The sequence below is a fragment of the Alicyclobacillus kakegawensis NBRC 103104 genome, from assembly GCF_001552655.1.
Taxonomy (GTDB): domain Bacteria; phylum Bacillota; class Bacilli; order Alicyclobacillales; family Alicyclobacillaceae; genus Alicyclobacillus_G; species Alicyclobacillus_G kakegawensis.
In genome coordinates this window covers 172617-219288 of the sequence record NZ_BCRP01000005.1, presented here as the reverse complement: position 1 = coordinate 219288, position 46672 = coordinate 172617, and the positions used below count along the sequence as shown (strand labels likewise).

Below are 46672 nucleotides of genomic sequence, written 5' to 3'. Positions count from 1 at the left end.
TTTTGTCGTTTTATTGGACGTGCTCAATCTCAAACCCCAAATCCTCAATCATCTGCCAATCCGCTTCCGCTGCGAGGATAATCCATATGGAAAACAAGATGCGTTGGGCCTGACATTCCGTGACATGATTGTCCTGCGCCACATTATGTGTTATACTGGTCTATGCCTGTAGTCAGGCGTCGCGTCCGTTGTGTAGTGCGGTGCATCGATGGGCGGAAGTGGCTCAGGGGTAGAGCATCGCCTTGCCAAGGCGAGGGTCGCGGGTTCGAATCCCGTCTTCCGCTCCAAACTGGGCCCATAGCTCAGTTGGTTAGAGCGGCCGGCTCATAACCGGTTGGTCCTAGGTTCGAGTCCTAGTGGGCCCACCACAACGAACATCCGAAGCCCAGAAACCCTTGCATGGCAAGGGTTTTTCTCTTTTGACAATCGGGCAAGCAACAAGAAATCTACAAGGCGCTATTCATTCCCTTCCCACTCGCCCAGCATGGCGTTCGACCTCGGTGTGGAGGCCGAGCTCCATGTCCAACAGCCTGAACACAACGTTCCAGCCTGAACACAACGCTGCATCTGTGAGGCGAGCTGCATCCGCGAGTGAAGAAACCGTGCCCGCTGCCAGGTGTCTCCCACCTTCCCGTGTGTGATCGATTTGCGTTCCGTCATGCGCCACGCTCGAAGCCGACGAATATCGTATAGCGTTCAGAACGACTCCTGCCCAACCCTGGATCAGGGGGACCTGGACCTGGACCTGAAACATGTCAAATCAGGGGCGTGGCCGATATGACGAGCGGATCGTGGAAAACGGTGAAAACGTGGCTGAGTGGGTCTGTCTATGTAGCGGCAAACCGTCTCGGGCTGCACCATTGGGGGTTCTTGCCGCGGCTATCGCCTGGTGAGGGATTTCCGCAATCGGTGGCTGCTGGAGATCCGACGCCGACCGGGGCCGTCCTCTGGACGCGGGTCCATCCGTCCGTCTCCCGTGGACTGCGTGTCGCCAGCCTTCCCCCAGGGCACGTACAGTGGCTGGAAGAGGTGGGCCGGCCATCGTCGCGGCGGGCTTGGCGCCACATGCTGGCGCAGGCCATTCGCAGCGGCCGGTTTGTGCTGTTTGAGGTTGCCCGAGATCCCCAGTTCCAACAACCCGCGCTGAAAGGGTTTGCCCCCATTTGCGGCGATTTCGACAATGTGGTCAAGGTCGACCTGGATGGACGCCTGCGCCCGAAGACGACGTATTATTACCGATTTGTGACCAAAGACGGGCATGTCAGCCGCCCGGGGCGGTTCAAGACCTTGCCGCCGGAGGGCGATCCGCTTTCGTCCCTCCGTCTGGGGTATGTTACCTGCGCCGATTATACCAACGGGTACTACCACGCGTACCGGTTCCTGGCCGAGGAGGACGTCGATTTGGTCATCCATCTCGGCGATTACATCTATGAATCCGTCGCCGACGCGAAGTTTCAAGCCCCGCTGCCGGACCGCGCGCTGCGCCTCCCCGACGGCAGGCTGAAAGCTACGACGCTGGCGGATTATCGCAGCTTGTACCAGACGTACCGGGCGGACGCAGACCTGCAGGCGTTGCACGAACGGCACGCGATGGTCGCGGTGTGGGATGATCACGAATTTGCCAACGACGGATACGTGGACGTGGCGCCCGACGACGGCCTGGAAGCCGACGGAGACCGGCGGCGTGCTGCCACGCAAGCGTGGCTGGAATACATGCCCGTGCGCATTCCTCTGGCAACGCAGCAAGATGCCGGTTCATTCCGGCTCTACAGGTCGTTGCGGGTGGGCAACCTAGCGGAGCTCATCCTGACCGACGAACGACTCTACCGGAGCCCGCATCCGTGCGGATCGAAAGTGATGGGACAGCGCTATCTGACGCCCGGGTGCCCGCAGATGTTCAGCCCCAGCCAGTCGATGCTCGGGGCTGGGGTCTGCAACCAGCGGGAGTGGCTCGTGGATTGCCTGGCCAACTCGCCCGCCGTGTGGAAGCTGTGGCTGAATGAGGTGCACTTTACCCAGCTGAAGCTGCTTGGCCTCTATTGGAACCTGGACGCCTGGGACGGGTATTCCGCAGAGCGTGCCTGGCTGTTGAGGAAAATTCAGGCGGCGAGAGTCAAAAACTTCGTCGTCCTCACGGGGGATATGCATGCTTTTGAAGCCAGCCTGATACCGTCCCACTTTTCCTCCGTGCGTCCCGGGAAGAACCTTGGGGTCGAGTTGATGACCGGATCGGTCACGTCGGCCAATCTCAAAGAAACCGTGGAGCAGGTGTTGTTCGCCCGTCCGGCCCGTGGCTTGCCCTTTCCTCCCTCTGTCGCAAAGAAGCTGGTCCAGCACGTGTGGAAGCCGCTGCAGGACGGGGCGCAGGAATACATCGAACGGTTCTTGCAGGAGGTCTCCCGTGTCATCTGCCGCGAAAACCCGTGGATAAAATGGTTAAATACCACGGAGCATGGTTACTGTATCCTGGAGCTGACGCCGGAGAGGCTCACCTGGACGGTGTACTCGGTGGGAGACATCCGCCTGCCTTCGGGTGCCAATAAGCAAATTTTGTACCAGTGTGAGGTGCCTTCCGGCCAGCCGTCCCTGCGCGTCCTTCAGCGTGCAGGGGATTCCCCTGCGAAGCATTCGAGCGCCTAAACAAAGGTGGCTGTCGATCCGCTCCGTCACATGCGACCCGGTGAGGCGGTCTGGCGCGAGGGAAGGTGGACACGCGTGAAGAAGCGAAACGACACATGTGGGAAGATGCCGAAATCGGGTACAATCGTCACGAAGCGGTTGGCATCGGGAATTATGCAGGACGGGTTGTGCGCTGCCGCCGCGTCCGGAGCACCAGCAACACGAGGAACAGCGCCCACGGTACGCTGTACAGTACGAGTGCCCAGTGGCTGCCGGCATCGGTGCCGCTCAGCAGGCCGTGCAGCGTGACCAGGATGAACACCGGGATGGACAGGTAGTGGATAGTCCGCCACACCTTGGGTCCAATCATCGGGCGCAGATACGAGGTGAGAATCAGGACGAGGACGCCGTACATTCCTAGGACCCCGAGCGCCACCGGCAGCGGCCGGTACGACGAAACGAACGGAAGCAACAGGCGTTGCAGCGAGAAAGGGATAGTCGTATCCTCGTGCAGTCCCCACAGGTGCAGAGCGAGAAATGCCAGCAGAAAAAGGGCGATGAACTGGTGCAGGTCCGTCGCTAATTTGCGCGCCCGCCACCTATCCCACAGCCCGCCGGCGCTGGCCATGCCGAGCAGCACGCTCGCGGCCAGCAGCTCGTACACCGTGAAACCAGCCGCCCGCTCCATGTACCAAAAGAACTGATTGGTACCCGCCTGTGTGTGGTACAATACGTGCACCAATCCGTACGATCCGGTGATCATCAAGAACAGAAACAGGCCCGCGCTCAACAGGGCAGGTGTCTGCCGTTCATTCACCAGTTCCAAGCGTGAATCACCCTTCCGTGTTTGGTCATAATCACCCAACCGTCAGGCGCGTGACGGCGCAGCCAAGGCACCCCATCGGTGCTGCCGAGGAGGAGGGCGGCCTTGGTCAGCACCTCGGCCGCCGCTAACCGCGGGTGAAGGACGCTGCAGGAGACCACGTCGGTTTCCGCCGGCCGGCCTGTGCGCGGATCGATGAGGTGGTGCAGAGTGGCGCCTGCGCGTTGCCAGCGGCGGCGGTAGGTACCGCTGGTCGCCAGCGAGAGATTGTCCACATCGAGCGTCAACAGCATCCGTGCAGGCTCCTGTGGATCTGCGATGCCGACTTGCCACGGCCGCTCGCCGTGTCGCCCGGAGCAGACCATGTCACCGCCCGCGCTGACGATAAAGTCGTGAACGCCGTGGCTGCGCAGATACAGGGCGGCCTGCTCCACAATCCACCCTTTGGCGAGCCCTCCCAGGTCCAGCCTGTAGCCGGGCGCCACCCGAACGCGTCGTTCCGATTCACGAACCTCGAGCGGGCAAGCCGCGCCTGATGCGGGCGGCAGCGTGGGTACCGGATCCTCCGAGGGGGAGGGCAGCATGTCGAACGACACCGCATAGCCCAGGCTCTCCAACCATGTGCCGAGGCAGGGGTTGAAGAGGCCAGCCGTCGCCTTGAATCCTTCGACGGCCAAGGCAGCCACGCGCGCCGTCGCGGGGTGGACGGGTACCCATGTCCCGGGCCGCAAGTTGACCCGGGCGACGTCACTGTCCGGTCGGAACCGCGATAGCCGCCCTTCGTGCTCACGGATGATGGATTCCGCTGTGTCCAGTAGAGTTTCGATATCTACCTCGATGGACGGTGGCGCGATGGCGATTTCCGCCGTCGTCCCCATGGCGGAGAACGTCCTCGTGTGCATGGTCGGCCTCACGACGCGTGTGACTGAACATCCGAATGGTTTCCAGGGCTGATGCCGGCACTGCCTTGTCCGCCGCCGTCAAACAGCCCGGACTCGCCGGAACTGCCATAGTTGTCACCATAAGACCCGTGGTGGTGACCATACCCGTCGCCGTAGCCATAGTTCCCGGACTCTTCTGACCCAGACGACCCAAATTGCGACCCTGGTTCAGTCCCGCCGCCAGATTGGGCTCCTGAACTCGCGCCATCACCGCCGGAACCCGTGCTTGAGTTCCTATGCGAGTGGGCGCCCGCGCCGCCGCTGGACGTGGCAGAGGATATGGGGCTGGCCTTTGCGGATTGGTGGATGTTGTACCAAATGGTGAAAAAACCGGCGACACTGGTGATAACCGTGCCCCAGGTGAAGACAGATAGCAGTCGCGCGCGCACCGCGCTTCGCTGTTTTCGATCCGATTTCAAGTCGGTGGATTTCGCCATCCATTTCGCCTCCTCGAGGCACCATGGGCTTGTTATTCTGGAGTATAGGCGGTGATGATTGAAAAAGTCTCAAATCAGGCAGTTGCATAGGAGGCGAAGTCTGGGTAAAATAGAGGGGTAACTGCGGAGGCATTGAAGGGGACTGGCTCGGGAAGGGCCTGTGCGGCAGTAACCTACACAGGTACGCAGTTTGTCCGGAAAGATATGCGGGTGTAGTTCAATGGTAGAACTCCAGCCTTCCAAGCTGGTAGCGGGGGTTCGATTCCCCTCACCCGCTCCATACAGAAGCAGGAAAATCCACTGTCCGGGGAGACACCAGGCAGTGGATTTTTTATTTTCAAGTGAGTGGAGCCATATGCCAAGGTGGAGACCCAAGACGAGAGTATCCGTTGGCGCTCATGAACCTAAATTTTCCGATAACCTTCTGCGCTGTAGTCATCTTTGTACGGGGCGTCGTCATGGAATTAAGGCCTTGTAAGTGTAATAAGCATCCAAGCAATAATGCACCATCATCTTCTATTACGAGTTGCCTCCAAACCTGCTCTCCACATATGGCTGACTGCTATCACATATGCCTCAATGCTATACTGAATTCCTTTCAATATCCGTGGTTCGCGGTATGGATGGTGGTGCAGGACTTTATGTCGCGCGACATGCAATTTAGGGTGTGGGTGCGGGACATATGAGCGATGGTGGTGACTCAGGTCTTCTGGAAGACCAAATGTTGCGGCGATCCTTCGGACGAATGCTCGGTGCCATTGTGTAATGTAATTCAGCATATATATTTTATCTCCTTTCCTACATAAAGGAATTATGTAGATTAAATTACAATTGTAGACACCGTCATGACCGTGTGCGACTCGGTTCTCTAACATTGTTAGAGTGGTAGTCTGAATATACTCCTGGATGTGTTAGACTGTCAAGAAGATGACCTCAAGGGGCAAGAGACGATGGCACTCAACAAGGATCAAATTGTGGAAGAGGCACTCAGACTGCTGAATGAAGTCGGCCTTGAGGGCGTAACGTTGCGAGCATTGGCCAAGAGACTGGGTGTACAGGCTCCAACTTTATATTGGCACTTTAAGAATAAGGCGGCTCTGATCAACGCCATGGCGGAAGGCATACTGCAGTCGGAATTTAAGGGTCTTCGGCCACGGGGTTCTGATGAGACCTGGCAAGAGTGGTTAATCGACGTACTGAATCGGTTGCGGAAAGCCATGCTGTCTTATACCGATGGGGGGCGGGTTGTTGCGGGGGCCCATCTATGTTCGACTTTGTTAGACGTGTCCGAGGTAGCCATCAGGACGCTCTACACTTCTGGTGTTAGCCTGCGGGAGTCACGGTTGATAGTACTGACCGCCATTCACTTTACCTTTGGACAGGTAATTGAGGAGCAAACCCCACTTGTCACAGACATGACTGAGGATTTTGATATGGAACAGTTTAAGAAGGATCATCCCACCTTGGTGGCAGGTATCGAGGAGTATTTTAGTGCTGGCCACACGGCGGATGATCTCTTTAATGACGGGCTACGACTTATTGTGCATTCGGGCGTGTAAGGTTTGAGTAGGTTCTGCGTGGTAGCAGGAGTGACGGGGATAAGAGAGAAGAGACCTCACGAAGCATGACACGAAAAGGGTCAATGCGCGCATTGAAGATTCTTGCATTCATGCACAGGTCGAGAGATTCAAGATACAGTGAGGACCGGGTCGACACGCCCGGTCCGTTTTGCATAACTGCATAGCCCGTACGTTTTTATATTCCGAGTCCAATATGTTGAGGACGTCGGTGTTGTGCCAACTGTCTCGTGAAGTCCGGTTTCGTTGAGCCCGATCTCCTTTGGGTGGCAAAGAATCAACTTTGACGTGCCACGTACGAAACAGAGTTGCCAGCACGCTGTGCCCCGCAGCTAAACGGTACTGATTTTCCACGTCCTCTTCGTCATCGAAGATGAATTTCACAAGTTCGCGGTACTGTTCGTGAGTGAGGTGAACCCATTCGAAGCGATAACGAAACGGATCTTCCTTCGCTCCGGTCCATGCAATGGCCCGCACTGCAAGCGGTGTGGAGGACAGTCCCTCGATAGCAATTTTCCATTCCCCAGATAACACCAAACTTGCATAGGGGAGTTCCACACGTATGCCGGTTTCGCTGATGTCTACGGAATAGCCTTCATAGCATTCCCTGTCATTGAAGACCTTACAATGCACTTGCTTTGGAAATCGCTCCGTCCGGCGATAACGCGGTTGCTCAATACTCACAAAGATGCTCAGGATTACAGCGACGGTGTTGTACAAATTCCACAGTTCATTGACCACATATGCCCCGCCAATTGCATGAGTGGTCACCAGAGAATGCATTGAGGCCACAAAACCACTGAGGCAGAAACCCAATAATACGCAGTGAGTCCAAAACACCTTCGACGCGATTCGAACGCTGGATTGTGTGACCCCTTTTCGGGTCACATGAAACCGGTTCTTGTGGGCTATGCCCAAAGTCTCGGCAAGCGCCGAGCGGGCCAAGACCGGAGCTTGCGCCGTTTCGTAAATGTGGCTCCAATACAGATTTCTTCGATCACCTGCCAATACTCGGAAAGTGAGCATACTGGCAAGAAACTTCGGCAACCACATGGCCGCAAGAGGAAGCAAAGCCGCACGCAACGGCTGGATACCAAAATCGAGATAAAGAATTGGAGCCGCAATAAAAATAATCTTTTGTACTCCGAAATACCAATATAGTACGCCCGACATATAAATGAATCGCTGCATCATCCGCAGCCCAGGCAGAGTCAGTGGATTCCACTTCTTTGCTACTTGAAGATTGCCGCGACACCACCGGTCTCTCTGATGCAATAATTCTTCAAAGCTCTCAGGAGAAAGCCCCTTGGCCAACACGTCTCGGACAAACTTGCCCTTGTATCCGCGGGCTTGTAATAGCATCGAAGTGGCCACATCTTCCGTCAAAGTCCCCGTCAGGAACCCCCCGATTGTCTCTAAAGCCCTGCGCGAAAACACCGTGTTGCTGCCGACATACATTACAGAATTAAAGGATTCGCGAGCGCTCTGCATTTCAATCATGAAAAAGTCTTGTTCATTAGTCACTTGATCATTCGAACGCAGATTGTGCTGAAACAGATCGGGATTAAAGAAAATCTGAGGGGCCTGAACAAAGGCAACCCGGCGCTTTTTGAAGTACCCTACCGTTCGCTTAAGAAAGAACGATTTGGGTACCATATCTGCGTCCAAGGTGACAATAAGCTCTCCTTTTGTCTTGGAAAGCGCATAGTTCAAATTGCCTGCCTTCGCGTGTTCTCGGGTCGGGCGTGCAATATAGTGAATTCCTAGTTGTTCCGCGAGAGATCTTACCTCGTTCCGGCATCCATCGTCCAACACATAGACGTTCAGTTTGTCCTTCGGATAATCCAAATAAGTGCATGCCGTCAACGTACGACGCAACACTTCGAGTGGTTCATTGTAGGTGGCAATGAAAACATCGACGGATGGGTAGTAATCCAATGTGCTGAGGCGATGGGGCCGTCTAACCCGGGGGGCCGCCATGATACGGTAAAAAATCATCTGTTGTATGCAGCCGAGCGCTTCTGCCGAAAGTAACAAGACAGATACGAACGCATTGAGTATGTTGGTTAAGCATAACGTATAGCATGCTCTCCAAAACAAGTATGCTATTTCTAGCAGTGCAGTATATAACGCCATCCATCCAGCTCGGATACTGTGTCGCTTAACTAGAAAATATAGCAGTATGACGAAAGTTGACTGAGCGAGCATGTAAGTTACTACATATCTGTCCAAATGATAGTCCATCCCGTATACTATCGCGTTCATATTCATGGTTTCTTATGTAATCATCCCCCTAATACTGACATCTCACACCGACAAAATGCGGATCCAGTCGTGTGGAAACGACGTATATCGATCTATGTCGATGTATGTCATCGTAACCTGAGTATAGAATACCAGTCAAAATCAGAACAAGCGTTTGTGGGGGTGGTCAATTTGTCATAGGAAAACAACTATCCCGCATTCGACAGGACAGTGGAGTTGTCTCCCTTTGGGTTCGATTCCCCCCACTCCAAAGCGAAAGAAGGGACCACCCTGAGGAGGTGGTCCTTTCTGCATTTTCGCTACTTGATATGGAAAACATTAGCAGAGTTCATCGAGGCCTGTTTCCCCATAGCCAAAGGAAGGCCGAAGGAAGACAAGGGGGACAGGAGCTCGCACGTATCAAGAAATCTCTCCTCGACCTCCTTCAGATGTCGAGTTCTTCCAGCGGAGGTTCGTGGGACGCTTCTTCCACGAGAGCGAACAACTCCGGAGGCACATGCTCGCGCACTTCTTCTAGAGAGTCGTAGACCTCAAGCGTGGCCTCGCCCGACTGCCACCAGTCATATCGCCAACTTGAGTACTCCTCCGTCCAGTTCTCCGGGTCAGTCCAGACCGCCCAATTCGGAGACTTTCGACAGTGAATGGCAAATCGGCCACCCTGTGTTTTGTACACACTGAAAATGACCACCCTTTTCGGATCTGTCGTCGTATTCGCCCATCGAGTGAGCCGATAACCACGGAATCGTTTGAAGTGGCGGTTGCCGTGACGTCCCACGCGCACCGTGATCTTCTCGAATCCTTCCCTTCTTGCCTTCTCCTCCTTCACATACATCCTCAGGGCTTTGGCAATGGTTGCAGACAAATTATCTCCGAATTCTAGAGCTTGCTCGAACAGCGGCAGATCATCTTCGGCGACGTAAATGGTCTTATTTGGCATTTACAGCACCTCTGTTAGCAGATTTGTATTTATACGTATAAGTATATGCACAAAGAAACAGGCGTCAATTGAACAGGACTAAATATCAGTTCGAGTTTGAGGTTTGTTTAGAGTGATTTTTCGTGAAAATCACCGGATGTGTATGGAGAGACAAGATGCTGCCGGACTCAACAGGGTGGAAGACACATCCGTGCAAGAAAGTGCCTGTACACTTCTGCTCTTATTCGGGCACACTGTCGGGGCAGTGTCTGGGAGAATGGCTATCTCCATGCGCCTGTTGGTATGTATTCGGATAGGCCAGTGTCTTATACGCAATCTTGGCGCGGCCATGTCGGACTGCGCTGGCTGAACAGGCTTCAGTATGGAGAGCAAGTCATCCAGAAGTGTGGCCCGCATGCTTCCCGCGCACATTACACCTCTCCGCTTAGGTAATCCCTTCAGCAACTCCTACTTCGTCATCAGGAGTTCAATGCGGCGAGCCGCCTCCTGCATTTTTTCGATGCAGTCCTGGATAACGGCGCTCGTCATCCGGCTGTCCAATTGATACAAGCCGATGCCGGCCAAGACCTCTTGTTGATCACGAATCGGGACCGACAATGCTGTCACCCCCGGATTCATCTCGCCCCTGCTGATGGCGTATCCCTGCATGCGAATGCTTTCCAGTTGCTTTAAAAAGGTGGCGAAGTCGATTCTGGAGGTACCATACTCGGGGTCAAATCCTTCTCGGAGTTGGTCTTCGCTGAGCCCAGAATAGGCAGCAAGCAGTTTCCCGCCTGCGCCGGCGTTCAAGGGGTATGGCACGCCGATCCGCATGGACCAGCGCAGGGGGTGGCGGCTTTCAAACTGCAGCACCGTGAGTGTCTGCACGCCCACTCTGACGTTGAGGCAAACGGAAGCATCGGTGTCGTCCCGCAGTCCCCGCAGGACGGGGCCCGCTGCAGCCGTCAAGTCATTTCTTCCTAAAAAACCGTGGCAGAGCTTGAGAATGCCATAATCCAGCGCGTACTGGCGGGCGGATTCGTCCAGCCGCACCACGCCCTTGGCCGCCAGCGAGTTGAAAATGCGCTGCACAGTGCTCTTTGGAACGTCGAACAGGCGCGCTGCTTCCCGAACCCCCAACTTCTGGTCCCTAGACGCCAGGTATTCTAAAATATCCAAGGCCAAATCCACGTTTTTTACCCGATTCTGCTGTTCGTCTCCCGCTTGCATCGGTTCCAATTCACTCATGGTTTCACCTTTGCCACGCTGCAGTGGATTATACCCATAAGTGTAACACGCCGAGAGAATGGAAGTCTATCCCTGTATGGTAGAAAATTGTGAGTGAATCGTTTTGGGCGGCACAGCCGAAAAAGCAATTCCGCAACCAATCTGAACATTTGACGTGTTCTGGTCAAATAAACTATACTACTTATTAGGGACAGTGTCCCAAATAATGATGAATGGAGGTTTGTCTGTGTGGAATCATCCCGGATGATGAGTGTTCGGGGGACGAACATTCGACTGTTGGAGGGCGGCGCAGGCGATGCGCTCATCTACTTGCACGGAGCGACGGGGGGTGGACAGTGGCTGCCTTTCTTGGATCGGCTGGCGGCTCGGTTTCATGTGTACGCACCTGAGCACCCAGGGTTTGGTGCCAGCGATGATCTGCCGGAGATGGATTCCATTGAGGACCTAGCCTACTTCTATCTCGACTTCTTGGACACTCTGGGGCTGGATGGCGCCAGGTTCATCGGTTCGTCTCTCGGTGGCTGGTTGGCGGTGGAGATCGCAGCGATTGCTCCACACCGGGTGAGTCAGTTGATTCTGCTGGACGCCGCGGGCCTTCATGTCGAAGGTGTGAATGTTCCCGATCTGTTCATGCTGGACGACGAGCAAGTACTGGAGTTGACGATTCACAACCCAGAGTCTCTGGCCCAACGGAGGCAGGCGCTTATAGCCGCGGACGCGCGGCAGGCGGAGGTGATGGCGAGAAATCGAGCGACGGTTGCCAACCTGGCGTGGAATCCGTATTTCCACCGGCCTAAACTGCGCCATCGGTTGCATCGGATTCAGCTGCCGGTTCTTCTCATCTGGGGGGAGTTTGACCGCATTTTCCCGCCGGCCATCGGTGCGGAGTACGAACGACTGTTGCCGGACGCGAAGCTGCACATCATTCCAGAATGCGGGCATCTGCCGGCTCAGGAGCGGGTGGACGAAGTGGCCGAGAGGGCCATGCGTTTTTTGCTTGAGGGGGTCCGTTGACATGAAGTTTTTCTTTCAGCATCTCATGCCGTGGCCGCATGTTCCGCGGAACAACCCACATCCCCAGGCGTGGGTCACATATCCCCGGAAATATTACGATCCGACGCTGGGCGCGGATATCTATGAGGACTATCTCAGTCAGTACGAGTATGCGGAGCGGCTGGGTTTCGATGGTGTGTGCGTGAATGAACATCACCAGACTGCTTACGGCAACATGCCTTCTCCGAACATCATGGCCGCCGTCTTGGCCGTGCGGACAAAACGCGTGAAGATTGCCATACTGGGTAACGCCATTCCGCTCCGGCACGCGCCGCAGCGTATCGCGGAAGAGTTGGCCATGCTGGACCTGCTGAGCCGAGGCCGCATCATCTGCGGGTTTGTGCGTGGCATCGGGCCGGAATACCACTCGTTCTCGATGAACCCGACACAATCCCGGGAACGGTTCCGCGAGGCCCATGACCTCATCGTGCGGGCGTGGCTGGAACCCGAGCCGTTTGAGTTCTACGGCAAACACTATAAGTTCCGATACGTCAATCCGTGGCCGAGACCGCTGCAGCAACCGCATCCGCCCATTTGGATTCCGTCGCAGGGCAGCGTCGAGACGATCGACTGGGTGGCGGAGAAGCGCTATACCTACCTGCAGACCTACAGTTCCATAGAATCAGTCCGCCGTGTGTTTAACGAGTTCCGTACTGCGGCGCAAAGACACGGTTATGAGGCGAATCCGCATCAACTGGGGTGGGCATTGCCGATTTACTTATCCGACACGGAGGAGCGGGCGTATGAAGAGGCGAGAGGCCCGATGGAATACTTGTTCAACGAGGTCTTTCGGATGCCGCCCAGCGTGTTCTTTCCGCCTGGCTATCTGACGCCCCGTTCGATGAGCCGGGTCTTGGCGAACAAGAAGGGCCTGGGCACGGGGTACCTGTCGTTTGAAGAGCTCATTGACAAGGGCTACGCGATGGTCGGCACGCCCTCGTCGGTCCGGGAACGTCTCGCTGCCTATCAAAAGGAATTTGGATTTGGGAACCTGCTGGCCATGCTGCAGTTCGGCACACTCGCGCATCATTTGGCCCTGCGGAACATCGAATTGTTCGGGAAAGAAGTGATTCCGTACCTAAGGGAACTTGGGGAATCCAATGACGCAGAACGGGACTCCAATCGCAGCGTCGCGCAGCGGAGGTGACGGCAATGGATTCACGTACTTTTCGCAACATCGCTGGGTCATTCGCGACTGGGGTCACGGTGGTGACCACCAGGCGGGCCAATGGCGATCCGGTCGGCATGACGGTCAATTCGTTCACGTCCCTGTCTCTCGATCCCCTGTTGGTTCTGGTCACTATCGCGAAGAGTGCGAGTCTGTTTGACGATTTCGCCGGGGCGAGGGGATTCGTGGTCAACATCCTGTCGGCTACCCAGGAATGGGTTTCACGCCAGTTCGCCGCCAAGGGGGTTGATCGCTTCGCCGGTGTCGACTTTTCCGACGGTACCCTGGGATTGCCGGTGCTGGCTGGTGTGCTCGGATTCTTCGAGTGCCACACCGTGCAGCGCTACGATGGCGGGGACCACCTGATTCTCGTCGGCGAGGTGCGGGACGGGCAATGCACGAACGGAGAACCTCTCCTGTTCTACCAGGGACAGTACAGGCGGCTGACGCACACCCAGTCTGTCTCCTCTTAAGCTGGCGGCACCGAAACACCCACGAACCTTCGACCTTCAGCAAACGGAACAACTGAAGACCTAGTGTTCAATGCAAACAAGCGAAATAAGGATATAGAATAAAAAGAATTAACATTTATGTTTGACAATAATACGCGTGGTGTGCTATTTGTGATATGAGGGACAGTGTCCCGAATATTCTCGAAGCCGTTGCATGTATCGGCAATCGGGTGAAAGGAGGATTGATATGACAACGTCACCCGAGGTGAATGTAACCGCTGTCATTGACGTTGGCCGGCTGCGGGGAATTCAACTGGGCGTGATCCTGGTTTGTGGATTGGTCGCCACCCTGGATGGATTCGACCTGCAGAGCATTTCGTTTGTAGCTCCTGTCCTCACCAAACTTTGGGGAATCACGTCGGCAGAGCTAGGGCCGGTGTTCTCCGCCAGTCTCGCTGGTCTCATGATTGGCGCTCTGGTATCTGGCCCTGTCGCTGACCGCGTGGGGCGCAAAGCGGTGGTGGTGACCTCCGTGTTCGCCTTTGGCGTGTTTTCGCTGCTCACCGCCTTCTCCGGCAACGTCCAGGAATTGCTCATTTACCGTTTCCTGACAGGTCTCGGGCTCGGCGGATCGATGCCGAACGTGATTGCTCTGACCGCGGAGTATTCGCCCGAGCGTATCCGCCGGACGCTCATCACCACGATGTGGTTCGGAGTGCCCGTTGGGGTGGTCGCCGGGGGTCTCTTGGCGTCCTGGATGATTCCAGCCTTTGGTTGGCAATCGGTGTTTTATCTTGGCGGCGGAGTGCCTCTCGTCATCGGCTTCATTGCCCTCTTCGGCTTGCCAGAATCACTGCGCTTCCTCGTCAACCGAGGCGCGCGTGCGCAGCGCATGGTTGGAGTCGTCAAGCGTTTGAATCCGCAGCTGGATGTCACGCCCGATACGGTCTTCACGTTGCCTGAGCGGCGTTTGGAGGGGCTGCCGGTCAATCATCTGTTCCGGCACGGATACGCTGCCAGCACCTGTCTTCTGTGGGTGGCTTTCTTCATGAATTTGTTCATCAACTATTTCGTGACCAACTGGATGCCCACAGTGCTGCAGAAGGCAGGTTTGCCTCTCTCCAGTTCCATCGTTGGCTTGGTGGCCTTGGAGGCCGGCGGTTTGATTGGCGGGGTCGTCATCGGCCGTTGGGGGGACCGCGGAGACAGGAGCCTCAAGAACATCCTGGCCTGGGCCCTCTTATTGAACGCAGTGGCGATGGTTCTCATTCGTTCCACCCATGGCCTGGTCTTGCTCATGACGATGTTGTTTATCGCCGGCTTGCTGTTCATCGGTGCTCAGTTTGGCCTCAATGCCGTCGCCGCGACCATTTATCCCACGAGCATTCGGTCCACCGGGGTGGGTTGGGCGTTGGGAGTCGGGCGCTTGGGTTCGGTGATTGGGCCGTTGGTCGGCGGGGCCATCGTCGGTTATCTGCCCAATCCCACCGCGATGTTCGCGGTTGCGGCTGTACCGTCGGTGTTGGGCGGATTGGCGTTGATTGTGATGAGAACGGAGAAATGGTCGGGCGAGGCGTTGTCCAGCTGACCGTTCGGATCCAAGATTCGGTGAACAGGAGGGGACGCCATGCGGGCGCTCGTTTGGACCGGATCGCGGAAGCTGGCCATGGAGGACGTGGAGCGGCCGGCACCCGGACCCGGAGAGGTGGTGCTGCGGGTCTGCTACGCAGGCATATGCGGTTCCGATGTCTCGGGTTATCTCGGCCACAATCCGCTACGCCGGCCGCCGCTGGTGATGGGCCACGAGTTTACCGGCGTGGTCCACCTTCCAGGGCCTGGAGTGGAAAGCCTGCGCGCCGGGCAGACCGTCGTGGTGAACCCTCTCATCGGCTGCGGTTTGTGCGACCGTTGCCAGCGTGGTCAACCGCAACAGTGCCGGCGTCAGCGCATCATCGGCATTCATGAAGCGGGCGCGTTTGCTGATTTTGTCAAGGTGCCGGCTGCAGCCTGTCACCCTGTGCCGGACGCCTGGGCGGCGGTGGTGACGGAACCGTTGGCCTGCGCGGTGCGTGCGGTCCGGCGAGCGGGCATCGGACTAGGAGACCGGGTCGCCGTGTTCGGAGCCGGCGCGATAGGTCTGTTCTGCCTCCACGTGGCTCGCCTGTGCGGGGCGTCCCTGCGCGTATTGGTGGACGTGGATGACCGTCGGCTTGAGTTCGGCCGCGCTTTCGGGGCGACGCACACGGTCAACGCGCGGTCCCTGGAGCCTGTGGATGCGATTCTGGAGCTGGCGGGCGAAGGGGTCGACCAGGTCATTGAGGCAGTCGGCGTGCAAGAGACGCGGCGACAGGCCTTGGCGGTCACAGCCCGCGGTGGTCGCGCGGTGCTGCTCGGGCTGCACCAGCATGGCGCCAAGCTGCCCGTGAACGATCTGGTTCGGCGTGAACTGGAGGTGGTCGGCTCGGCCAGTTATACGGAGGAAGATTTTCAGGCAGCGCTGGGACTTGTCGACGATGGCCATCTCGTTGCCGGTGCTCCTTGGGCCGTCGTGCGGAACCTGGAGGAAGGGCCGACGGCGTTTGCAGAGTTGGTGGCAGGCCGTGAGGCAGCCGCCAAGGTCGTGTTGGCTGTGCACCCGCAAGAACGGTGAGCAAGGAGGGAAACAAGGGTGACTGTGTGGGACTGGCTTCGCCTGGACGGGAAGGTCGCCTTTGTAACGGGAGCCGGCAGCGGATTGGGCCGGGCAATCGCGGAGGCGATGGCGGAAGCGGGGGCTGACGTGGTGTGCGTCGACATCGACGAGGATGGTGCGGCGCGCACGGCGGAGCGAGTACAGACTCTTGGTCGCAGAGGGACCCCGGTGCAGGCCGACGTGTCGGAAGAGGCCGCGGTCATGCGAGCGTTTGTGACAGCCGTGGAGCAATTTGGACACGTGGACGTGGTGTTCGCCAACGCCGGAATCGGCGGGAAGGCTCCGCGCATCCCCGATCTGCCGTTGGAGTACTGGAATCGGGTGATTACCGTCAACCAGACGAGCGTGTTCCTGACCGTGCGCGAGGCGGCCCGCCACATGCGCCGGACGGGCGGTGGAAAGATTATCCTCACCGCTTCCATAGGTGGTTTAGTGGCTGAGGCCGACCTGAACTCGTTCGCCTACTCTGCTGCCAAGGGCGCTGTGATCAATATGGCTCGCGCTGCCGCCGTGCAATTGGCGCGCGACAACATACAGGTCAATGCCATCGCGCCCGGGATGTTCCTGACCCATCTCGGCGGCGGCCGGCTGCGCGCCGACACCGACGACCCGGAGGTGGCCGCCTTGCGCGACCGGCTGTTGGCCAAGATCCCGCTGCACCGGTTCGCGGAGCCGGACGAATTGAAAGGGTTGGCGGTCTACCTCGCTTCCGACGCTTCTCAATACACCACGGGAGCCATTTTCGTCGTGGATGGTGGGATGACGGCCCAATGATGGACGTCGGTGGAGGAGGGGGTGGGATGGTGCGCGTGAAAAACGTGTACCTTCCAGTCGCGGACATGGCTGCGGCTGTACGGTTTTACGAGAGCCTGTTGGGACTGGCTCCGCAGGTTGTCGACGGGGAGCGCTGGGCTCAGTTCAAGGTACAGGGCGTCACCTTCGCGTTGGGCGGGATGGGGGAAACCCCCGAGGGAGTAGACGCCGGTGGCGTGGTGACGTTTGAGGTGGAAGACCTGTGCGGTGCGGTGGAACGCCTGCGTTCCTGCGGAGTGACTGTCAGCCCGGTGCGGGACATGGGGGACCATGGTCGGACCTGTTGGTTCCGCGATCCGTTTGGCAACCCGGTCCAGTTATACGCTCGCTGAATCCTGCGCTTTTGGGGATTTTCTGCAAAGGAGCGATTTCCATGGATGTGTTCGTGTTTGACCTGTTGCCTTACGCGGAACAACTGGAGCACCTGAAGGTGGACGGTGAACTCCCGTGGCCTTTGCCCAAACACCACTTCAACCCCGAGGTGGCCGTGCAGACGTACGAAGAACACCTGTCAGCGTGGGAGGAGCTGGATCGGCTTGGGTACGACGGCGTCGGTTTCAACGAGCACCACACTTCCCCCTACGGCCTGATGAACTCGCCGAACCTCCTGGCCGCGGCCGCGGCCCAGCGGACGCAGCGGCTGAAGCTGTTGATGTACGGCAATCTCCTGCCGCTGCACAATCCGCTGCGCTTGGCGGAGGAGTTGGCGATGCTCGACTGCCTGTCCGGCGGCCGCATCATTTCCGGGTTTGCGCGCGGGATTCCCCGCGAGTATCGAGTGTTCAACATCCCGCCGCAAGAGTCGCGGGCGCGGTTTGAAGAGGCCTGGGAGATCATCCGGCGGGCGTGGACAGAGGAGGTGTTTTCGTTCGACGGGCAGTTCTGGCAGTACCGGGATGTGGCGCTGTGGCCGCGGCCGGTGCAGTCGCCGCATCCGCCGGTGTGGGTGCCGGTGACCAGCAGCAAGGAGACTATTGAGTGGGCGGCGCGCCACAACATCCCCATCACGCCGGGGCAGGGGGCCCACCGCGGGCTGCGGGAGGACATCATCCGCTATTATGCGCGCCATTTGGAGCAAAACGGGCACCGGATTACGCCCAGGCACCTGGTGCTGTCGTTGGACGTGTACGTTGCGGACAGCAAGGAACAAGCGTTCCGGGAAGCTGGCCCGTACTGGCACTACTTTTACACCACGCTGTTCAGTCACGGGAATGTGACGGACACTTCCGTGCAGTCGCGGTTTCAGTACGTCAGTTCGTCGGCGCACGACTACGTGCGGCCGGAGAACCGGGCCGCGGTGGCGGGGGCGCGGGAGTCATACCGCGGGCTGACGATGGAGGACCTGCGCCGTCAGGTGGAAGAGATGCCGTGGGGCAGCCCGGACGAGGTGCGAGACCGGATTCTCGACGAGGTGAAGCACGCGGGGGCGCACACGGTGCTGCTCAACTTCAACCGCGGGTCGTTGCCAAATGAACTGTTTGTGAATCAGATCCGGCGTTTTGCGGCGGAGGTTCTTCCGGCATTGCAGTCTTACCAGGTAACGAGCGTCCCGGCTGTCGAGGTGACAACAGGCGAATGAACGCGCCCAGGCGGACTTGTCTTCGGCCCCCTCTTCGAGAGTCCCGCCCGGATTGGTAAGCTTATCGGAGATAGCCCAAAGGACGCGATGAAATACAGTATTGCTGCCACGCGCCCCCGGCCAGACAAGGTGGGGGCGATTTGACGCTGAAGAGGCTGTCGAGAGTGTCTTGGCTATCATGGGCATCCTTATCCTGGCCACGGGCTTCGTGCATCCCGTGGCTGCATCTTTCATTGGCATTGCGAAAGGAACGCCTGTGTGGTATCTCATTAGTGAGTGATTACTCACTTTAAAGGGGCGGATGATATGCTCGGCAAAGGGAGCCGCGAAGAAGGATGGGGAATCCAAGTCAGCCACGTGGACCGCAAGTTTGGCAAGAGGCTGGTGCTGCAAGACATCCATTTTGAAGTCAAGCCCGCAGAGATATTCGGGCTGTTGGGCCCCAGCGGATCGGGAAAGACGACGCTGGTCAAGCTCATGGCTGGAATCGATCGGCCTACGAGTGGAACGGTGGTCGTCGGCGGGGTACAGATGCCCCGGCTCGACATGTTGGGGAAAATCGGATATATGGCGCAATCGGACGCGCTGTACGCAGAGCTTACCGCGAAAGAGAATCTGGACTTTTTCGCATCCTTGTTCGGCCTGAGGGGCAGGGGACGCAGGCGTCGAATCGAGGAAGTCATGGAGCTTGTCCACCTCACCGATTCCATGAAAAAGCGGGTGTCGACGTATTCTGGCGGGATGAAACGACGGCTGTCCCTGGCCATCGCGATGCTCCATCGGCCGCGGATTCTCATTTTGGACGAGCCGACGGTTGGCATCGATCCCGCCTTGCGCGTGTCCATCTGGAATGAATTGCGGGACATGAGTCAATCCGGAACGACCATCTTGGTCACAACCCATGTCATGGACGAGGCGGAGAAATGTCATCGTCTGGGTATGCTGCGGGACGGACGGCTGATTGCCGTCGGCACACCAGGTGAGCTGAAGGCAAACGCCAACGTCACGACAATTGAAGAGGCGTTCCTCGCCTTTGGAGGTGTTCGGGGATGAGGGTTTGCGCCCTGGTTGTCCGGATTTGGCGTCAATTCCTGCATGACAAACGGACCCTGATGCTGATGCTGGTGGCGCCCATCCTGATTCTGACCCTTGTTTCTCTCGTTTTCAACGGCAACACCTACAAGCCCAAAATCGGCACCGTCGATGTGCCGGCGATGGTGACGCAGCGCCTGGCCCATGAGGACGTGAGCCTGGTTTCGTATTCGTCAACGAACAGCGCGCTTGAGGCATTGAAGACGCAGACCATCGACGCCTACATCAGCTGGCAAGACGGAAGGCCCGCTGTCGTTTTGGAAGGCAGCGATCCGTCCAAGAACAAGGCGATTCTCCTCGACCTTCAACAAATGGCCGAGGCCTCCTCGCGCGGCCCAACCGGCATCCAGCCCAAAATCACGTATCTGTACGGATCGGCCAATATGTCATCCTTTGACAACTTCGGCCCTGTTCTCATTGGTTTCTTCGCGTTCTTCTTTGTCTTTCTGGTTGCGGGGATCTCCTTCCTGAAGGAGCGCACCACGGGCACACTCCAGCGCCTCGTGGCCACGCCGATTCGGCGTTGGGAAATCGTGGCGGGCTACGTCGCCGGATTTGGGTTGTTCACCACCATCCAGGCCATTCTGATAGCATGGTTTTGTGTCGACATCCTGGGCATGATGATGAATGGAAGGCTCATCAACCTGTTGTTGATCACCCTGCTTTTGTCTATCACCGCGCTGACGCTGGGGACGTTTCTATCGTCGTTCGCCAACTCTGAGTTTCAAATGATGCAGTTCATCCCGCTGGTCATCGTACCGCAGGTGTTCTTTTCTGGGCTGTTCAACATTGATACCATGGCGGTGTGGCTCCGTTGGCTGAGCAAGATCATGCCCCTCTACTACGGCGCAGACGCCATGCGAAACGTGATGATTCGGGGCAAAGGGTTTACTGACATCGTGATGGATTTGGCCGTACTGCTGGCGTTCTCGCTCGTTTTCATGGTGCTGAACGTGTTGACGTTGCGCAAGTATCGGCACGTGTAGCCGGTGATGGGGGTGAAGCCATGGCTGAGGAGATGGAACAGTGGCTGTCTTCCCTGCTTCGTCTCACCGATGAAGAAGAGAAGATGACGGAAAAGCAGATCAAAATCATTCAGGCCGCCGTGGACATTTTTGCGGACAAAGGGTACGCGTCGACGTCGACAAGCGAGATCGCCCAGCGAGCCGGTGTGGCGGAGGGCACGATTTTCCGTCACTACAAAACGAAGAAAGACCTCCTCTTGTCCATAATCGCGCCTGTGATGTCGAAGCTCGTCGCGCCGTTCGTGCTTCGCGATTTGCACCAAGTCCTGGATACGGAATACGAGCGGTTTGAGGACTTTCTGCGGGCGATGATGCGCAACAGGTTGGAGTTTGTTGTCAAACACGCGCCGATTGTGAAGATCATGCTGCATGAGATCCCGTTTCATCCCGAGCTGCAAAGCCAGTTCAAGGAGCAGCTGTTCCCCCAGGTCGGCGAGCGCCTGAAGCGCATCATCACGCATTTTCAGTCCCGCGGGGATCTCATCGAAATGCCCCCGTTCGCTCTTCTGCGAATGAGTGTGTCCGCCATTATGGGCTACATTTTCACGCGCTGCTATCTCTTTCCGGAGCATGATTGGAACGATCAGGAAGAGATTGAGCGTGTGGTGAATTTCATCATGCACGGATTGGCGCCGAGGAAGGAATGATTCTCCCCCGACGCGTCCTTCCGAAAGGCTTGCCGTCGTCGCGAGGTACGTTAGCCCCCCGGCCGGGCCGCGCGCAACTCGATTTGATGATTGGGGAGGCCGATTCGGTGATCTATGGCAGCGTCGTGTACGGTGAGTGGGTGGAGCGGATGAACCGCTTCCTGGCCCGCGTTCGTGTGGACGGGCAGGTCGAGCGGGTGCACGTCAAGAACACCGGACGGCTGCGGGAGTTGTTCGTACCGGGCCGGACAGTGGCGCTGGAAGCAGCGGATCGATCCGGCCGCAGGACCCGGTACTCGGTCATTGCCGTACGCGCGGGGAAGCAGTGGGTGAATGTGGACTCGCAAGCGCCCAACCGGGTGGTCAGTGAGGCGCTTATGGCCGGGCAGCTGGCGGAGTTCGGGACCGCGTCTGGCGTGACGCGAGAGGTGCGGTACGGGCAGTCCCGGTTTGACATCTCCTACGAGTCGCCCCGGGCGCGCGGGTTCATCGAGGTGAAGGGCGTCACCCTCGTCGCCGACGGTGTGGCCAAGTTTCCGGATGCGCCGACGGACAGGGGGACTAGGCACATCTATGAACTGGTCGACGCGGTCCGAAACGGCTACGAGGGGACCGTCTTCTTCCTGATTCAAAGGCAGGACGCCCGGGCGTTCGCACCCAATCGGGAGATGGACGCGAAATTCGCGGAGGCCCTGGAATTTGCCGCGCGGCACGGGGTTCGTGTCCTGGCCTACGGATGCCGGGTCGAGGCCGACCGGCTTCAGCTGGGCGACCCCGTGCCTGTGCAGCTCACTTGATTCGTCACCTACAGCGACATCTCTCGCCGGCGGAAGCCAGCGACGGCGGCGGCAAACAGCGCCGCGGCTGCGAGGGCGAGCCAGAGTGAGGTGGAGACAACGGGACCACGCCCGTGAATCAGGTCCTGCGGCTGGAAGACCGTGAACACGGACAGGTACTTGAGCCGGGACACGTGGTCGCCCAGGGCACTGACCATCTTGAACGCAAAGAACACCATCGTGAGGCCCGCGGACATGCCGGCGGCGGTGCGTTCATCCCGGGCGAGGCTGGAGAAGAGGAAGCAATAGCCCGCAATCACGCAGAAGAGCAGAACGCCTACGATGTTCATTTCGACAAAGTGCCGGACGTTCAGGTTGGGGCTGGCGACGAGCCAATCCACTCCCAGGATGCCGGCGAGGGTGCTCACACCGCCGATGACCACGATGCCGACGGCCAACACAGCGGCCTCAGTCAAGGCCACCCTGGTTCGCGAGACCGGTGTCGACAACAGATACGCCATCGATCCGTTGTCTACACTGCGCGCCATGAGTTTGGTGGCTGTCGTCACGGTATAGATGGCGAGGATAATCAAGTAGATGAGTCCGTAAAATTCGCCCGCGAGGAAGTCTCCCACTTGCGAGACGCCGGATTGGTACCCGATGACCTGCAGCATCCCGGGCGGCAAACTTTGCAACAGGGAGTTGAGCGCCGACGACTTGGCCAGCGACGGATACACGCCGATAAAGAGCCACAGATAGACGCTCGTGCCCAGTGCGTAACTCAGGATTGTAGGCGTATGGATCTTCAGGGTGGTTCGGAAAAGAGCCGCGCTCACTTATAACGCCTCCTGTCCAGCGTAATAGTGCATGAAGATCTCCTCCAATCCCAAATCCCGGGTGGTCATGCCTGTGACGTCGCACTGGGACAGGGCTTTGACGAAGCGGTTGTAATCCCCTCGCACCTCGATGTCGATTTCGTCGCCTCGCGTTTGCACGATTCGACATCCCGTTCTCTGCAGCTTCTGCACGTCTTCCCGGCCCGCCAGCTGCACCGTGAACACCCTGCGTTGGTGGGCGCGCAGGTCTTTCACGTCTTCCACGGCGACAATCCGCCCGTCCTTGAGGATGCCGACCCTGTCGCAGACGCGCTCCACTTCCGGAAACAGGTGCGAGGACAGCAAGACGGTGGCGCCCCGCCGCTTGTCCTCCTCAACCAGTTCCAGAAACCGCTGTTGCATCAGCGGATCCAGCCCGGATGTCGGCTCATCCAGGATCAAGACTTCAGGTCGGTGCATGAAGGCAGCCACGATGCCCAGTTTTTGTTTCGTCCCCTTTGACATTTTTGGAATCGGCATGCGGACGTCGAGTTCAAACCGCTCTATGAGTTCGTCTCGTCGCGTCACATCCTGGAGTTTCCTCATCCCTCCAAGCAGACGCAGAAACCTCATCCCGTTCATACCTTCCATGAAGCTCAACTCGCCGGGCAGGTATCCAACCATCTCATGTACCCGCGTCGCTTCCTGCCAACAATCATGCTGGCCAACGGTGGCGGCGCCGGAATCCGGACGGAGAAATCCCATGAGGATGCGGAGGGTCGTGGACTTTCCCGCCCCGTTCGGTCCCAGGTAGCCAAAGACCTCCCCCTTTTGGATGTCGAGGGACAGGTCGAAGATGCCCCGGCCACTGCGAAATCTCTTGGTGACTTGGCGGAGACGTATCACTGTTGATGGACCTCCTTGTATACACCGCGCTTGATGATGTCCAGGTACACGTCCAGCTCGTCGTGCAGCCGCTGAAAGGATGCCTCGAAGTTCTCATCCACTGCGTCCGGAATTTGGCTGATGTACGCCTCCCGAAACCCTCGCGTCATGCATTCAACGATGAAGAAGATCTGTTCCCACCGCAGTCCGTCGCGCAGCTTGCCCGGAGGGAGCAGCGCCGCGATCTGGGCCATATATTGCTGCGTCGTGGCGGTGATGGCGTCCATCACCTTCGCGTATACAGGGTGTTCCGGTTCTTTGGCTATTCGCGCCAAAAACCGATAGATGAGTGGGTGCTTTTGGCTGAATCGGATTTTGCGCATGGTGACTTCCTTCAACCAATGAAACGGATCGTCGAAGGATGTCGCGTCCTCTGCAGGAAACGCATCGACATAAGCTTTGAGCGCAATCTCCACAACATACAGGAACAGGGATTCTTTGTCGTCGAAGTACTTGAACAGCACTCCCTTGGAAATCCTGGCCTGCTCCACGATGCGGTTGGTCGAAGCCCGGTCATACCCGTTCTCCGCGAACTCTCGGAGACTCGCCTGGACAATCTGCCCTTGTTTCTCCATGGGTAGGTTCAAAAACTGCGGAGAGGGCACACGTGTCACCTCCAGTTCTGGATGGGTTGCGGCCTGGACCAGGCCTGGCTCGGTCACGAGGGCGATGGCCGGCGGCCGATGGTCTGACCTGCAAAAGGGTGATGATGCAGCTGCCGTGACCATGTGGTCACGAGAGATGATAGCGGGTTGGAGGTGGGGAGTCAAGGGGGAGGTTGTCTGGAGACGGGTCATGTAGCAAACAGTTGCGTGTGGTTTTGTGTCATTGTAGGAAGCGCAGAGAAGTATGTGCACACATAGCACGGCAGGCAGGTGAGGCACGATCGGGTGCATGATCGAAGGAGTCTTATACGACATTTTTAGGGAATCTGCATCAATGCTCGCGCGGATGTGAAGCCGTTGTTGATACGCACAAGATCCGTCCGCCGTCATGAGCAACGAAAGACTCATTTATTCCCGTGGAAAATGGAAACCTGTATTGTTCTGATGCACAGCTCTCGGCTTCCTGCAGTTACGGGATTTCGATATTCGTGTGAAGACCGAGGATGGAGGAGGAAGTCTCACGAAATTGAGGGGCTCAAGGGAATGCGAGGATGACTTGATATTTGCTGGTGGAACCATGGCGGAATCAAAATTAATTCAGCAGTGCGGTATAGCAGGCTTTCATCTCTATAAATCTGAATAATGTCACCTGTTTATTCGTCCTCAAGGGCCTGTGGCGCTGGAGGATTGGAGACCCATCCGTGGGGAGTGAGCGTCTGTCCGCTCCGTAAGACTTCTCAGGTCGCCAGCGCTGGCCTGCACCTGGCCAGTGCTTTCATCCGGCTGGTCATCCGCTCCCAACACCAGCCATAGCGCATCCCACATTCTATCCAAGAGGGGCGGAGGGCTCATTTTGTGTACCATCCCTTTTTACAGACACAACTTCAACTGTCCATGTCAGGTTCGAAATAACCTAAGAGGTTATTGACGAAAGTAAATAAATATCATATACTTTCTGATCGTAAACCCTAAATATCCTATTTGTTTACTATGCATTCCGCAATCCTGTCTTGATGTATCCCGATTTGGCATGAATTTGTTGCCTCTATGGATATCTCTGCAATCCAAGGATGCAGCCACAATACGTTGACGTCCATCTCGTCATCAGCTCAGATAAAACGCGGAGGAATAATCGGAGGAATAGTCAATGAAGCGTGTAATAGCGATGTGGCTCGTTACCGTGGTTCTGATTGTCTTTCTGTACGTGGGAATGACCGCGCTTTGTATGAATCACGTAAAACCGACTGTGCTCGGTATGCCGTTGCTGTACTTCTGGTTTGTCTTAGTACCTTTACTCAGTCCACTTATTCTCGGTGCTCTGTATTTGTATGATCTTCGGCATAATCCACAGTTGGAATACGATCAGCAGGAAAAGGGATGAAATAACATGTCTGTGGCAACTGTCATTCTGGGATCAAGTCTATTCATCGTATTCCTCATCACCTTGCTGGGTGCTTTTTCGGGCAGGTTACAGTCGAAGGACCTCGAGGGCTGGCTTGTGCATAGTAGGAGAATGGGTTCCTTCTTGGTATGGTTTCTCTTGGGCAGCGAGATCTACACGGCATTCACCTTTGAAGGGCTAGCTGGGTATGCGTATAAAAATGGGGCCGCCGCCTTCTACAACGTAGCTCTGAATGACGTGGCCTATGCTGTTGGATTTTTCGTGTTGCCAACCATTTGGCTGATTGGTAGGCGCTTTCGCTATGTCACTCAATCAGATTTCATCGCGGGTAGGTATCAAAGCAAGACACTCGGGATTTTCGTTGCCTTTACCAGCGCCATTATTATGATTGCCTACATCGATTTGAACATCACTGGCCTTTCGGCAGTCATTCAGGTCATTGGTAACGGTGCTATCTCTGATCTGTGGTCGGACGTGATTGGTTTTCTAATTCTTGCGCTCGCAGTGTTCCTTGGAGGAATTCGCGGCAATGCCCTCCAGGCGACGGTTAAGGACATGCTCATGTTTATTTCGATTGGTGTCCTGTTTGTCGTCATTCCCATCCACTACTTCGGTTCTTTTGGAATCATGTATAGCCAGTTCGTGCAGAAAATACCTTCCTACTTTGTATTGCCGGGGGTTTCTAAACATCTTGGGGTGGCATGGTTGATTACGACGGTTATCCTCAATGGCATAGGTCAATGGATGTGGCCGCAGTGGTTTGGTGTAGCATTTACCGCAAAGAGCCCAAGGACACTAAAATTGCAAGCCGTGTTCATGCCATTTTATCAACTGGTAAAGGTCGGAGTCATCACAATCGGATTTGCAGCGGTGTTGATCCTCGGTACATCGAAGCAAATCAACGGCAACAACGTTGTTATGATGTTGGCTACGAAGACATTTCCGGCGTGGTTCGTGGTTCTCTTTACTGTTGCGGCGATGTTGTCCGCCATCATTCCGGCAGGGCCAATTATCATGACATCATCTGGTCTTTTGGCGCGAAATGTGCTCCAAGCCCTAAGACCGTCCATGGGTGAAGAAACCGTATACTGGGTGACTCGTCTGCTCGTCTTCCCGTTAACCATTATCGCATTGATTCTTACACTGGTAGTTCCTTCCTTGATTGTATCCATCTTGCTCGTGGCTTATGATTTTATTTCACAATTCTTCCCGGCCGTGGTGATAGGTGGACTGTTCTGGCGCCGAGCGACCAAAGAGGGAGTTTTCGCCGGACTTATCACTGGGTGGCTGGTCACGGCCTACCTTGTTCTCACAAATCACGATCCGATTGGTGGTTGGAATGCAGGGTTTGTAGCCTTACTGGCCAACCTAGCCGTTTTCGTAGTGGTGAGTTTGCTGACGAAACCTGTTCCACGAACGCATCTAAATGAGTTTTACATGGGAGCCTTCCCGCAGGAGTCTCGACACGCAATGGGGAATGTCGCGCAACAGGCTGGTGATTGACCATCATGAGGCGTGTGCAACGAACTGTCATGAGTCTGTCAGGTAGCCGGCCTTGAACCCTCTTTCGTCTTTGGTTCGTTGTGCCTTGAGCTTTTGTGCTTAAAGGTGAGCGTTCCTCGTATGAATCAATGCCGATCGTTATCTCCATGCCAATCTGAGGGGGGCAGTTCCGTATTACAACGGAACAAAGCATCAGTACTTGGCCTGCGGCAATGCCCCCCGGACACGTTGCCCGGCTAGGGCGCAGCGAGACTGGGTTTGCCAATCAGCCTCCCTCAACCGTTCTTTGATGCTGAATCCGATTCATCCTTTTTCACCGCCACAATCAGTGCCCGGTTGCCGACGACATACAGCGGTGCGGGGACGAGGCCGGCGGCCCGCAGCCATTGCAGGTGCTGTTCCACAGTGGCTGGCCGGTCGCCCCGGTCCTGCACGCGCTGTTGGTGCTCCTCGTAGCTTGCGCCTTCATGGGCGGCCCAGGCCGAATCATGCAGCGCGTCCATGTGTGACCAGAGAGCCTGCATCGGCTCCCACACGGCGGCATCCACCTGCACCCGGTCGAGCAGCGCGAACACGCCGCCCGGGCGCAGCACGCCAGCCGCCCATTTGTACACGCCCGGCATTTGTTCGTGCAGCAGGTGGTGCAGGGACTGGACGGCCAGCACGCACCCGTAGCGCGCCTGCGGGGGATGCCACCCCGCCAGGTCGAGCAAATCGCGCGTCACCGACACAAACCGGTCTGCGTAAGGCGCAAGCCGCTCGCGCGCCAATTCCATCATCGCCTCAGATCGGTCGACGCCGAGCACACGTACCTCAGGCAAGCGCGGAAACAAAAACGCCTCCACCTTGCCCGATCCGTACCCGAGATCGATCACCCACTCGCCTGGCTGAAGGATGCACGCCAGCACGGATGCCAGCGCGTCCAGCTGGTAGGGACGCAGGGGATTGGCCTCGTTTCCCCGCGCGTCCCAGGCCCGGGCCACGGTTGGGTCTCGCCATTCCTGATACGCCATAGATTTCCTCGCGCTCCTCTCGGACCGCGCGCCGGCTCGGGCGTCCGAACGCGGCGCGCACGCTTTTTCCCGCAGTCTACCCCACCAACAGGCGGGGCACAATCGCAGAGCAGAATCGTTTCGCGAGGATTCCCGCGAGTTCACCTCAGCGAGCCCGGGTCGCGGAAGTCGAACGATTGACACCAGTGTCTGAAAACTGTACAATCCATGCGAATAAAAATCCTACTAAACATCTGTGTTTGTGTAAAAATGGAGGAGAGCTAATGGAAGAGGAGATTCGCTGGGCGCTGGAGACCCTCGCCGTGCACGGGGGACAGCAGGCAGATCCAACCACGTTGGCGCGGGCGGTGCCGTTGTACCAGACCACGTCGTACGTGTTCCGGGACACGGACCATGCCGCCAATTTGTTTGGCTTGAAGGAGTTCGGCAACATCTACACACGCATCATGAACCCGACCACGGACGTATTCGAGCAGCGCATGGCGCAGCTTGAGGGGGGCGTGGGGGCGCTGGCGGTGGCCTCCGGGCAAGCCGCTATCGCCTACAGCATCCTGAACATCGCTGGCGCGGGGGACGAGATTGTCTCGGCGACCAGCTTGTACGGCGGCACGTACAACATGTTCGCCATCACGCTACCCAAGCTCGGTGTCCAGGTCCGCTTTGTCGATCCGTCCCAACCCGAAAACTTCCGCCAGGCCATTACGGATCGGACCAAGGCGTTGTACATCGAGAGCATCGGCAATCCCAGGTGCGACGTGCCGGACATCGCCGGCATCGCCGCGATTGCGCATGAACACGGCTTGCCGCTGATTGTCGACAACACCTTTGCCACACCCTATCTGTTGCGCCCGATTGATCACGGTGCGGATATTGTCGTCCACTCGGCCACCAAGTTCATCGGCGGGCATGGCACATCCATCGGCGGCGTCATCGTCGATGGCGGGCGCTTCGACTGGCAGGCCAGCGGCCGTTTCCCAGGCCTTACGGAACCGGATGCGAGCTACCACGGGCTTGTCTACACCGACGCGTTTGGTCCGCTGGCGTACATCCTCAAGGTCCGGGTGCAGCTGCTGCGCGACTTGGGAGCGGCGCTCTCGCCGTTCAACGCGTGGCTGTTCCTGCAGGGGCTGGAGACGCTGCACCTGCGCATGCAGCGGCACAGCGAGAACGCCTTGGCGGTGGCGCGCTTTCTGCAGAGCCACCCGGCCGTCGAAGCAGTCAGTTACCCAGGGCTGGAAAGCCACCCTTCCCATGCCCTGGCGCAAAAGTATCTGCCGAAAGGCCAGGGGGCCATCTTGACCTTCGAGGTGCGCGGCGGTGTGGAAGCCGGCCGCAAGGTGATCAACTCGGTGCGCCTGTTCTCCCACCTGGCCAATGTCGGGGATTCCAAGTCGCTCATCATCCACCCGGCGAGCACCACGCATCAGCAGCTCACCGCCGAGGAGCAACTGGCGGCCGGGGTGACGCCAGGTCTCGTCCGCCTGTCTGTGGGGACCGAGGCTATCGCGGATATCCTGGATGACCTCGACCAGGCTCTGCGCAGCAGCCAGGCCTAGTGTGCCTGCCTCTCGCACGCCGGTCAAGGCTGTCCAGCGTGGCCAACGGAAGCGCCTGCGCTCTCACGACATGCAAGGAAGTGTGCGTTTTCGGCCTTGTGCCCCGGGGCAATCCCGGGGCTTTTGCTTACGGGGCGGGCCGCAGCGATTGGATGAACGGGTGAGCTCGTTGGCGGACCATGACGGCGTCCGTTTGGAGACGAGGGTATCACGTGAACCACGTGTCGATGGTGGAAAGGTTATTTTGCATCCATTTTTCCACACCCGCCTGAGGGGTCTTGGCGGCATGAATGTCTTGCTCCAGCGTTTCTAACTGGTGTTCGCTCATCTTAAAGTTGCGGAACCACTTCATGGCTTGTGGATGTTCAGACGCCCAGGCCTTGTTCGCTTCCCCCTGAATTCTGCCAGCCTTGCCCCAATCGCCTTTCGGATCCGACAGATATTTGAGCTTGTACTCCGAGTATATCCAGTGCGGGCTCCAGAGTGTGACCACTACGGGTTTCTTGGCTTCATAATCTTTCATGAGGGTTGCGAGCATGGCAAGGTCTGAACTCGGGACCAGGGTCAGCTTGCTGGCACCGTAGTCGTCCAATGCCTTCTGCGCAATATGCATTTCCACGGAGCCCGCATCAATACCAATCACTTGGTTACCGAATTCCGACGCATGAGTCTTCAAATCGGAGATGGAGTGGACATCCGTCACGTACTGGGGAACCACAAAGCCTTCCTGAGTTACTCCCTCATACCACCTGCCAATTTCCGTGAGGGTGGAGCTGTAGTGGTGCAAGTACTGTTGCTGCTCCGGCACCCAAGCATCCAAGAACACGTCCACGCCGCCTTTCGACAGACCGGCGTACATAGGGCCGAGATCGAGCGCCTGCAAGTCGACATGGTAACCCCTCTGTCGCAGTAGGTTTGCCCACAGATACGTGACGGCCACGTCTTCTTCCCAATTTACATAACCCAGTGTGATTGTCTTGTCTTGGTCAGATGCGGCGCTCGCGTTCGCGTTATGGAGCGCGTTCTGACGAACCTCAACAATTCCCACAATGATGATGGCAGTCATCACGGCGGCAGTCACGCCCGCCCGCCTATTTTTGTTCATCGGCCACTTCTCCCTTCTCCGGCTTGTTCAGAGTGGAGACGACAACATCCTCTCCAGCGACGAATATTTGGAACCTGCCCAGCGCCCGTCTTGGGTCGGACATCATTTGTCCACCTGCCGTGACATCGAATTCCCGGCCGTGCCATGGGCACCGCAGCACTTCGCCTTCCTTCACATAACTGTACTGACCAGGCAGATCCGTGGGAGCGGACGTTCCGCACAGTTTGCCTTTGGATAACGGGGCCCCTTGGTGAATGCACCGATTGGAGAAGGCGAACAATTCTCCGGCCCCGGTGCGGCCGATTACCAAGGAAATGCGGCCAAACTGAATCTCCTTCAGCTCTCCTGGTTGCAATTCGGTGAGCTTGCAAACGACCTGCTGCATCTCGGGCACCTCCCTTGGTCCTGTGGGAGTTTCGGGTAGAGGGCCAGCGCGTTATCGTGAAATATTTTCTGGCGCAGGGAGTCGCGCATGTTCGGGAACCCTCCAACGGGATGATCAAAGTCCCAGTGTGGATAGTCTGAAGAGAAGCACACCATCTCCTCGGACCCTAGCAAATCCAACCATTGTTCAAACTCCGCTTTGGAGAATTCCTCCATAGGCTGGGTTGTGAAGCGGATATGCTCGCGAACAATTTCGGACGGCAACCGCTTAATCCAAGGCACCTCATGGCGAAGGTCCCGGTATTGCTGGTCCATTTTTCTCATCAGGTGTGGCACGTAGGTAAAACCGGCTTCAATCATAAGCAGCTTGAGGTTGGGAAACTTCTCAAACACGCCGTTGAACACGAAGCTGGTGACCTGCATCATGTGCGCCGTGGAAATCAATGTGTGCCATTCGATGAAATATCTCGGGAAGCGGCCGAAATAGACAGCGGGTTCGTTGTGATGCATAGCGATCACCAGGTTGTTGCGTTCAGCCGCCGCGAATATAGGGTGATAATACGGATCGCCCCACACAATGTTGTCGATGGGGAGCAGCACCTGGACCATTTTCGGATGCGGGCCCACCCGGTCGATCTCGCGGGCGGCCGCCAGCGGGTCCTGAGCTGCGATATGTACAGATCCATACAATCTGCTGTCTTTCTCCAACCAATGTTCAATCTGATAGTCGTTGTAAGCAGACGCCAGGGCGGTCGCCATCTCATGCCATCCATTCATGGAAGAAGGGCTTGGATCTAGGGCGCCTGTCAGGATGCCGTACCGAATGTTCAACTCGTCCAGCAGTTGGCTGCGTAAAAAGGCTAGATCCGATCCGGCTGGACGCCCGTCTGGGAGCGCGGCGTCTGCCCGGTTCAGCCCGGCTACCGTGGGCTGGGTGTAAGGCAGGTGTTTCTCCTGAATCCAACCACAGTCGGTGATGTAGCGCCGCCAAGGGTTGTCGAGATAGGGGACCAAGTCGGGATACAACACCCGCTCATGGATGTCTGTGTCAATGATGCCCGTTTCCAGCAGCCCGTCAGTTATTTGTCCCTGTTTGACTTCCACGTTGCATGCCTCCTATCGTCTGCGAAATCCTATCCAGGATGATGGCTAGAATCACGATGCACAGCCCGGCTTCAAACCCTTGCCCGATGTTGACCGTTTCCAGGGCTGTCATCACGCTGTTTCCGAGCCCTCCGGCGCCAATCATCGCCGACACCACCACCATGGAGAGGGACAGCATGATGGTCTGATTGATTCCGGTCATGATGCTCGGCAGGGCTAACGGCAGTTGGAGCTTGACAAGCACTTGCCAATCATTGGCGCCAAACGCAGCCGCGGCCGCCACGAGGTCGTCCGGGACTTGCAAAATGCCTATCCGAATCAGTCGTATGACAGGCGGGATTGCGAAAATCACGGTGGCCAACACCGCAGGCACCGGCCCCACACTGAAAAACATGACCGCCGGCACCAGGTACACGAAGGACGGCATCGTTTGCATGACGTCGAGAATGGGCGAGAGGATGCGATACGCAAACCTGCTCTGGGCGCACCAGACACCCAGCGGGAATCCAATGAGCAGGGATACGCATGTCGACACCAGCACCAGGACCAATGTGGTAATCATGGCGTTCCACATGCCCAGGTTTTCAATCATCGCAAATCCCAAGACGGTTCCCACAACCAGCCGCCACTTTCCGCCGTAGTACGCCAGTGCTGCAAATGCGGCCGTCACCAGCCACCACGGGAGGGCAGACAGGATGTGAATGAGGAGGTCCAGGAAGTGCAGCAGGGCATTGGAGAACTGGTTGAAACCCGAGCCGGTCCGGTTGTAAAGCCATGTCACGATTGTGTTGATCCACACATCGAGCGGAATACTGTGCATGGACGTCATCCCTTCTCCGGTTCCACGTTGCGCAAGAGATTGGCTACGTAGTCATTGACTGGAGCCTTTTTCATGACTTCGGGTGTGCCCACCTGGACCAGTTCCCCATCCTTCATCATCCCGACACGGTCCCCCAGGCGCATGGCCTCGTGGGGATCGTGCGTGATGAAGAGGACGGTCTTTTTCAGCGCTCCTTGCAGGCGAATTAACTCAGCCTGCATCTCCGTTCGCGTGACGGGATCGAGGGCGCTGAACGCTTCATCCATGAGGAGAATGTCGGCATCGGTGGCTAAAGCCCGCGCCAAACCCACTCTTTGTTGCATGCCTCCGCTCAACTGGCTCGGATAGTGAGATGCCCACTGTTCTAGGCCAACCATCTGAAGTTTCTCCTTCGCGATGCGCCAACGTTCGCTTTTGGGCACACGCTGGACCTCGAGTCCAAACGCGACATTGTCCAGAACGGTGCGATGGGGAAACAGCGAGAATGTCTGAAACACCATCGCCATGCGCCGCCGGCGGAAGCGAAGCAAGTCCGGTTTCTTCATTGCGGTCACTTCTTCATCTTCTACCTGCACACGCCCCGCAGACGGTTCCACGAGTCGGTTGATGCACCTAAGCAGGGTGGACTTGCCGCTTCCGGAAAGCCCCATGATGACAAACAACTCACCGTCATGAACCTCTAGGTCAACCTGGTGGATGCCCACGGTGCAGCCCGACTGCTCCTGGATTTGCCGCTTACTGGCGCCGTTTCTTAACAGTCTCAGCGCCTCATCGGACCTGGGGCCGTAAAATTTGGTGAGACGGTAAGTCTTCAGGAGGGTACTCATGCGTGTACGTGCGTCACTCCCTTCTTGGCTGGAAAAAAAAGAAGACAAAAGCAACCACAGCCCGTCCCCTCGGGCGTACGTCGCTCTTGTCTTCGGTGGTCCGATCGACAATTCGCAGTATGCAAATCAGTATAGAGAGAATATAATCGTCTCCAGTGGTTGTGTCAATATGTGTACCGTACGGACGGTACAGATTTGGACTGAAACGGTGGGAAAGGATGAAGCGAATGTGAGCACGCATCGTGGACGTCCGTCGAAGCGTGAACAGATTTTGCGAGCCGCCGCGCAGTTGGTCCGCGAACAGGGGGTGGCCCACCTGACGATGGAGGCTGTGGCCGAGCAAGCTCACGTCAGCAAGGGGGGCGTATTGTATCATTTTCCAACGAAAGAAGAGTTGGTCAAGTCTATGGTGAATCATATCATGGACCAGTTCACCGCGAATATGGAGAGGACCGCTCTGTCCGACGAGGAAGGGGTAGGGCGGTGGACGCGGGCGTATGTATGGGAGACATTTAAACTGCTGGAGGGGGTCCCCGACATGACAGTTGGACTCCTCGCCGCCAGTTCAGAGAATCCTGAACTCCTGAAGCCGGTACAAGACCACTACGACACTTGGCAGCTGCGGATTGAGAACGACGAGATTGACCCTGTGCTGGCTACCATCATTCGCTTGGCCGCAGACGGACTGTGGTTCATCGAACTGTTTGGCTGCACCTCTTTGGAACCCAAATTGCGGCAACAAGTAAAAGACACACTCATAACCATGACGAAAGGACATTGACGACATGGCCTACTTGTATCTTGGCATCGCTATCGCCAGCGAGGTGTTCGCCACTTCCATGCTGAAGGCCACGCTGGGGTTCACACGCATCCTGCCCACCATCGGTGTGTTTCTCGGATACGGCGTCGCCTTCTACGCCATGTCGCTGGCGCTCAGGGACATCCCGCTCAGCGTATCCTACGCCATCTGGTCGGGCTTGGGGACCGCCAGCACGGCCATCATCGGCTGGCTTTTCTGGAAGCAGGCTCTGAACGGGACGATGGTGGCCGGCATCCTGCTCATCATCGCCGGGGTGGTGCTGTTGAATCTGAATCGGGGCGCCTAGCCTGGACGGCCGCCTTCTGGGTTCGCGGCGGCCGTCGGATTCCGGTGCGGGTATTACTTCGCAAACCCCTCCAGCGCAATCTTACCAATGGTGCGCCGCGAGCGGATCTTGGCGAACGCGGCCGCCAGGTTGGCCGCGGAGATGGGCGACAGGCGCTCGGACAGGGTGGTCTGAATCTGCCCCGCGTCCACCCAGTCGGCCAGTTCGCAGAGGATGCGGTGCTGTTCCTCCATATCCGGCGTTTGGTGCTTGGAGCGCGCGAACATCGCCTCAATCGACCAGGTGATGCTTTTGTCCGCCATCGGCCGGAAGTTGAGCGGCTCCATCGGCGGCAGGATGGTGCAGATGCGGCCCATCGGGCGGAGCACCGAGAGCATGTTCTCCCAGTTGGAATGCACTTCGTTCAGGCAAAACACGTAGTCCACCTGGGGAATGCCAAGCGCCTGCAGCTGCGTCGCAAACGGCTGGGTGTGGTCGACGACATGGTGCACGCCGTGGGCCAGGGCCCATTCCCGCGATTCGGGTCTGGACGCGGTCCCGATGACAGTGAGGCCAGCGCGCCGTGCCAATTGCGTCGCTATCGATCCGACCCCGCCCGCGGCTCCGACGATGAGGATGGGCGCTCCCTGCATGCCCGTTTTGGCCACGCCGAGGCGCTCGAACAGGCCCTCCCAGGCGGTCAGGCTGGTCAGCGGCAGCGCCGCGGCTTCGGCGAAGTCCAGCGTGCGCGGCTTGCGTCCGACGATCCGTTCATCCACCAGGTGGTACTCACTGTTTGCGCCATTGCGCACGATGGAACCGGCGTAGTACACGTCGTCTCCTGGGCGAAACAGGGTGCACTCGCTGCCTACCGCCTCCACCGTCCCCGCCGCGTCCCAGCCGAGAATCCGCGGGGGCGCGGACGGATCGGCCGGGGGTTGCTTAGTATCGACGGGGTTCACCGCGACCGCACGTACACGCACCAGCAGGTCACGGCCGGTGGGCTCTGGTTTCTCGACCTCGATGTCCACCAGATTTTGGTTGGGATCCAGAGCGACGGCTTTCATCTTGGCCATGGTATCGCCTCCCAACAGTTGTTCATCCCCATTGTAACGCAAATCGGCGCCAAGCGGCGCCGCGCCCCAGGCACCCGGAAGGCTGACCCAGTTGCCTGCGGACCCGCGGATGGGCCGGATACAGCGGTCGGGCCCGCCCAGGCTGGCTGGGGCTACTTTTTCACGTCAAACATCGTGATCATCCCGCTCATGTTGCCTTGGCTGTCGGTCACGTGCGCCGCGATGTGGCAGTGGAACAACCACTTTCCGGGTTGGCTGGCCACAAACGACAGGTCATACGTGGTGCCGGGAGCGGTGTTGACCGTATCCATGGTCACGGGGGCGGGCAAGGGATACCCGTCCTGTTCAATCAACTGGAAGTGCATTCCGTGCAGGTGCATCGGATGATCCATGGCCCCGATGTTGATGAGGTGGACGAGCACCTTGTCACCAACCTTGGCGGGCAAGACGGGCGTGGCCGGGTAGGACAGCCCATTGATGGTGTACCCGAACTGCGGCGAGTCATTGACGACCAATGTGTACTCCCGCTGATACCCGGGGTGCACCTGTTTCCATGCGGTTCCTTTCGGTTCTACGATGAACGGGCCAAACAAACCCATGTTCTCCTGTTTCTCCATATCCTTCATAGGGTGGCTATGGTAGATATACGTCCCAGGTGGAGCCTTGACGGTGAACGTATAGGTCCACGAATGGCCAGGTTGAATATCGGGCTGACTGATTCCACCAGTGCCGTCCTGGGAAAACGGGACGTCGAGCCCGTGCCAATGCACGGTCGTCCCTTCCGGCAGTTTGTTGTCGACGACAATTTTCACTTTGTCCCCCTGGTCCACTTTGATTTCCGGCCCGGGTACAGATCCGTTGTACGCCCACGCTTTCGCCTTCTGCCCTGGTTTCACCTGCCACCATACGGGCTCGGCCGTCAAATGGAACACTTTATATCCGTCTTCCATCTTATACGGCAGCAGGCGGATATCGTCCGCTTGTTTCGGCTCCCCGGACCATCCGGTGCCGAGCGGCGCATACTGGGTCTTTGAACTGGAACTCGGTGTTTGGGAACGGGTGTCATGCATGCCCGTCATCGCATCGCCGGTCGTCGTTGGGGACGCGGCCTGGGGCTTGGAGACGACCACTGTTCCGGTCATGCCCGGATGGTAGGCGCAAAAATAGTGGTAGGTTCCCGGTTTGTGAAAGGTGTACGAGAAGGTTTGGCCCGTGGCCAGGTTCCCCGAATCGAAAAGCCCGTCCTTTTGCTCATGGGCACCGCTGGTGACCGTGTGCGCGACCGAATCGTCGTTGCGCCACGTGATGGTGGTGCCCGCGGTGATATGGATGGTTTTCGGATTATAGGCCATGTTCGTGATGGCGACGGTGATGGTCTTGTGCGGGGATGATTTGGCGGAGGCGGCGACACCTTGGGCGTCGTTGTGGGCAGCGGCTGGGGTTTGACACCCAACGCTGACCCCGGCTACACACAGTGCGGTCAGAACTGCTGCCAGTCGATACAATCGTTTCATCCCATCATCATCTCGGTGTCCATTTTTGGCGTTCACAAACTCGGTGCCAGGTCGATTGTATCACTTGTCCAGTTAGGGGATGCTAATTATCCGTGACAAGACTATGGCGATTGTTTGTCGATGACGGGGATTGTCATCGTCGCGCAGCCAGGAGGTTTATGCGCGACGAGGTCTCGCTTGCCCGGAGGGCCGCCTTTTTTGGTGATGCCCAGCGGGCAGGGGGGAGGGGCAGAGCCTCGCGCACACGGCACGCCGGGCGGGGCGGAAGGATTGCGCCCCGCCCGGGGGGCAGGCGCCGGTCAAGTGAACCGGTCACCGCTTGTGGTGCACTGGGCAGCCGGGATCCAGCGTGACCTCTTGCGATCCGGGCTGCACCACATACCGGGGCACGTTGACCACGATGTTGCGCCGCACGTGAATCACCGGCTGCACCACGGGCACCTCGCGCGCGACATAGCAGTCGTGGTACACGTATACCGGCGGGCAAACAATGGGCGAGCAAGGTTTCATCATCAATTCTTCCTCCCTCCGTCGGAGTCGACATGGTATACATCCTTGCGTGTTCCATATCATGCTGGCGGGCGACCGCCTGACACGGACAGGTGTCCGGCGTGCATATGCCCGACGCTTTGTACTCCACGCCGCCATTGACTCCTTCACTACCTTGCCATACAATGCACCCAACTAACTTGTATGACAAGGTATGTGATCCGCATGAACGACCGCACACAGTTGCTGAAGGGCACACTGGAGGGCTGCATCCTGCAGGTCATCCGCGGTGAGGAGGCATACGGCTACGAGATCTCCGAAAAGTTGAGGATGGCGGGCTTTCCGACGGTTTCGGAGGGGACGATATACCCACTCTTGCTCCGGCTCGAAAAAAACGGTTTGCTTACCGCCACCTACAGGGACTCTCCGTATGGGCCCAGGCGCAAGTACTATCGCCTCACTGAACTCGGGGAGCTGGCGCTGAAGGATTTCTACCGACAGTGGCGAGAGCTGGTGAGCTGTGTGGACCGGCTGTTCGCGGGGAACGAGGGGGAGTGAACCATGACCACGTTCAAGGAACTCAACCGAAAGAACAACGAGCTGCATCATCGCTTGAACGATGAAAACATGGAGATCATGACCGACATGGTGGTGTACCTGCGCTCGCGCCTCTCCGACTTCCAGGTGGAGCTGATTCGCCAGGACCTGCTCGACATGGCGCTCTCCGCGCAGGACCGCCATGTGCCGCTGTCGGAAGTGTTTGGGGAGGACTACAAAAAGTTTTGTGACGAGATAATCGAAAATGGGAAGCGACGGGACGGCCTGTGGACGGCGCTCGACTGGATCCGCTACATGAGCCTGGGGGTGGCCATGTTGGCCCTCTATGATTGCGTGTTGACAAAGCGCGTGCTGGACCTCTGGCGCTTCGTGGCCTCAGGCGCTCACGTGGTTCCGGCGTACCCCATCACAGCCGGTTTTGTGTTCAGTACCTTGGCAATTATGGCGGCGGCGCATGCGTTGGTGTTTGCCATTGCGAGGCACGCCTTCGAGACCCATCGGCTGTTGACCCTCTCAAGGCCGAGGCGATTCGCCATAGGCGCCGCCCTGGCGACACTGTTCTGTGCGTTTGTGCTGGCGACGTACGTGCTGTCGAAGGTCGTCCTCGTGCGTATTTCCATGTATGCGTACCTTTGTGCGCTGGCTTCGTTGTTCGTCCTCTACGGCCTGCTGTCTCTGGTCCTGAAACGGCGCCGCGTCCCCATCGCCGGGTCATGGTAAGGAAATGCCTCCGCAAGACGCACGCGCATGCGTGTTCCAAGTATTGGGCATGATACCTCCGACATGGGAATACCCAAGGTAGATAGGCTCATTGTGGCAGTACAGAGGTGGGAGGGAGTATCGTGAGACGCCGACAAGGCCCGACCCCCGTCCCGCAGCAGGCCGAGCGGGCGGCTGCGGAGCTGGAGCGGCGGTTGATGCCCTGTCCCGATTTGCGCCAGCAGAGTCTGGCGGTGGCCGGCCGGACCGCGGTGATAGTCTGGTTGGAGGGTCTGGTCGATGAGCAGCGCCTGCAGATAGGGCTGGGGGCGTTTGCGGCAGGAGGCCGAGATGCGGCGCAGCCGGGCTGGTGGGAGCGCCTGGGCCTGGGGCAGGGACGGGCGACGGCTGAATCCAGGCGTGGTCCGGTTCCAGGGGGGCGCTCGCCGCTGTTGCCGATGCGGTCCGTCCGGCACATGGAGGCCGCCGTGGAGGCGGTGCTGGCGGGCAACGCGGTGGCGTTCCTGGACGGGGAGCCGTTCGCAACCGCTTGGGATGTCGAGAAATCACCAGGACGTACCATTGAACGCCCAGAAAATGAACCGACCCTGCAAGGCCCACAAGAAGCGTTTACCGAAAACTTGGGGGGAAACCTGGCGCTCTTGCGCAAGCGCCTAAAGACGCCCGGTTTCAAAGCAGAACCGTGGGAGTTTGGTGAGCGCTCGCACACGCAAGCGGCGTTGCTCTATATCGAGGGCATAACCAAGCCGGAACTGTTGGATACTGTGCGCCGCCGCTTGAAGTATGTGCACGTGGACGCGGTGGTCGACTTAAATGTGGTGCGTGAGTACATCAACGACGCACCGTTCAGCCCGTTTCCAACCACCGAGGAGACGGAGCGGCCGGAGCGGGTGGTATCGAGTCTGCTGCAGGGGCGGGTCGGCTTATTGATAGATGGATCGCCCAACTGTGTGATGGTGCCTGTGACCCTGCCCATGCTGCTCAACTCCCCAGAGGACTATTACATGCGCTTTGCGCTCGCTCTGCCGTTGCGCCTGCTGCGCCACCTGATGTTTTGGTCGGCGATGTTGTTGCCTTCTCTATATGTCGCCCTGCTCACGTACAACCAAGACCTGATGCCGACGCCGCTTCTCGTCAGCGTCGCAGCTCAGCATACAGGCATTCCGTTTCCCACGGTGATTGAGGCGCTGGCAATGATGGTGGCGTTCGAGGCGCTGCGGGAGGCGGGCACGCGGCTGCCGCGGGCGGTCGGCCAGTCGGTGAGCATCGTCGGGACGCTCATCATCGGGGACGCGGCGGTACGGGCTGGGCTTGTGTCGCCGGGGATGGTGATTGTGGTGGCGGCGACAGGGGTTGCGTCGTTCACTCTGCCGGCTTTGGGGTTGGTGCAGGTGACACGATTGTTGCAGTTTCTGTTTGTCAGCGTCGCCGCCCTGATGGGGCTGTACGGGGTTGTGCTACTGGCGGTGGCCACGGTGGGTCACCTGGTATCCATCCGCTCCTGCGGTATTCCCTATATGTCACCGTTGGCGCCAACGGTATGGAGCGACATGAAGGACACGGTCGTCCGCGCACCGTGGTGGGCGATGCGACAGCGTCCGCGCCAGTTTGAGCCGCTGGATTCAAGGCGGGCCAAGGGGAGGCCCGGGCAGCGCCAGAAGCGGTGGTGGGCGCGTTGACAAGGGCGTGGGCGCGGTGCCGTGCCTGGCTGTCAAGCCTGTTGCTCACGGTGTCTCTGACGGCCGGGTGCGCTGACTACACGGAGGTGGACGACTTGTATGTTATGACCGGGCTGGGCGTGGACGTGGCCGATGACGGACGTTTGCGGGTAACAGCCGACATTATCAATCCAGACGCCAGCCAATCCCAGCAGACGGTCGGCACGGGCGGCGGGTCGCAAACGCCAGACCTGGTGGTGCAGACGGAGGCGGACAGTCTGGAGATGGCGATTGACAATGTACAGCGGCGCCTGCCACACCGGGTCTATCTGTCGCACAACGCGGTGGTGGTGCTCGGTGAGGGCATTGTACAGCGGCAGCTGCAGCCGCTCATGGACGAATTGGAGCGCAACCGCTCCATTCGCCGCAGCGAGCTGCTCATCATGACCAAGGACAGGGCGGCCGATGTGTTGTCGGCGCGAGTGGTAGCATCGGTGTCCTCGGCTCTGCGATTGCAGGACGTGGCGGAACAGGCGGCCGACTGGTCTCCGGTTCTCCGCAGTGACCAACTGCATGTCATGCGGAGCTGGCTGAGCCCCTCTGGCACCAGCGCCATGATCTGGATCGACATGGGCAGCCAAGGTGATCCGATTGTGCGCGGTTTGGCTCTGGTGACGCGCGAGGGGCGGACGTTGTGGATGGACGCTAAGGAGTGGCGCGGGATGCTATGGTGGCTCTCTTCCACACGGGGATTGCTGGATTCGGTTGCATGCCCGAAACCGCATGGCGCGGGGTCGGCTGGCGGCGGGCGTGCCGGCGAAGCAGCGGGCCACCAAGGAGAGGACGGGTTGACCCGTTTGGACCGAACCGTCTCGATTCACTGGCTGGGTACGCGCACGCGCGTACGCTGGGCGGGGACGGCGCAGAAGCCTTGGTTTTGGGTCGAGTGGCGGGGGGAAGGAGGGGTGGAACGCGGATGCGCATCCATGCGCTTGGATGCGGATGAGTACAGCCGGTTGGAAGCGGCTGCAGCGAGTTTGGTGCGGACCGAGATGCAGGCGGCGCTGCAGCGTGCGCGGCGTGCGGGGGTGGATGCGATGGGCCTGCAGAACGCGTTGTACCAGGCGGACGCGAAGGCTTACCAGACTCTGTCCGCTCATCCCGACTGGTGGCAAACGGCCCCGGTGCGCTACGACATCCGGGCGCGGCTGGTCCGGTCTTACATGGTGACACACTCGCCGTTTGGCGAGTATGCCCGCGAGGAACAAAAGAAATCACTGGGCGCGGGCGGATCGGGCCGATGAACGGGGTGGTCGGGATGGGGCTGGCGCTGTTGTGCGGCGTGCTGCAATGGCGGTTTTTGCTCCGGGCCAAGGAACCTGGGGCCAAAACGGCCCGCTTGGTTTGGTGTGTGCTGATGGGTGCGGGTATGGTGGCGGCGTTTGTGGCGGGGCGGCAGGACTTTCCGTCCCTGCGGCCACTCGGGTGGCTTGAGACGGTGTTTGCGCCGCTGACGCGGTGGCTGTACGAGGTGGGATAGGGTGACCCAGATTTCGCGTTACCAGGTGATTCTGATGCTGGTGTGGGTGGTGCTCGGAACGGGCATACTCACCATGCCCGGCACTATTGCCCAGTTCACCGTGCACGACGCTTGGCTGGGTGCCCCCTTCTTGCTGTTGGGGGGAGGATTGTCGGCCGGGGTAGCGTGGGTGCACGTACGGTTGTTTCCTGGCCTCACGCTGACGCAGGCTGTGCGGGCGGCGTTAGGACCGTGGATTGGCGGATTTCTGGCCGCGTGGCTGTGCCTGTGGCTGCTGATTACCACCGCTACGGTTGGACGCGAGATGAGCGCTTTTGTCACGGTTGCCACATTGCCCAACACGGCGGAGTATGTGGTCGGCGCCGCTGCCTTCGCCTGTGTCGCGTACCTGGTGCACCTGGGGATTGAGGTGGTGGGGCGCGTCAACGAGTTCATCATGCCACTGGTGCTGGTCATTGTTCCTATCTTGTTCGTGTTGGCGCTGCGCTGGTTTGACATTGCCGCCTTTCAGCCGGTTTGGGCGGAGGGATTCACCCCCATCTGGCGATCCGGCATCGTCCCGGCCTTTGCCTACGGTCTGGAGTTTGTTGTCGCCCTGCAGTGGGTGCCTGCGCTGCGGACTCCGCGCACGCTGCCCCTGGACATCCTGATTGCGGCCGCAGTCAGCAGCCTGATTCTCACCGTGTTGGTGGTGGAGACGGTCGGCGTCGTCGGCTGGCCGGTGAAATACATGAACTACCCTGTGTTGGAGGTGGTGCGGGCGATTCGCCTGGGAAAGCTGATCGAGCGGCTCGACACCGTGTACGCGATGGGGGTGGTAGCCATCCTGGTGTTGAAGCTGAGTGCCATTCACCTGTCCCTGTGCCGCGCGCTGCAGGATGTCTGCGGTACGCAAGATGCGCGCTGGGCTGTGTTGCCGGCCGCGTTCGCCGTGTGGGCCGCGAGTTACTTTTTATTCCGCAACACTGCGGGCGTCACCGCCTTCATCCTGTCCGTGGTGCCTGGCTACTTTCTGGTGACAGCCATCTTTCTTCCGCTTCTTTCCTCAGCCGCCGCTTGGCTGCGGCGGAAGCCGTGGCGGCGCACAGCAGCCGGCCGCCTCTGACCCGCCCGCGTTGCTCATTGCCTGTGGATTCGCCCGTTCATGCATCAGATCCTTTTATCTTTTATAATAAATTTTGATGGCGAATTTTGGGGCAGGAGATGAGACCATGGAGCGGAGAAAATACGGCAACACCGATATGACGGTCAGTGTGCTGGGCTTCGGCGGCGCCGAGATCGGCTTTCGTGGCGCGTCCGTTCAGGATGTGGAGCGCCTGTTGGGGTCGGCGCTGGATGCGGGGTTGAACGTGATTGACACGGCCGCCTGCTACGCGACCAGCGAAGAGCTGATAGGCCAGGCGGTCGGCCATCGGCGCCAGGATTATTACCTGTTCACCAAGTGCGGCCACGCGGCCGGTCTGGATACGCCGGACTGGCACCCGCAGACGATAACCGCCAGCATCGACCGCAGCCTCAAACGCCTGCGCACCGATTACGTCGACGTCATCCACCTGCACAGCTGCACCCTGGAAGTGCTCAAGCAGGGGGACGTCATTGAGGCCCTGCAAAAGGCGCGGGACGCCGGAAAAACCCGCTACATCGGCTACAGCGGCGACGGCCAGGCGGCACTGTACGCGGTCGAGTCGGGCGTCTTCGATAGCCTCGAAACCTCCGTGAACATTGCGGATCAGGAGGCGATTGACCTGATCCTGCCGAAGGCGCAGGCGCGGGGTATGGGGGTTGTCGTGAAGCGGCCGATTGCGAACGCGGCTTGGCTGCACGCCTCCCTGCCGGACAATACGTACATCCAACCGTACTGGCGCCGTCTGCAGGAGCTGGATTTGGACGTCACAAGGCGTGGCCCGCGCGATTCGGTGGCCGCTGCGTTGCGTTTCACCCTGAGTGTGCCAGGGGTGCACACGGCGATTGTCGGGACGTCGAATCCCACCCGGTATGTGGAGAACGCGGCGGTGGTGGCAGAGGGCCCGCTGCCGGCGGCCGAGTATGACGCCATCCGCCGGCGCTGGCGCGAGGTGGCCAAGCCGGATTGGGTGGGACTGGAGTAGAGCCGGGCCTGTGTCCGTATGACCATGGCCAGCCCCGACGGCTGGCCATGGTCGACGAAACATGGCTGCCGCTGTTTAGCTCTCCGGATGGCCGGGCCGGCTCCTCCGCCGACGCCGGCGCGTGGTTGCCTTGCGCTTGGAAATGCGGAGCTTCACCTCCCGTTCAATCGTAGTGTGGCGGGTGATCATCGCGGGTGTCATTTTGCCCTGTGCGGTGAAGGCGCAAAAGTCGTACGGGGTTTTCAGCTCGTCTTTCGAGACCTGCATCTCGTCGGCCAGGCCGTCTCTGTCCAGCACCTCGCGCTCCCGAAACTTGGGTGAGAGCACAGCGTTCTCTCCGCTCGGCAGAGGGATGATGATTTCCTCTTCGCCGCTCTCGTGAAACAACTGTTCCAGCTCTTCAAACAGGAGCTTGTTTTCCTCGTTGCGCTCCTTGGCAATTTCCTTGTTCTGAAAATAACGCCGGACCAAATCCTCCAGCTTCAGGCGCAGGGTCTCCTCGACCTCTGTTTCCGCGAACGCCGACGGCGCCTCCGCTGTGCCGGTTGTTGCCTCCCCTTGGCTGGCCAGTCCGTCTGCTTTCACGCTCGCCAAGGTTTTGTCTGCTGGCTCGCTCGGCGTCCGCAGACGGTTCTCGGTTGTTGACACGATACCTTCCACCTCACAACGTGTTGTCCCAATGAAAATGCCTGTATCGCTCCGTCGACTGGACCCCGGCGGGAACCCACAGAGCTCTATGTTACACGATGCGGACGGGCCGTGTCATGTGAAGGGCGGCTGCGGTCGCGGAGGCAGGTGAGCAAATTCCTTATTGTCAGGGACGGCAGACGGGTTTAGACTGTATCTGTTTTCTGACGGCGTCGCCGCCGGGGTATGTATGGGCGCGCTGGAGGCCCGTGCGTCGACGCCAGTCCAAATTCGCACACAGCGGGGGAAGTCGGGATGGGGCTACCCAAAGACTTGCGGCGGATTTTGTGGATGTCGTCCGTGTTTCTTGTCATCTTTACTTTCATGGGCATCTTTGTCAACCTGTACATCTGGGAGCGTCACCAAAGCATCGCCGAGTTGTGTTGGTACAACATCGTCCTGTTCATGGCCTGGGGCGTCGGTTTCACCACCGGCGCGGGCAGTCTCACGCGGTTTTCCTGCCGGGTGCCGATGCGCCTGTCGGCGCTCTCGGGCCTGGCGGCGTTCGTCGTCCTGTGCCTCGTCCATGTCCGCGACGAGTACCTGTGGATTGCGCTCGTCGCCATCCCCGCCGGCTTGTTTGGAGGCTTTTATTACTCCGGGCAAAACCTGAGCATCATCCGCTTGGGCCGAGGCGAGGAATTCTCCGCGTTCTACTTCTATCAGAACTTGATCAACCAGGTGGTCGGTCTGGTCAACCCGCTTCTGTTCGCGCTCTTCATCCACTGGTTCGGCTATGGCAGCTCGTTCCTCCTGATGATGCTGTTTGTCTGCGTCATGTTTGCTCTCTCGTTTCTCGTCCCGCCCATCACGTACAAACAGGACGTGGGCACGGGCGGATCGTTCTACAGCCACATGTCCTGGCGGGACGTGTTTCCGACGCCAAGCCTGCGCTGGATGCACGCTGGGTTATTTGCGGGCGCCCTGTTCTTCCAGTTCCAGTCTGCTCTCTCGCTGATTCTGACGTTCAGCGTCACCGGCAACAAAGTGGTCATCGGGCTGCTGAGCATGGGCTACACCCTGGCCTGTATCCTG

Annotated in this window: 46 protein-coding genes and 3 tRNA genes (1 of these 49 running past the window's edge); 30 read left to right on the top strand and 19 right to left on the bottom strand. The window is 58.4% G+C overall.

Annotated features, from left to right (window positions below; genetic code table 11):
• The first annotated feature begins 212 nt into the window (after window positions 1-212).
• From AK2_RS06220 to AK2_RS06210, 3 genes are all read left to right on the top strand, one after another.
• A tRNA-Gly gene (locus AK2_RS06220) sits at window positions 213-287 on the top strand.
• Window positions 288-291: 4 nt separating this feature from the next.
• Window positions 292-368: transfer RNA gene (locus tag AK2_RS06215), tRNA-Ile, on the top strand.
• Window positions 369-777: 409 nt separating this feature from the next.
• Window positions 778-2640: an alkaline phosphatase D family protein gene (locus tag AK2_RS06210; protein WP_067932478.1), complete on the top strand. Its 1863-nt coding sequence runs from the start codon at window positions 778-780 to the stop codon at window positions 2638-2640.
• A gap of 151 nt (window positions 2641-2791) precedes the next feature.
• On the opposite strand, the gene AK2_RS06205 is transcribed toward AK2_RS06210, so the two are convergent.
• The 3 genes from AK2_RS06205 to AK2_RS06195 are packed head-to-tail and all read right to left on the bottom strand — an operon-like array spanning window position 2792 to window position 4820.
• Complete coding sequence (locus AK2_RS06205) at window positions 2792-3436, bottom strand: ferric reductase-like transmembrane domain-containing protein (RefSeq protein WP_245632796.1); 645 nt, start codon at window positions 3434-3436, stop codon at window positions 2792-2794.
• A complete protein-coding gene (locus AK2_RS06200) occupies window positions 3433-4344 on the bottom strand; it encodes an FAD:protein FMN transferase (RefSeq protein WP_083520900.1) in 912 nt (303 codons plus the stop codon). The genes AK2_RS06205 and AK2_RS06200 overlap by 4 nt, the downstream gene beginning before the upstream one ends.
• A gap of 8 nt (window positions 4345-4352) precedes the next feature.
• Complete coding sequence (locus AK2_RS06195) at window positions 4353-4820, bottom strand: hypothetical protein (RefSeq protein WP_067932474.1); 468 nt, start codon at window positions 4818-4820, stop codon at window positions 4353-4355.
• Window positions 4821-5026: 206 nt separating this feature from the next.
• Here AK2_RS06195 and AK2_RS06190 point away from each other — a divergent pair.
• Both AK2_RS06190 and AK2_RS06185 read left to right on the top strand, forming a co-directional pair.
• Window positions 5027-5100: transfer RNA gene (locus AK2_RS06190), tRNA-Gly, on the top strand.
• 670 nt (window positions 5101-5770) lie between these two features.
• The gene (locus tag AK2_RS06185) at window positions 5771-6379 is read left to right on the top strand and encodes a TetR family transcriptional regulator (RefSeq protein ID WP_067932473.1); all 609 of its coding nucleotides are present in this window, start codon (window positions 5771-5773) and stop codon (window positions 6377-6379) included.
• 108 nt (window positions 6380-6487) lie between these two features.
• Here the strand turns inward: AK2_RS06185 and AK2_RS06180 are convergent, their stop codons facing one another.
• The 3 genes from AK2_RS06180 to AK2_RS06170 all read right to left on the bottom strand — a co-directional run bounded on the left by AK2_RS06180 (window position 6488) and on the right by AK2_RS06170 (window position 10826).
• Window positions 6488-8395, bottom strand: a complete 1908-nt coding sequence (locus AK2_RS06180; RefSeq protein ID WP_217994673.1) for a glycosyltransferase — start codon at window positions 8393-8395, stop codon at window positions 6488-6490.
• Between the two features lie 691 nt (window positions 8396-9086).
• Window positions 9087-9599 (bottom strand): EXLDI protein, encoded by a 513-nt coding sequence (locus AK2_RS06175; RefSeq protein ID WP_067932468.1) that lies wholly within the window; start codon window positions 9597-9599, stop codon window positions 9087-9089.
• Window positions 9600-10046: 447 nt separating this feature from the next.
• The gene (locus tag AK2_RS06170) at window positions 10047-10826 is read right to left on the bottom strand and encodes an IclR family transcriptional regulator (protein ID WP_067932465.1); all 780 of its coding nucleotides are present in this window, start codon (window positions 10824-10826) and stop codon (window positions 10047-10049) included.
• A gap of 228 nt (window positions 10827-11054) precedes the next feature.
• Here AK2_RS06170 and AK2_RS06165 point away from each other — a divergent pair, with 228 nt between their 5' ends.
• The 12 genes from AK2_RS06165 to sfsA all read left to right on the top strand — a co-directional run bounded on the left by AK2_RS06165 (window position 11055) and on the right by sfsA (window position 22144).
• The gene (locus AK2_RS06165) at window positions 11055-11840 is read left to right on the top strand and encodes an alpha/beta fold hydrolase (RefSeq protein WP_067932463.1); all 786 of its coding nucleotides are present in this window, start codon (window positions 11055-11057) and stop codon (window positions 11838-11840) included.
• Between the two features lies 1 nt (window position 11841).
• Window positions 11842-13026: an LLM class flavin-dependent oxidoreductase gene (locus AK2_RS06160; RefSeq protein ID WP_067932461.1), complete on the top strand. Its 1185-nt coding sequence runs from the start codon at window positions 11842-11844 to the stop codon at window positions 13024-13026.
• 5 nt (window positions 13027-13031) lie between these two features.
• Window positions 13032-13520 carry a flavin reductase family protein gene (locus AK2_RS06155; protein WP_067932459.1) on the top strand — a complete coding sequence of 163 codons (489 nt, stop codon included), beginning with the start codon at window positions 13032-13034 and terminating at the stop codon, window positions 13518-13520.
• A 226-nt stretch (window positions 13521-13746) separates the two neighbouring features.
• On the top strand, window positions 13747-15087 hold the full coding sequence (locus AK2_RS06150; protein ID WP_067932457.1) for an MFS transporter: 1341 nt from the start codon (window positions 13747-13749) through the stop codon (window positions 15085-15087).
• 39 nt (window positions 15088-15126) lie between these two features.
• Window positions 15127-16149: a zinc-dependent alcohol dehydrogenase gene (locus AK2_RS06145; protein WP_067932455.1), complete on the top strand. Its 1023-nt coding sequence runs from the start codon at window positions 15127-15129 to the stop codon at window positions 16147-16149.
• Between the two features lie 18 nt (window positions 16150-16167).
• Window positions 16168-16965: an SDR family NAD(P)-dependent oxidoreductase gene (locus tag AK2_RS06140; protein WP_067932453.1), complete on the top strand. Its 798-nt coding sequence runs from the start codon at window positions 16168-16170 to the stop codon at window positions 16963-16965.
• Between the two features lie 26 nt (window positions 16966-16991).
• Window positions 16992-17336 (top strand): VOC family protein, encoded by a 345-nt coding sequence (locus AK2_RS06135; RefSeq protein ID WP_067932451.1) that lies wholly within the window; start codon window positions 16992-16994, stop codon window positions 17334-17336.
• 41 nt (window positions 17337-17377) lie between these two features.
• On the top strand, window positions 17378-18583 hold the full coding sequence (locus AK2_RS06130) for an LLM class flavin-dependent oxidoreductase (RefSeq protein ID WP_067932449.1): 1206 nt from the start codon (window positions 17378-17380) through the stop codon (window positions 18581-18583).
• Window positions 18584-18889: 306 nt separating this feature from the next.
• Window positions 18890-19636, top strand: coding sequence for an ABC transporter ATP-binding protein (locus tag AK2_RS06120; RefSeq protein WP_067932445.1), 747 nt, complete (start codon window positions 18890-18892; stop codon window positions 19634-19636).
• Complete coding sequence (locus AK2_RS06115) at window positions 19633-20661, top strand: ABC transporter permease (RefSeq protein WP_067932444.1); 1029 nt, start codon at window positions 19633-19635, stop codon at window positions 20659-20661. The genes AK2_RS06120 and AK2_RS06115 overlap by 4 nt, the downstream gene beginning before the upstream one ends.
• A gap of 20 nt (window positions 20662-20681) precedes the next feature.
• Window positions 20682-21347 (top strand): TetR/AcrR family transcriptional regulator, encoded by a 666-nt coding sequence (locus tag AK2_RS06110; protein WP_067932442.1) that lies wholly within the window; start codon window positions 20682-20684, stop codon window positions 21345-21347.
• A gap of 107 nt (window positions 21348-21454) precedes the next feature.
• Window positions 21455-22144: a DNA/RNA nuclease SfsA gene (gene sfsA, locus AK2_RS06105; protein ID WP_067932440.1), complete on the top strand. Its 690-nt coding sequence runs from the start codon at window positions 21455-21457 to the stop codon at window positions 22142-22144.
• A gap of 8 nt (window positions 22145-22152) precedes the next feature.
• Here the strand turns inward: sfsA and AK2_RS06100 are convergent, their stop codons facing one another.
• The 3 genes from AK2_RS06100 to AK2_RS17095 are packed head-to-tail and all read right to left on the bottom strand — an operon-like array spanning window position 22153 to window position 24488.
• Window positions 22153-22959 carry an ABC transporter permease subunit gene (locus AK2_RS06100; RefSeq protein ID WP_067932438.1) on the bottom strand — a complete coding sequence of 269 codons (807 nt, stop codon included), beginning with the start codon at window positions 22957-22959 and terminating at the stop codon, window positions 22153-22155.
• Window positions 22960-23844 (bottom strand): ABC transporter ATP-binding protein, encoded by an 885-nt coding sequence (locus AK2_RS06095; RefSeq protein ID WP_067932436.1) that lies wholly within the window; start codon window positions 23842-23844, stop codon window positions 22960-22962.
• On the bottom strand, window positions 23841-24488 hold the full coding sequence (locus AK2_RS17095; RefSeq protein WP_067932435.1) for a TetR/AcrR family transcriptional regulator: 648 nt from the start codon (window positions 24486-24488) through the stop codon (window positions 23841-23843). Before AK2_RS17095 ends, AK2_RS06095 begins: the two co-directional genes overlap by 4 nt.
• 1147 nt (window positions 24489-25635) lie before the next feature.
• Between AK2_RS17095 and AK2_RS06080 the strand changes: the two genes are divergently transcribed.
• Together AK2_RS06080 and AK2_RS06075 are read left to right on the top strand one after the other, a co-directional pair.
• Window positions 25636-25869 (top strand): hypothetical protein, encoded by a 234-nt coding sequence (locus AK2_RS06080; protein WP_217994672.1) that lies wholly within the window; start codon window positions 25636-25638, stop codon window positions 25867-25869.
• A 6-nt stretch (window positions 25870-25875) separates the two neighbouring features.
• The gene (locus AK2_RS06075) at window positions 25876-27393 is read left to right on the top strand and encodes a sodium:solute symporter family protein (RefSeq protein ID WP_067932431.1); all 1518 of its coding nucleotides are present in this window, start codon (window positions 25876-25878) and stop codon (window positions 27391-27393) included.
• A gap of 275 nt (window positions 27394-27668) precedes the next feature.
• Here AK2_RS06075 and AK2_RS06070 read toward each other — a convergent pair whose 3' ends face one another.
• Window positions 27669-28406, bottom strand: coding sequence for a class I SAM-dependent methyltransferase (locus AK2_RS06070; RefSeq protein ID WP_067932429.1), 738 nt, complete (start codon window positions 28404-28406; stop codon window positions 27669-27671).
• Between the two features lie 263 nt (window positions 28407-28669).
• On the opposite strand from AK2_RS06070, the gene AK2_RS06065 reads away from it, so the two are divergent.
• Window positions 28670-29962, top strand: a complete 1293-nt coding sequence (locus tag AK2_RS06065; RefSeq protein ID WP_067932427.1) for a homocysteine synthase — start codon at window positions 28670-28672, stop codon at window positions 29960-29962.
• A gap of 208 nt (window positions 29963-30170) precedes the next feature.
• Here the strand turns inward: AK2_RS06065 and AK2_RS06060 are convergent, their stop codons facing one another.
• Genes AK2_RS06060 through AK2_RS06040 form a run of 5 tightly spaced genes read right to left on the bottom strand, consistent with a single transcriptional unit; the run spans window position 30171 to window position 34202 of the window.
• Window positions 30171-31067 carry a glycine betaine ABC transporter substrate-binding protein gene (locus AK2_RS06060; protein ID WP_067932425.1) on the bottom strand — a complete coding sequence of 299 codons (897 nt, stop codon included), beginning with the start codon at window positions 31065-31067 and terminating at the stop codon, window positions 30171-30173.
• On the bottom strand, window positions 31054-31452 hold the full coding sequence (locus AK2_RS06055; RefSeq protein WP_067922375.1) for a Rieske (2Fe-2S) protein: 399 nt from the start codon (window positions 31450-31452) through the stop codon (window positions 31054-31056). Before AK2_RS06055 ends, AK2_RS06060 begins: the two co-directional genes overlap by 14 nt.
• A complete protein-coding gene (locus tag AK2_RS06050; RefSeq protein ID WP_245632793.1) occupies window positions 31404-32555 on the bottom strand; it encodes an amidohydrolase family protein in 1152 nt (383 codons plus the stop codon). The genes AK2_RS06055 and AK2_RS06050 overlap by 49 nt, the downstream gene beginning before the upstream one ends.
• The gene (locus AK2_RS06045; protein ID WP_067932424.1) at window positions 32527-33375 is read right to left on the bottom strand and encodes an ABC transporter permease; all 849 of its coding nucleotides are present in this window, start codon (window positions 33373-33375) and stop codon (window positions 32527-32529) included. The genes AK2_RS06050 and AK2_RS06045 overlap by 29 nt, the downstream gene beginning before the upstream one ends.
• Before the next feature lie 5 nt (window positions 33376-33380).
• On the bottom strand, window positions 33381-34202 hold the full coding sequence (locus AK2_RS06040) for a quaternary amine ABC transporter ATP-binding protein (protein ID WP_067932420.1): 822 nt from the start codon (window positions 34200-34202) through the stop codon (window positions 33381-33383).
• 229 nt (window positions 34203-34431) lie between these two features.
• Here AK2_RS06040 and AK2_RS06035 point away from each other — a divergent pair, with 229 nt between their 5' ends.
• Both AK2_RS06035 and AK2_RS06030 read left to right on the top strand, forming a co-directional pair.
• Window positions 34432-34983, top strand: coding sequence for a TetR/AcrR family transcriptional regulator (locus AK2_RS06035; RefSeq protein ID WP_067922385.1), 552 nt, complete (start codon window positions 34432-34434; stop codon window positions 34981-34983).
• Window positions 34984-34987: 4 nt separating this feature from the next.
• A complete protein-coding gene (locus tag AK2_RS06030) occupies window positions 34988-35308 on the top strand; it encodes a DMT family transporter (RefSeq protein WP_067932418.1) in 321 nt (106 codons plus the stop codon).
• A gap of 53 nt (window positions 35309-35361) precedes the next feature.
• On the opposite strand, the gene AK2_RS06025 is transcribed toward AK2_RS06030, so the two are convergent.
• From AK2_RS06025 to AK2_RS06015, 3 genes are all read right to left on the bottom strand, one after another.
• On the bottom strand, window positions 35362-36363 hold the full coding sequence (locus tag AK2_RS06025; protein ID WP_067932416.1) for a zinc-binding alcohol dehydrogenase family protein: 1002 nt from the start codon (window positions 36361-36363) through the stop codon (window positions 35362-35364).
• 152 nt (window positions 36364-36515) lie between these two features.
• A complete protein-coding gene (locus AK2_RS06020; RefSeq protein ID WP_067922395.1) occupies window positions 36516-37877 on the bottom strand; it encodes a multicopper oxidase domain-containing protein in 1362 nt (453 codons plus the stop codon).
• Between the two features lie 312 nt (window positions 37878-38189).
• The gene (locus AK2_RS06015; protein ID WP_067922398.1) at window positions 38190-38390 is read right to left on the bottom strand and encodes a hypothetical protein; all 201 of its coding nucleotides are present in this window, start codon (window positions 38388-38390) and stop codon (window positions 38190-38192) included.
• Between the two features lie 201 nt (window positions 38391-38591).
• Here AK2_RS06015 and AK2_RS06010 point away from each other — a divergent pair, with 201 nt between their 5' ends.
• The 7 genes from AK2_RS06010 (at window position 38592) to AK2_RS05980 (ending at window position 44950) form a co-directional block, all read left to right on the top strand.
• Window positions 38592-38924 (top strand): PadR family transcriptional regulator, encoded by a 333-nt coding sequence (locus tag AK2_RS06010; protein ID WP_067932415.1) that lies wholly within the window; start codon window positions 38592-38594, stop codon window positions 38922-38924.
• A 3-nt stretch (window positions 38925-38927) separates the two neighbouring features.
• Window positions 38928-39644, top strand: coding sequence for a hypothetical protein (locus tag AK2_RS06005; RefSeq protein ID WP_067932413.1), 717 nt, complete (start codon window positions 38928-38930; stop codon window positions 39642-39644).
• A 122-nt stretch (window positions 39645-39766) separates the two neighbouring features.
• On the top strand, window positions 39767-41323 hold the full coding sequence (locus tag AK2_RS06000; protein ID WP_281180622.1) for a spore germination protein: 1557 nt from the start codon (window positions 39767-39769) through the stop codon (window positions 41321-41323).
• Window positions 41320-42606 carry a Ger(x)C family spore germination protein gene (locus AK2_RS05995; RefSeq protein ID WP_157076243.1) on the top strand — a complete coding sequence of 429 codons (1287 nt, stop codon included), beginning with the start codon at window positions 41320-41322 and terminating at the stop codon, window positions 42604-42606. The genes AK2_RS06000 and AK2_RS05995 overlap by 4 nt, the downstream gene beginning before the upstream one ends.
• The gene (locus AK2_RS05990; RefSeq protein ID WP_067932408.1) at window positions 42603-42842 is read left to right on the top strand and encodes a hypothetical protein; all 240 of its coding nucleotides are present in this window, start codon (window positions 42603-42605) and stop codon (window positions 42840-42842) included. The genes AK2_RS05995 and AK2_RS05990 overlap by 4 nt, the downstream gene beginning before the upstream one ends.
• Before the next feature lies 1 nt (window position 42843).
• A complete protein-coding gene (locus AK2_RS05985) occupies window positions 42844-43947 on the top strand; it encodes a GerAB/ArcD/ProY family transporter (protein WP_067932406.1) in 1104 nt (367 codons plus the stop codon).
• A 106-nt stretch (window positions 43948-44053) separates the two neighbouring features.
• Complete coding sequence (locus AK2_RS05980; RefSeq protein ID WP_067932404.1) at window positions 44054-44950, top strand: aldo/keto reductase; 897 nt, start codon at window positions 44054-44056, stop codon at window positions 44948-44950.
• 75 nt (window positions 44951-45025) lie between these two features.
• On the opposite strand, the gene AK2_RS05975 is transcribed toward AK2_RS05980, so the two are convergent.
• Window positions 45026-45598, bottom strand: coding sequence for a hypothetical protein (locus AK2_RS05975; RefSeq protein WP_067932402.1), 573 nt, complete (start codon window positions 45596-45598; stop codon window positions 45026-45028).
• A 294-nt stretch (window positions 45599-45892) separates the two neighbouring features.
• Here AK2_RS05975 and AK2_RS17090 point away from each other — a divergent pair, with 294 nt between their 5' ends.
• Window positions 45893-46672 carry the 5' portion of an MFS transporter gene (locus AK2_RS17090; protein ID WP_067932400.1) on the top strand. 447 nt of this gene lie beyond the right edge of the window, so 780 of the gene's 1227 nt are visible here — the first part of the coding sequence; its start codon is at window positions 45893-45895; its stop codon lies beyond the right edge, outside the window.

Coding starts and splice junctions, on each gene's coding strand:
- AK2_RS06210 (WP_067932478.1), top strand. CDS start 778: ATGACGAGCGGATCGTGGAAAACGGTGAAAACGTGGCTGAGTGGGTCT.
- AK2_RS06200 (WP_083520900.1), bottom strand. CDS start 4,344: ATGCACACGAGGACGTTCTCCGCCATGGGGACGACGGCGGAAATCGCC.
- AK2_RS06195 (WP_067932474.1), bottom strand. CDS start 4,820: ATGGCGAAATCCACCGACTTGAAATCGGATCGAAAACAGCGAAGCGCG.
- AK2_RS06185 (WP_067932473.1), top strand. CDS start 5,771: ATGGCACTCAACAAGGATCAAATTGTGGAAGAGGCACTCAGACTGCTG.
- AK2_RS06180 (WP_217994673.1), bottom strand. CDS start 8,395: ATGATTTTTTACCGTATCATGGCGGCCCCCCGGGTTAGACGGCCCCAT.
- AK2_RS06175 (WP_067932468.1), bottom strand. CDS start 9,599: ATGCCAAATAAGACCATTTACGTCGCCGAAGATGATCTGCCGCTGTTC.
- AK2_RS06170 (WP_067932465.1), bottom strand. CDS start 10,826: ATGAGTGAATTGGAACCGATGCAAGCGGGAGACGAACAGCAGAATCGG.
- AK2_RS06160 (WP_067932461.1), top strand. CDS start 11,842: ATGAAGTTTTTCTTTCAGCATCTCATGCCGTGGCCGCATGTTCCGCGG.
- AK2_RS06155 (WP_067932459.1), top strand. CDS start 13,032: ATGGATTCACGTACTTTTCGCAACATCGCTGGGTCATTCGCGACTGGG.
- AK2_RS06150 (WP_067932457.1), top strand. CDS start 13,747: ATGACAACGTCACCCGAGGTGAATGTAACCGCTGTCATTGACGTTGGC.
- AK2_RS06145 (WP_067932455.1), top strand. CDS start 15,127: ATGCGGGCGCTCGTTTGGACCGGATCGCGGAAGCTGGCCATGGAGGAC.
- AK2_RS06135 (WP_067932451.1), top strand. CDS start 16,992: ATGGTGCGCGTGAAAAACGTGTACCTTCCAGTCGCGGACATGGCTGCG.
- AK2_RS06130 (WP_067932449.1), top strand. CDS start 17,378: ATGGATGTGTTCGTGTTTGACCTGTTGCCTTACGCGGAACAACTGGAG.
- AK2_RS06120 (WP_067932445.1), top strand. CDS start 18,890: ATGCTCGGCAAAGGGAGCCGCGAAGAAGGATGGGGAATCCAAGTCAGC.
- AK2_RS06115 (WP_067932444.1), top strand. CDS start 19,633: ATGAGGGTTTGCGCCCTGGTTGTCCGGATTTGGCGTCAATTCCTGCAT.
- AK2_RS06110 (WP_067932442.1), top strand. CDS start 20,682: ATGGCTGAGGAGATGGAACAGTGGCTGTCTTCCCTGCTTCGTCTCACC.
- AK2_RS06080 (WP_217994672.1), top strand. CDS start 25,636: ATGAAGCGTGTAATAGCGATGTGGCTCGTTACCGTGGTTCTGATTGTC.
- AK2_RS06075 (WP_067932431.1), top strand. CDS start 25,876: ATGTCTGTGGCAACTGTCATTCTGGGATCAAGTCTATTCATCGTATTC.
- AK2_RS06070 (WP_067932429.1), bottom strand. CDS start 28,406: ATGGCGTATCAGGAATGGCGAGACCCAACCGTGGCCCGGGCCTGGGAC.
- AK2_RS06065 (WP_067932427.1), top strand. CDS start 28,670: ATGGAAGAGGAGATTCGCTGGGCGCTGGAGACCCTCGCCGTGCACGGG.
- AK2_RS06060 (WP_067932425.1), bottom strand. CDS start 31,067: ATGAACAAAAATAGGCGGGCGGGCGTGACTGCCGCCGTGATGACTGCC.
- AK2_RS06055 (WP_067922375.1), bottom strand. CDS start 31,452: ATGCAGCAGGTCGTTTGCAAGCTCACCGAATTGCAACCAGGAGAGCTG.
- AK2_RS06045 (WP_067932424.1), bottom strand. CDS start 33,375: ATGCACAGTATTCCGCTCGATGTGTGGATCAACACAATCGTGACATGG.
- AK2_RS06040 (WP_067932420.1), bottom strand. CDS start 34,202: ATGAGTACCCTCCTGAAGACTTACCGTCTCACCAAATTTTACGGCCCC.
- AK2_RS06030 (WP_067932418.1), top strand. CDS start 34,988: ATGGCCTACTTGTATCTTGGCATCGCTATCGCCAGCGAGGTGTTCGCC.
- AK2_RS06025 (WP_067932416.1), bottom strand. CDS start 36,363: ATGGCCAAGATGAAAGCCGTCGCTCTGGATCCCAACCAAAATCTGGTG.
- AK2_RS06020 (WP_067922395.1), bottom strand. CDS start 37,877: ATGAAACGATTGTATCGACTGGCAGCAGTTCTGACCGCACTGTGTGTA.
- AK2_RS06015 (WP_067922398.1), bottom strand. CDS start 38,390: ATGATGAAACCTTGCTCGCCCATTGTTTGCCCGCCGGTATACGTGTAC.
- AK2_RS06010 (WP_067932415.1), top strand. CDS start 38,592: ATGAACGACCGCACACAGTTGCTGAAGGGCACACTGGAGGGCTGCATC.
- AK2_RS06005 (WP_067932413.1), top strand. CDS start 38,928: ATGACCACGTTCAAGGAACTCAACCGAAAGAACAACGAGCTGCATCAT.
- AK2_RS05990 (WP_067932408.1), top strand. CDS start 42,603: ATGAACGGGGTGGTCGGGATGGGGCTGGCGCTGTTGTGCGGCGTGCTG.
- AK2_RS05980 (WP_067932404.1), top strand. CDS start 44,054: ATGGAGCGGAGAAAATACGGCAACACCGATATGACGGTCAGTGTGCTG.